The sequence below is a fragment of the Aquibium carbonis genome, assembly GCF_003970795.1.
GTDB classification, from domain to species: domain Bacteria; phylum Pseudomonadota; class Alphaproteobacteria; order Rhizobiales; family Rhizobiaceae; genus Aquibium; species Aquibium carbonis.
In genome coordinates, this window is record NZ_RWKW01000035.1 from 1 (window position 1) to 57280 (window position 57280).

Genomic DNA, 57280 nt, shown 5'->3' on the forward strand with positions numbered 1-57280 from the left:
GCCGCTTGCGATCCCAGGACCGAATATCCCGAGGCCGAGCAGCGACAGCGCCGCCAGCACGATCGCCATGGCCTGATCGATCGTCGGGCTGGCGCCACCGAAGCCGGCGGTGAACTCGCCGAACAGCGTCGAACCGATGCCGATAATCACGGCGAGCACCAGCACCTTGATGCCGGAGCTGATGACGTTGCCGAGCACGCGCTCGGCCATGAAGGCGGACTGGCCGAACAGCCCGAATGGGATGAGCACAAAGCCGGCAAGCGTAGTGAGCTTGAACTCGATGAGCGTCACGAACAACTGCACGGCGAGGATGAAGAAGGCGAGCAGTACGAGCGCCCAGGCAAGGAAGAGGCACGCGATCTGAATGAAGTTCTCGAAGAACGACCAATAGCCCATGAGGCCGGAGATCGAGTCGAGCAGCGGCCGTCCGGCGTCGAGGCCGGTTTGCGCAACACGGCCGGGGCGTAGCAGATCGGTGGTCGAGAAGCCGGTGCCGGAAGCCTTGAGGCCGAGGCCGGCAAAGGACTCGAAGACGATGCGGGCGAGATTGTTCCAATTGCCGATGATGTAGGCGAAGACACCGACGAACAATGTTTTCTTGACGAGCCTAGCGATGATGTCGTCGTCCGCGCCCCAGCTCCAGAACAGCGCTGCGAGCGTCACGTCGATCACGATCAGCGTTGTCGCGATGAATGCGACCTCGCCGCCCAACAGGCCAAACCCGCTGTCGATGTAGCGGGTGAAGACCTCCAGGAAATGATCGATGACCCCCGTGCCCCCCATGGCGCTACTCGGCGTCCTCGGTCTGCGGCGCCGCTTCACGACGGCGCGCTTCGCTCGCGGATGAGCCTTCGGCGGGCGCTCGTGACTGTTCTCGATCCGCTGTCGTGTTGCCGGTCCCAGGCGTCAGGAAGCGCCGGCGGCTCTCAGCCCAGGCGCGCAGACATGCGGGATCGCGCGGACCGGCCTCTCCGAGGCTCTGACAACGGAACAGTTCGGCGCTCAGCGGGTCCAACGCGTTTGTCTGCGCCGGACGGGCGGACTCCATCTCCGGCCGCTCCTCCTTCCGGGTCAGCTCGACGACCGTCGCGGTGATTGCGACGGCAACGAAGGTGACGGCGCCGAGCCGGGCGAGCATCTTTCCGTCCATAGCGTGGCCTCAGTTTCCTGCGGGGAACATGCTGGCGTTGCCGGGCTGGTAGCCGGAGCCGGGCGTGAGAAACCTCCGGCGCTGCTCGCGGCCCTGGTCCGCGGCGGCCGCGCGCTCGGCTTCTGCGAGCGCACGGGCGCGGCCGTCAGCGGCCACAACGGCGGTGAGGTCCGCGAGCTGTTGCGCTTGAAGGGCGAGGATCTGGTTGCCAGCCTGGGCGGCTTGCAGGGCGCCGGTCGCACCCTGGCTCTGGCCGACGAGCGCTGACATCTCGGTGCGGTTGGTGTCGAGGTTGCCGACCACCGTCGCCTGCACGCGCATCGCGTCCTGCAAGCCGCCCACGGTGTTCTGCCATCGGGTGCGCGCGTCGGCGATGAGCTGCTGGTCGGACGCGGACAGTGAGGCACTGCCATACGTCGTCTGAAACGCCTGGTCGATTTGCCGGACGTCGAAGGCGATGTTCTGCGCTTGGCCGAGGAGCTGCTGGGTCCGCTGGATCGACTGTTGCAGCCGCTGGAGCGAGGAGTACGGCAGGCTGGCGAGATTCCTTGCTTGGTTGATCAACATCTGGGCTTCGTTCTGAAGCGAGGTGATCTGATTGTTGATCTGCTCAAGCGCGCGTGCCGCCTGAAGCACGTTCTGCACGTAGTTCGTCGGGTCGTAGACGATCCACTGCGCCGACGCGGGCGTGATCACCAGCGGTACAAGCGACATTGGAAGCGAGAAGATGGTGGCGGCGAGGAGTGCCGCGCGCGAGCGGGATTTGCGGGTGCTCATCGTTGAGCCTCCTTTGAGGGTTCGGGGAGGAGCGTCGGGAAGTTAGGAAGGAGATCGATGGCCCAGCTCACGCCACGGGCCTCGAGCCACGCAGGGAGGAACCCCTCCCGGCCGTGCTCGGCCAGGATGCTGGCAATCAGCGCCTGATCATCCTTTGCGGACGCAGCGCAGAGGGCGAGGCCGACGTCGGAGAGGCCCAGCTCGAAAAGGCGATTGCCGCGTCGGGATTGGCAGTAGTAGTCCTGTTTCGGCGTGGCTCGCGCGAGAATCTCTATCTGGCGATCATTGAGCCCAAACCGGCGATAAATGCTGGTGATCTGCGGTTCGATCGCCCGGTCGTTGGGCAACAGCAGCCGCGTGTGGCAACTGTCGACGATTTCAGCAGCGATCGTGCTCTTCTCGATCTGTGCAAGCGACTGGGTTGCGAAGACGACCGACGCGTTCTTCTTGCGGAGCGTGACCAGCCACTCGGTGAGCTGCTTGGCAAATCCGGGATCGTTTAGCGCCAGCCACCCCTCGTCGATGATGAGCAGGGTTGGCGAGCCGTCGAGCCTGTCGGAGATGCGATGAAACAGGTAAGACAGGACGGCCGGCGCGCCTCCGCTCCCGACAAGGCCTTCGATCTCGAAGGCTAGAACAGCGGCCGAACCCAAATGCTCGAATTCCGCGTCCAGCAGCCGGCCATAGGGGCCTCCGACGCAATAGGGTCGAATTGCCTGTTTGAGGTCGTTCGATTGTAGCAGCACCGTCAGGCCGGTAATCGTCCGCTCCTCGACAGGGGCGGAGGCAAGCGAGGTCAGCCCCGTCCAGATGTGCTCCTTGACTTCCGGGGTGATCGCAACGCCTTCGCGCATCAGGATGGCGACGATCCAGTCGGCCGCCCAGGCCCGCTCATAGGTGTCATGGATGCGTGCGAGTGGCTGGAGAGAGACGGATATTTCGGAACCTTCCGTGAGGCCGCCGCCGAGGTCGTGCCAGTCTCCGCCCATCGCCAGCGCGGCGGCGCGGATCGAACCGCCGAAGTCAAACGCGAAGACCTGGCTGCGCTCGTAGCGGCGGAATTGCAGGGCCATTAACGCGAGCAGCACTGATTTGCCGGAGCCGGTTGGCCCCACGACCAAGGTGTGGCCCACATCGCCAACGTGAAGCGAAAAGCGGAAGGGCGTGCTTCCCTCGGTCTTGCCGAAGAACAGCGGAGGCGCTTTGAAGTGCTCATCTTGCTGAGGGCCGGCCCAGACGGCCGAGAGTGGAATCATGTGCGCTAGGTTGAGCGTCGAGATCGGCGGCTGCCGGACGTTGGCATACAGATGGCCGGGCAGGCTTCCGAGCCAGGCGTCGACCGCGTTGACGGTCTCGAGCATCGCAGTGAAGTCGCGGCTCTGGATCACCTTCTCGACGAGGCGCAGCTTCTCGTCAGCAAGGCGTGGATCGCCGTCCCACACGGTAATCGTAGCCGTCACGTAGGCCATGCCGGCGAGATCCGCGCCGAGTTCCTGAAGGGCCATGTCGGCGTCGGCGGCCTTGTTGGCGGCATCGGTGTCTACGAGGACAGACGCCTCATTCGTCATGACTTCCTTGACGATGGCCGCAATGCTTTTTCTCTTTGCGAACCATTGCCGCCTGATGCGGGTGAGCAGCTTGGTTGCGTCGGTCTTGTCGAGCAGGATCGCGCGTGTCGCCCAGCGATAGGGGAATGCGAGCCGATTCAGCTCGTCGAGGATGCCGGGCGTCGTCGCGGTCGGGAAGCCGACGATGGTGAGGGTTCGCAGGTGCTGATCGCCGAGACGGGGCTCAAGGCCCCCGGTGAGGGGCTGGTCGGCCAGCAGCGCATCGAGATACATCGGTGTTTCGGGAACACGGACACGATGGCGCTTGGTGGAAACGCAGGAATGCAGATAGGTCAGCGTCTCGCTGTCATCCAGCCAACGGCATTCCTTCATGAAGCCGTGGAGCAGCGCGAGCACACGGTCGGTGCGGTCGACGAAGGCTCGCAGAATCCCGTGAGGGTCGACGCCTGACCGTTCCCTTCCCTCGTAGAGCCAGGTCTCCGCGCGCGCGGCATCCTCGGCCGGCGGCAGCCAGGCGAACGTGAGGACGTAGCGGGACTCGAAATGCGCGCCTTCTTCCTCGAAATCAGCCTTGCGCTCGGCATCAAGCAACGCCGACGCGGGATCGGGAAAGATGCTGTCCGGATAGCGGTTGGAGGGGTAGCGCTGCGCCTCTACGAAAATCGCCCAGCCCGATCCGAGACGCCGGAAAGCGTTGTTAAGCCTTGCCGCTACGCCTACCAGCTCGGCTGCAACAGCGGAGTCCAGGTCCGGACCGCGAAGGTTCGCGCTTCGTTGAAATGAACCGTCCTTGTTCAGAACGACGCCTTGGCCAACGAGCGCGACCCAGGGCAGAAAATCTGCGAGGCGAGTGGCGGTGCGGCGATATTCGGCGAGGTTCATCATAGCGGGCTCAGACTGCGAGAACGGAGGGGATGCGCAGATGCCGGCGGATCACTTCGACGAACATTGGATCGCGCTTGGCTGCCCATACAGCCGCGAAGTGGCCGGCGGCCCAGACTGCGAGACCGACGAGCCAGAGCCGAAGGCCAAGGCCGAGAGCGGCCGCCAACGTACCATTGAGGATCGCGATCGACCTTGGCGCACCGCCGAGCAGGATATGGTCTGTCAGCGCCCGGTGAACGGGCACCGAGAAGCCGGGGACTTCTGCGTTGTCGGCGATGCCCGCCATCACACGAGCACTCCGCCGCCGAAGCTGAAGAAGCTGAGAAAGAAGGAACTGGCCGCGAAGGCGATCGAGAGACCGAAGACGATCTGAACGAGTCTCCGAAAGCCACCGCTCGTGTCGCCGAACGCGAGGGTCAAGCCGGTGACGATGATGATGATCACCGCGATGATCTTCGCGACGGGTCCTTCGATCGACTGAAGGATTTGTTCGAGCGGCTGCTCCCACGGCATTGAGGAGCCGGAGGCATGTGCGGCCGGAGCGAGCGCGAGGCTGACGACAGCGGCCACGGTTGCAGCAGCAATATGACGACGAAGGTTCTGGAGCTTGTGGATCACGCGCGATCTCCTGTGGCGGGCAATGTTGCGGGGGTGACGTGGTAGTCACCGTCGGGTGTGAGGCCGTGGACGCGTGCGAGTTCGGCGAGACGCCGCCTTGATCCACGGCCGCTGAGGACAGCGACGAGGTCGATCGTCTCGGCGATGAGGGCGCGAGGCACCGTGACCACCGCCTCTTGGATGAGCTGTTCGAGACGCCGCAGTGCCCCGATGGCTGTGCCGGCGTGAATGGTGCCGACGCCACCGGGATGCCCGGTGCCCCAAGCTTTCAGAAGGTCCAGGGCCTCGGCGCCGCGCACCTCGCCGATGGGGATCCGGTCAGGGCGCAACCGCAGAGAAGAGCGCACCAGGTCGGAGAGCGTCGCGACGCCGTCCTTGGTGCGCATCGCCACGAGATTGGGGGCGCTGCACTGAAGCTCGCGCGTGTCCTCGATGAGAACGACGCGATCCGCTGACTTCGACACTTCTGCGAGGAGCGCATTGGTGAGCGTAGTCTTGCCGGTGCTTGTTCCCCCGGCGACGAGAATGTTGCGGCGATCGGTGACCGCGCTGCGAAGAGTCTCCGCCTGCTCGGCCGACATGATGCTGGCAGCGACGTAGTCCTGCAGCGTGAAGATCGCGATGGCGGGCTTCCGAATTGCAAAGGCAGGCGCGGCCACGATAGGCGGCAGCAGGCCCTCGAAGCGCTCCCCCGTTCCGGGCAACTCTGCCGAGACCCGCGGACTTCCGGCGTGGACCTCTGCGCCGACATGATGGGCGACGAGGCGGACGATGCGCTCTCCGTCGGCGGCCGACAGGTGCTCGCCTGTATCGGCGAGGCCTTCCGAGAGCCGGTCGATCCAGAGCCGCCCGTCGGGGTTGAGCATCACCTCGACGATCGACGGGTCTTCCAGGAATGCGGCGACCGCTGGCCCAAGGGCCGTTCGCAGCATGCGCGCGCCGCGAAGTATCGCCTCTGTCTGCTGGAAGGAATTCGCCATGTCGTCCCCGTTCTGCGCGGGACCACTCGAGAGCGGCCCTGGATCGGGGATGAGTAGAAGAGGCAGAAATTCGGGCGACGCAACAACGAGAATGTGGTCGTCGTACTGTGGCGTACAATTACAGGGAAACGGCTAAACCGCGGAAGTCTAGTGACTGGTCCTGTGCGCTCTATTCAGATGGTGAGTCACCAGGGACATCTTCGGCGACCTCCTGACGTAGCCGTGGTCCCTTGGCGAGGCGGCGACCGAGCGCTGCGACAAACGCATCGTAGCGTTCGCCCGCTTGTGCGCGCGCGGCCGCCTGGGCCGGCTCCGGCAGCGGCGGGTTTGTCATCAACCAGTTCCGGACGAAGACCGCGAGCGTCTCTACCGCGATCCCCAGGTCCCGTTCCAGGCGCGTCATACGCCTGTCGAGCTGATCAAGACGCTTCGCAATAGCAGCTTCCTGCCGCTCGGCGGCGTCAGGTGACAGGAAAGACGCGATCGCGGCTTCGGCGATGAGCGAGCGCGACTGGCCACGACGCGCTGCGTATTCCGCGAGCGATTTGGTGACGCCGGGTTCAAGATAGACCGAGAGCCGCTGCTTCTTGTTCGGATTTGGCATGGCGTCCTACAGCTCCATGCCATCGTTCGGATCGAGCGAGACCTGCCGCGCGATGCCTTGCACGAGTCGGTTCATGCGGCTTAGCCGCGCGGCATCGTCGGGCTCGTCGTCGTTGGGGTCGATCTCGAACTCATTGGCGATGGGCGGCTTCTTCTCGATCGGTGCCACGCGATCCAGCTCCGGCTGGTGGCGCCTCTCGGAGCCCGTCGGGTCCTCGTCGTCCACGCCGCTCACTGACGGCGCGGCGTCCTGCAAGGGTCGCGGCGGCAAGGGCCTGCCTGTCCAGTCATCCGATTGCTGGTGATCTGTCTTCGTCAGGATGGGAGGCGGCAAGATTCGCGCCCGAAACCTGGCATCTTCGAAATAGCGCGCCTTCTTCGCGCGAATGGGCGGCGTGCCCGCCACCATTACGATCTCGTCTGCGGGCGGGAGCTGCATGATCTCGCCCGGCGTGAGCAGGGGCCGGGCCGTCTCGGAGCGCGAGACCATCAGATGGCCGAGCCACGGACTGAGCCGGTGCCCGGCGTAGTTCCGCATCGCCCGCAGTTCGGTCGCGGTGCCGAGGGCGTCGCTGACCCTTTTGGCTGTCCTTTCGTCGTTGGTCGCGAACGAGATTCTGACGTGGCAATTGTCCAAGATGGAGTTGTTCGGGCCGTATGCCTTTTCGATCTGGTTGAGGCTCTGCGCGATCATGAAGCTTTTCAATTTGTAGCCGGCCATGAAGGCGAGTGCGCTCTCGAAGAAGTCAAGGCGGCCAAGCGCCGGAAACTCATCGAGCATGAGTAGAAGCCGATGCCGCCGGGCCTTGCTGTTCAAGTCCTCCGTCAGGCGGCGGCCAATCTGGTTGAGGATCAACCTGATCAACGGCTTGGTCCTAACAATGTCGGATGGCGGCACGACGAGATAGAGGGTCGTCGGCCGTGCATCTCCGACAATGTCGGTGATCCGCCAGTCACAACGGCGTGTGACGGCAGCCACAACAGGATCGCGATAGAGGCCGAGGAACGACATTGCGGTGCTCAACACTCCGCTTCGTTCGTTGTCCGATTTATTCAGCAGCTCTCGTGCTGCACTCGCAATCACCGGATGCGGTCCTGCCTCGCCGAGATGGGCAGTCTTCATCATCGCCGCGAGCGTGGACTCGATCGGACGCCGCGGGTCGGACAAGAACGACGCCACGCCGGCGAGCGTCTTGTCCTCCTCCGCGTAGAGCACGTGGAGGATGGCGCCGACCAGCAGCGCATGGGAGGTCTTCTCCCAATGGTTCCTCTTCTCCAACGAGCCTTCGGGATCGACCAGGATATCGGCGATGTTCTGGACATCCCGGACTTCCCATTCCCCGCGCCGGACTTCGAGCAGCGGGTTGTAGGCGGAAGACTTCGCGTTGGTCGGATCGAACAACAGCACCCTGCCATGCTGCGACCGAAATCCGGCAGTGAGCTGCCAGTTCTCCCCTTTGATGTCGTGGACGATCGCGCTGCCTGGCCAGGTGAGCAGCGAGGGAATGACCAACCCCACGCCCTTCCCACTCCTCGTCGGCGCAAAGCAGAGAACATGCTCGGGCCCGTCGTGCCGGAGGTAGTCGCGGCCCAGCTTGCCGAGTACGACGCCGTCGGGACCGAGGAGGCCCGCCGCATCCACTTCGTCGGTCCGGGCCCATCGTGCCGAGCCGTAGGTGTCGACGTTCGTCGCCTCGCGGGCACGCCACACCGACATGCCGATCGCGACTGCGATCGCGATGAAGCCGCCTGACGCTGCGATGACGGCCCCTTCCACGAAGATCGGCGGCGCATAGGCGTCGTAAAAATACCACCACAGAAAGAAGGACGGTGGATAGTAGACTGGCCAGCCGAACACGATGAACCATGGCTCGCCGAGCTGGGCTTGAAAGCCCAATCGCCACGCCGTCCACTCGGTCGCGACCCACGTCGTGCCGAGGATGATCAGTGCGACGGCGAGGAGCTGGCCCCAGAGGATCTTGGTTGCGGACATTACCTGCTCTCCTTTTCTTCCCGTCGCTTCGTTACAGGCCGATGCCCCGCTTGCGGCCGAAGCTCCAATCGATCCCGCCATCGCCACGTACGACGCCCGAGACATGGCGACCGAGATTCCGCTCGAGCGACGGCGACCACGGGACGAGCTGAAAGCCGAGCCCGTCGTCGAGCATCGCGAAGCGGCCGGAGGCGAGATCGAAGCGGCGATAGTATGTGCCGGCGACATACTCGCCGGCCGACGGTTTGGCGGCGGCTTGTCCTGTCTCGGCGGTCAGACGTTCGCTCAGTGCATCGAGTTCGCGTCGGCGCAGTGTTTCGATGAGGTTGCGGCTGAAACTCACGCCGCGCGCCTGGCGCTCGGCCAGGCCCTGACTGATGAGATGCTCGGCGCGGCGATCGAGCGCGTCGCGCACCTCGGCTCCGAAGCCACCGCCACCAAGGGCTACCGGTTCGCGCGCAATCGCTTGGCGGTCCAGCCAGGTGGCGCCGTTGGCAGTAATCTGCTGCTCGAGCGGGATGTCCGATCGAACTGCGAGCGCAACGCGTCGCCGGCCCTGCGCGTCATCAAACTTGCGCAGCTCGACGATCGAACCTGGGCCCGAGTCCCCAGCAGCATCGAGGTCGGCGAGCTTGATGTGATGGGTCCGGCCGTCGACTCCATCTATCACGGCATAGGCCGTGCCGTTCAGCTCGTCATCGAGACCACGCGCTATGAGGCGACCAACGATCTGGTCGTCGAGGCTCTCTCCGGCGAGCACGAAACTCGAGGTGCCACGCTCGATATTGCGCTCGGCCAGCCCGCGATGGATGCGCTTGATGATGTCGCCTCGCTCGCCAAGCTCGCGCAGAGTGGTTTCGGCATTCTCGACCATCACCCACTGGCCCGGGCCGATCTGATCGGCAAGGCCCAGAGCCTCCAGCTTGCGCAGCCGTCCGACTTTCAGGACGTGAAGCTCGTCAGGCTGGCGATCAGGGCTCGGAGCGAGATCGATGACGCCTGTCCGATACGCGTCACGCGAGAGTTGCCGGTCGAGGTTGGTCCAGCGCTCCGACTCGACCTGACGTTCGAGGTTGCGCCGGATCTCCTGATCCGTGCGTGGGCCCAACTCCTGCGTCACGAGATCCTGTGCGCGAGCACGCATGCCTTCCTTGATGTAGTCGCGCGAGATGACGAGATCCTGGCCGTCGTCGGAGCGGCCGCGCAGGATGATGTGGACGTGGGGATTGTCGGTGTTCCAATGATCAATGCCCACCCAGTCCAGCTTGGTGCCGAGGTCCTTCTCCATCTGGTTCATCAGGTCGCGGGCGAAGATCTTGAGGTCCGACATCTCGGTCGCATCCTCGGGCGAGACGATGAAGCGGAAGTGGTGGCGATCGTCCTCGCAACGCTCGGCAAACTCCTTGGCATCCAAGTCGTCGCCGCCGGGTCCGAAGAGACGGGCTTTCTCCCCATCCCGGGTCACGCCTTCGCGGCGGAGATAGCTGAGGTGTGTTGCAAGCGGCGCCGAGCGCGCCGAATGGCGAACGACGCGGGTCTTGATGACCGTGATGCGCGAGCGGCTGGTGAGCAGACGGTTCGCCTGCACGGTCGCGCGGCGGCCACGTCCGAAGCGCGATCCCGTGCCGGAGCTGATGTTGCCCGAGCGTGAGACGTGACCGCCGGCCCGCTGCGCGGCCGCAAGCGCCTGCGCGATGAACGGCCGAGCGCGCTGGGCGCGCGTCGAGCGGATGCGGCCGGGGCGGATGCGGAACTCGTCCTCGACGCTCATAGCCACAGCTGCGCACATCGCGCTAACACTCTGATTGAACAGAGAGAGCGCCGAGGTCGCAGGCCGCGTCGACAGGGCGCACCTCGCGAATTCGGCTCGCAAGCTATTGAAAAACCACGACCGTCCTCGCGCGCACATCGCGCCTTTTTATCTCGCCATCGTGCGGTCGTGCTTCCAAGCTCCTGCCTCAACGCACTCCATTCCACGCCTGAACACGCCATGACGCGAATGGGGACGGCAGTCGTCATTGCGGCCTCTCGTTGCCGCCGCGTGCTACGAATAGAGCGGGTGAACGCGCTGAGAATGCGCTGGCGTCTTGCATTCGTGGCGCGTTCGGTCCGCTCTCGCGCTGACGCTGGGGATGCATTGCGGCTGCTTTTCCGACGTCATCAGAGCGTGCGACGAAGAGCGAGGCGCTCATCCAAGCAAGCGGATCAGCGCGCGTCGACGGCATTGCATACGGCGGCGGGTCAACCCCGAGAAGGGGTGCGATCGTGGCGACATAGGCCCGCGTCTCGGCCGGCAGATCGCGCGTGCCCGCAAGGTACTCGTCGTAACGCCGGGGCCCTGCATTGTAGGCGGCCAGCATGGCGCTGAGATTGCCGTATCGGTCGTACATCTCGCGCAGGTACGCGGCGCCGGCGAGAATATTGTCCCGTACATCGAAGGGGTTGCGACCAAGATCGTAGCGGGCGCGCAGCTCAAGCCAGGTTTCCGGCATGACTTGCATAAGGCCGATCGCGCCAGCAGAGGATACGGCGCGGATGTCATGTGCGCTTTCGGCGCGCATGACCGCGCGAATCCAGGACGCCGGAATGCGGAAGCGGCGCGAGGCCACGTCGATGTGGAGAGCGATGGGGCTCGCCTGATCGGCGCTGGCGGACGACACCACCTGAGGGCTGGCCGAACCGCTGATCGTGACTACCGAGAGCAGGCCGGAAAGGAGAAGGGCGGTGAGACGCCGGGCGGGCAAACGCCGCCCGGGCCTCATGATCCGCGTTGGTGAGGTGCAGCAGATGGGCATTCCGTCAGTCCCGCTCGGCGCGCTTCTGCGGACGCGTCCAATGCAAACCCCAGGCGGACTTGCCCTCGCCCGACTGAAAGAGATTGGCGCGGATCGGCTGTCCGAGTGCGGGGTCGTCGATCTGGACCGACACGTAGTCGCCAGCCTTCTCACCGATGCGCTTCCAGCCTGCGCCGATCTCCGGGCCATCGCCGTCACCGAGATGCGCGCGATAGTCCGGCGCGTTCTCGGCGTCCGAATGTTCCGCCGGAACCAACACCATCTCGATGTCGAGTGAGAGCGTGCGGATGCGTCCGGAATAGCCATTCTTGGTGCGGGTGAACTCTCCGATCTGAGGCATTTCGGTCTCCTTGGTGGTGCGATGAGAGGGACGACAGCGCGCACCGTCACCGCGTCGGTGCGCGCCATTCGAACTGTCCGGTGCTTTCCTCATCGGTCCACAGCGGCAGCGCGTGGCCGACGATTGCGCTGGTGGGAAGCGGGCCGAAGTAGCGCCCGTCGAGGCTGTCCTCGACCCACCAGTTCATGAGGAAGACCTCGCCGTCGGCGATGCGGCGGCAGCCTTGCCAGATCGGCAGTTGCCGGCCGAGCCGGTCGCGCACCAGCGCATCGCCCATCTCGATGCCGTCGACTGTGACGTGCGTGCCATGGCGGCAGACTTCTTGCCCCGGACGCCCGGCAACACGTTTCAGGAGCGGCACGCCGCGCGGCAGGTAGTGGCGCTCAGCCAGGAAGGAGGAGAGCGGTTCAGGCGCGTTGACGACGACCAGGTCGGTGACCTCGAGCCGATCCGCCGGCGCGATCGTATAGAAGCCAATCGGCATGCTGGCGGAAGCGTTCCAGATGAGTCGTGGCGTGACGGGGACGAAGAAGCCGACGCCGATCGACATCGCGGCGAAGTACGTGGTCATGACGTAGCCGAAGCGCGTCATGACTCGATCTCGCGGCGCAGTAGGATCGCGCGATGTTGCTCGACCGTGTAGGCGCGCGGTTCCTGGCCCGCAGTCAAGCGATTGTGGACATGCCGCCAGTGATGCGGCGAGACCTCGCTCGGATCGATTCCAGCCGCCTCAATAGCGTCGATGACCTGGAGGACGCGCTCGACCTTTGGCCAGTTCTCCATCTTGAGGAGGAGGTCGCCGCCCGGCCGTACGAAAGGCAGTGTGGAATAGCGCTCGCCCGGCGTGATCGTGCGCACGATGTCGATGCGCGAGATGACCGTGCCGTGGTCGTTCGAGGCCCAGCGAACGAAGGCGAAGACGCTGTTGGGCGTGAAGCTCAGGACGCGGCGGCGCCGGTCGAGGATCTGCTCCGCCTTCTCCTTGCCGAAGCGAATCCAGTATTCGACCTTCTTCTCGATCCATGTCAGCTCGACGCGCGTGAGGCCGTCGACAGGAAGCGGCGAAGGCACGAGACGAAGATGCGACGCGCCGGTCATGGCAGGTCTCCTTCGGCTGGAGGGAATTCGCGGGCGAGGAGGTCGCGCAGCATGTCCGCAACGGTCAGGCCACGCTGGAAGGCGACGATCTTGATGCGGCCGCGCAGTTCCGTCGTGATGTCGATCGTCAGCCGCGCGGTGTAAGCGGCCGCGTCGCCGTTGCTGTTGGAGCGCGGCGCAGGCGCCTTGATCCAGCGTTCGGGATCAGCCGGTCGCGCGATGAAGGCGCGTTTGGAGGATCGCTGGGTCACCGCGCCAGCCTCCCGACTTCGCTCGCAAGGGCAGTGATCTCGCGCGCCGCAATCGTTGCGTGGGCTTCCCAGACGAGGCGGCCGGACTGGGCGGCGTCGGCAAAGGCGACACGCTGGCCGACCTTGGAGGCGAGCAGCGGCGGGTCGTGATCGGCGAGCGTGAGCGCCGTCTCGCGCGCGATGATCGTGCGTGCGCCGCACCGATTGAGAACGAAGCGGGCGACGATCTGGGGCCGGTAGACGCGCGCCTCGCTGAGCAGCGCGAGCATCTCGGCCGAGCCCCAGCCGTCGAACGGCGATGGCTGGACCGGGATCAGGATGATGTCGGCCGCCAGCAGCGCCGAGCGCATCAGCCCGGCGACGCGCGGCGGGCCATCGATGACGATGTGATGGACGTTGCGCGCGAGCTCGGGCGCTTCGCGATGAAGCGTGTCGCGAGCCAGGCCGATCACGCCGAACAGGCGCGGAAGGCTTTCGCGTGCGCGTTGCTGCGACCAGTCGAGGGCAGAGCCTTGCGGATCGGCGTCGATGACGGTGACGCGCTGGCCGCGGCGCGCCCACTCGCCGGCGAGGTGAAGAGCGAGCGTCGTCTTCCCGACACCGCCCTTCTGGTTGAGCAGCGCGACAATCATGGGGCGCCCCGCTCTCGGCGGCGCGCATGCACAGGTGTGGATTTCGGAGCGGCCGTTAGAAAGATTCCGAAGGAATCTTGGTTAGAAGAGTTACGGCGCGCGCAATGCCTTGAATCGGCGTGCGGATCCGACGATTCCGGTCCCCGATAGCACGAGGATCGGGTCCCCGATGGCACGATAGGTCCGGTCCCTGATAGCACGAGACGATTCACAGCTTATCCCCAACGCGCGAGGTCCCGCGCTGCCTCAGCGAAGCGAGGGCAGTGGGATCGATTGGCGCGAATGAGAGGCGTTCGGGGGCGTCCCGCGGCTGCTCGATGGTCAGCCGGTAGCCAGGCAGCGTCTGCCGGCGAACGATGTCGCGCAGGTCGTAGGCGAAATGCTTTAGCGGTGAGAGGCTGCCGGACTTCGCATGAAGATAGGCGATGTCGAGGCTCCAGCCGTTCTGTTGGCGGCCGCCATGCTTGCGCACCAGGCGATAGAGCCAGCGCTCCAGTCCGCCGGTCAGGCGGAAGTAGGCGCGGTCGATGGTCAGCACGAGCGCATCGTCGAGGACGGCGGCGAAGAACCAGTCCGGCACGATCAGCTCGAGGCCGAGCGGACGGCCGTGCGCGTCCGCGCGCTCCTTCCACTCGTTGATCCAGGAGAAGCGATGCATCCGCCGCTCGCTTGGCTGGCGGATCGAGGTTGCGACGGTGGTCGATTGCAGGCGGTCGAGCCCCGCCTTAAGGCGGTCGTAGTCGCGCGCACTCACGCCGCGACCGATGAAGTTAAGAATCTCGTAAGGCGTCGCCGCCATCAGGCGCGAGGGCTGCAGGCCGAGGTCGCGCGCCTCGACTATCTGCGAGGCTGCCCAGATCAGTACGTCGGCGTCCCAGATGGTCGCGAGGCCGTGCTCCGGGACCGCTTCGACGCGGATGACGATGGTGCCGGCCTTGAAGTCGATGGGCGTTAGCCGCTTTGACTTGGCGAGCGAAAAGAAGGGATAGGCCATGAGGTCCTGCGCGTCGCGCGGCGCGAGATCGCCGGGAAGAGCCCGGAAAAGATCGAGTTGCTCGCGCTCTGTGCTACGGCGCGCCGAAGGCATCTGCCGGTCTCAGCGATGCTGACGTCCGGCATGCAGCATCGACGGATGGCGCTTTGCCGGAAGAACGGAGCCGCGAGGATCGGATGTGGAGGTGACCGCGCCTCGGTCGGCCCAGGCCCGCAAGTCCTCGAGAGCGTAGACGACCCGGCCGCCGAGCTTTCGATATGCGGGGCCCGTGCCGTACGTACGATGCTTTTCAAGCGTGCGGCTGGACAGACCGAGAAAGTTGGCCGCCTCCGGCGTTCGTAGAAAGCGCGGCGGCAAGCCAGCGAGAGTGGACATTTCGCACCTCCGGGCATTCGTTGAGGCTGCCGGTGATCACCGGCGTTCGAAGGCCACAGTGGCGGAGAGAAGCTGCGAGGGGGGAGTGGAAAGGTGGGAGTCTAAGATTTCCACACCCGCAGGCGGCTAGAATCGCGGACGATGCTGGAGAAGCTTTCGATATCCTCCCGCGATCATCATCAGACCGTGCTTGATGAGATCCATGGTGGCGTAACGCCGCGACGATGTCTTCCAAACCTCTTCGGCGACATGCTCGATCCCGAAGAGCACTTCCGCGATGGTGCGATAACTTTCACCGTAGAGATGGCCATCGACCGCTTGGATCATGTGTCGCGCACGGCGCGTCTGCTGCCGGGTTAGCCGAGGATCGCGTGGCACCGACCGACGGTGAACTGATCGCAGGAGGCGGTCGATTGCTTCGAGACGTCCGAAGCCGTGCTCGTCGAGCGGAACCAGTGCGGCGAGCGGTGCATCCGGGGGTGTGTTCGGCAGGCAGACGATATGGAGACGTTGGCCGTTTCGCAGGGTGTGGAGAAAATGCGTGCCACCTTCGTCGACCAACGCCTGTGCTCTTTCATCGGGATCGACGACCTCGAGCTCAATCTGGGGATTCAGAAGCACCGGTGCTGTCGTCACCACCACCGTCCCCGTCTCTTCCTGGGGCTCCCAGAGCACTTCGGTGTCGATCGCCTTGAGGGCCGGCGCTATCGGGAAATCGGAGGCCCCAGCGCTGGCGAATGCGTATTGCCGGCGCTTGGGACTGCCTGTCCTGACGTTCTATTGCCGAGTAATCGCGCTCGTATTCGGAATTCCGACGCAGCCATTCCCAAGCGAGGTCGGGGGCGGCGAGCGTGTCGAGGTAGTCATAGTCAGCGGATGAGCGCCACTTGGACCTTTTCTGTGCCATCTGTCTCCTCCCACGCGTGATTGAAAGTGCGTGCAGGGAGTCCGACGATCATGGGTTGCGGCGCGTGGGGATAGTCCAAGAGTCTGCGCGATGCGATGCAGATCGCGCGCATCGGCGACGTTCAGCCGCCTGACTTCTCGCGCGCCAGGAAGCGGTATCCGCATTCCGTCATCCAGCGTGCGCGGGCCAGGTGAGAATCGTGAACCCGGCGAGCGTGTTCAGCGTCGCCGTCCGGATCGAGGCCGAAGAGGACTGTGGCTGCCTCACGCCAGTCTGCCCCATCAGCGGCCGCATCGAGCAGGCGCAGGTAGAGCTTGGTGTTCTTGCGGTCGTAGTCGGTCACCGCGTCGCTGGCCGGTGGTTCATCTAGGTAATATTGGTTCGTCACAACCGCCTCATCGACAAACGAATTGCGTCCAGATACAGAATGTTAACCAATTCCGCGAGCGACGGGCGATGCACCGACCGCATCGCGTGATGCTCCGGACGCAGATTGGCGAGCGGTTGCTAACGGCGCTGCTATTCACGTTTGGGTGTTCTTATTCCTCATTACCATGACACCTTCACCTTGGTCCGAGCTGAGGAGGACCACGCCGCTCGCTTCGAGTGCGCGACGGACCTGGTCGCGTGTCGATTCGTAGACTGCGAGGTCGCTCTCCGACTCAAGGCGCTTGAGCGCTGTAAGTGATACTCGGGCCTTGTCAGCGAGCGTCTCCTGCGTCCAACCCAGCAACGCGCGCGCGGCCCGCGATTGTCGGGCGGTGATCATGCATGATCACCTCCCATCGCCGGGCACACGCACGCCAGAACTACGACCATTTTAGTCGCTCTCGGCGACTGGCGCCAGGTAAAATCGCTGTGTTTACCGTCAGCAACGGGGTGGCGGTGGGACTGATTCGGTCGCTCTAGCGAGCGAAAGCCCCGCCCGGATGGCCCGGGCGGGGCTTGGGGCTCGTGCCTCACTCGCCGTTGCGACGGTTGGGGCGGGACCAGATCAGGCTGTAGCCTTCGCCGTCCTCGTCGTCGAAGAGGTTGGCATAGATGGGAGCCGTGAACGACGGGTCGTCGAGCTTGAGACCCAGATAGTCGCGGCCTTCGTTGGAGCGCTTGGCCCAGGCGGCGCCGATCTCGACGCGGCCCGCGAAGACGCGGTGGCTGGGGGCGTTCTCGCCCGAGCGGATGGTCTCGGGAACGATGCGGACGTTCTTGGCCTGGACGCTGAGGGTGACGATCTGGCCGACGAATTCGTTGCCGGACTTCTTGAAGGTGCCGATGGTCGCCATGGTAGTTCTCCTTGATCTCTGTTTCGAGCCCGCACCATTGCGGCCTCGATGGCGATCGGTTGGCCGGAGGCGATCGTCGCCGCACCTGCTTGCAGGCCGGAGCACAGCGGAGGATGGCAGCCGTGAGACTTTCTTGTTTCGCGAGGAATGGGCGCAGCCCAGGGGAAGAAAGTCGATCGGCGCCATTGCGGCTTAGGCGATCGAGGCGAAGCCGGCCTTCGGCCAGATCAGCCCATCAAAGAGGCCGCTTGGAGCGCTCGATCAGACAGAGAAGGATCAAGGAGAACTTGGCGACACCCGTCGTGCAGCCGCTGAGACACGGCGGACGGCGGCCAGTGCTTCACCATGTCGAGGCAAACGAACCTCCCGCCTCAATGCTCCCGACGAACAAGAAGTGGCGAGCGATCTGGCCACTGCCTTCGCAGGCGTCGTCGTTCGCTACGCGGCCTGGCCCGCATTTCAACGTGACGCGCCACCAGGGGCTCGCTCTGATCCGGGAGTTCCGCAGCGAACTGCCAACTGACGTGGTGGAGTCGAAGGCTACAGCCTGATCTGGTGATGCCGCGCCGGCTCGAATGGCGTCAGGCGCGAACCACGCCCTGGCCGACCTGACCGGGCGGGGCCAGCGTCGCGAGGCGAGCGAAGGCAGTAATGGCGACGACGATCGCGCCGACAACCGAAAAGGCGATCTGCCACGTTTCGGAAGGCATGGTGTGCTTCACGATGCCATGGGTTGCGTGATAGCCGGCGATGGCCGCTGGCGCCACGAAGACCGCTGCGATCATGAGGCGGAGCCAGAGCGGCTTGACGAAAATGAGCAGCAAGTGGCCGATGAGGAGCGTTGCGAGACCGGCAATGATCCCAACGGCGATTCCTCCGAGCCAGCCAGCGCCGGTGCCGTAGGCCCAAACGCCTGCCGTCACGCCGGCGAACAGCGGTAGCGCGTAGACGGCGAGGTAGAACAACAGACAGCAGATCACGCCGATGGCGGCGATGCTGGCGAGGATGCTGATGACAATCATAATGGTGGCCTCCGTGAGAAGCATCTGACGGTCGCGCCTTCCACCACCACCACGGCGCGAACGGATATTATAGCAAAGAAGAGAAGGCCGCGGCGAACCGAATTCGCCGCGGCGCTCTGATTGAGGCAGGTGTTGACGGCGATCACTTCGGCTTGTCGCCGTAGCGCCAGACGGGAACTCCGATCTTGCGGGCCTTGTCGGTCAGGTTGTCCTGGATGCCCGTTCCCGGGAAGACGATGACGCCGATAGGCAGCACGGCCAGCATTGCGTCGTTGCGCTTGAATGGTGCGGCCTTCGCATGTTTCGTCCAGTCGGGCTTGAAGGCGATCTGCGGCACGTTGCGGTGATCGGCCCAGCGGGCGGCGATACGCTCGGCGCCCTTCGGTGATCCGCCGTGCATCAGCACCATGTCGGGGTGCTTGGCGCGCACCTGGTCGAGCTTGTCCCAGATCAGCCGATAATCGTTAAAGTCGAGCCCGCCGCTGAGCGCGACTTTCGGGCCGGGCGGCAGCATGACCTCGGTCTCGGACCGCTTCTTCGCGGCAAGGAAGTCCCGGCTGTCGATCATCGCTGCGGTCATGGCGCGATGGTTGACGAGTGAGCCGTTGCGCGGCCGCCAGGCCGAGCCGGTGTGGCGCTCGAAATGCTCGCAGGCCTGATCGCGCATCAGCTCGAAGGCGTCGCGTCGCTCGATGAGCGTCTGCCCCTCGGCGATGAGTCGCTCCAACTCGACGGACTTGACCTCGGTGCCGTCCTGTTCGCGCTGGCTGCGGCGCTGCGCCTGTTCGTTATCGTCGAGCTCGCGGGCGATGCGGTCGGCGGCGCGATGGAAGACGTTGGTGGTCGACCAGAGCAGGTCCTCGAGATCGGGCTCGAGGCGGGTATCGCTGAGCGTGGCGACGAGAGCGTCGAAGATGTCGGCGATAGCCCCGGCGACGAGGTTGCCTTCGGGAAGCGGCCGGGGATCGGGTTCGTCCTGGAAGGGGCGGAAACCGTAGAGCTGAAGCTCGGCGAGAACGTGATCGGTCGGAGACGAACTGTGGCGGGGTTCGAAGTCGTCGTCGGTGATCATGGAATGCTCCGTCGCTGGATTGGCCGCGACCCTCGCGGCCTTCATGGCGACGGAAGACGGCGGGCGGGCCGGCCCTGCACCCGGAGCGAAGCGCAGGGCCGAAGCGCCAGCGGAGGACCGCAGGGGGCCGACTATTTTGCTTCGCGATGTAAAGGCGGCTCTGCCGCCGACGGAAAATAGTCGGCCACCAAGGTTGCCGGGCCGGGCCGTTTGCCGTCCCGATCGCCCTCTTGAAGGCCGAGGGTGCGGCTCTCTCCGGCGCTTCGGAGCATTGGCCGCAGGCGAGATTCCGGACCTCACCTTCGTTCCGGCCGTGCGTTCACGGTCGCGTGCTCTATGCGGCGTCGGCCATGAAGCGGGTGGCATCCCGGTGCGCGAGCTGGGCCCGAAGGTCTGCACCCAGCACGTCGGGGCCGAGCATGCGGAGATCCTCGTTGAAGTCGCCCAGCCTCGGCGACAGCACGATCGCCTCGATACCGTCGTCGGACGCACGCTCGATCAGCGCGGCCATCGCACCGTCGCCGGCCGGATCGTTGTCGCGCGCGATGTAGAGGCGGCGCAGCGTGTCCGCGAACAGGATGGCCGAGAGATGGGCGGCCGACAAAGCGGCGACCATCGGCATGTCGGGTAGGGCCATCCTGAGCGACAGCATGGTCTCGATGCCTTCGCCACCAGCCATGACATCGCCGGCCACTCCGAAGCGGACAGCGTGTCCGAGAAGATCGCCCATCGCGCGACGCGGCGTGTTGATCGGCGCCTTGCCGAGGCGAATGGGGTCAAAGCCCTCGGGATCGAGCCAAGTCCGATGCGCTCCGGTGACGCGGCCGTCGAGATCGGTGACCGCTGCGATCATGGCGGGCCAGGTCTCCGTCGCGGAATGCTCGTCCGGCCGGTAGTAGCAGCGTGGGTGAAAGCGGAGCGATCCGGTTCCGTGCAAAGACGTAATACCGCGTCTACGGAGATATGCCTCGACCAGCGTGCCGTGGATCGGTCGCGACATCGCGAACAAGCGCTGCGCAGCCTCCGGCGACCCTGTCGGGGTAGGATGTAACGCGTGGCGGCGCTCGTCGCGCGGCGGTTCGGCTTGCGGCAAGCTGAGGAAGGCGCGTGCCTCCTTGGCGACATCGGCGAAATCCAGGAGGCCGCAGCTCTCGCGGATGACGTCGAGAAGGTCGCCATGCTCGCCGGTGGCGGCATCGGTCCATTTGCCCGACGCGCCCTTGCCGCTCTCGGGGCCGGCCAGGCGCACGAACATCGAGCGCCCAGGCGTGTTGCGCACGTCGCCCACCATCCAATAGCGACCTTCGCGATGGCCGTTGGAGAGATAGTGGCGGCACACCGCCTCGGCGTTGCGCGCGAGACGGTGTGCGAGTTCCGAAGCATCGAGCCGGGACATCACGCGGCCTCCCGCTCGCCGACGCGCGCGACCGGATAGCGATCCATCACCTTGGCGAGGACCGCGGGGCCGCTCGCGTCGGTGGGCACGAACATGCGCAGCTTCCACGAAATGATCTCGTGGAAGAGGCCGTAGGCCGTGAGCCGTTCGCGCATGGTGTCGGTGAAGCCCGACAATTCGATGCGATGACTACCCATCAACCGTACGCGACGAAGCTGGAGCCCCTCGGCAAGATCGATGACGGTCTTGCCCTCGACAAGGGCGGCGAAGGCGTCGTCCGGCGTCAGCGAAGGCAGGCCGGTCGCCGTGGCGGTCGCTGCCCACGCCGGCGAGACCCTGCGACCGATGATGCGCTCGCCGTCGTCGGTTTGCAGCCGATAGACGCGTGTCGACTCGTTCGGCAGCCGCTTCCAGATCGGAAGCAACAAACCCGCGACCATGTGGATGGTCGAGTCGGCGAACGCCGGCACCTCGTTCAGTTCCGTGGTCCAGGCCTCGGCGAAGGCCGCTTCGTCTGCCTCCTGCCAATGGCTCTCCGCCATCATGCGGACGGGGACGTTCGGTGCTTCCATCGGCCGGATCAGGCGCACGCGGTATTCGACCTCGCCGTCGTCGAGCATGACGGACGGCGCCCGGACCTGCATGGCCGCACGCCCGGAGCGTTCGTTGACAAGAAGCCGCGATCCGCGCTCGCGCAGCCGGCTCAGCGCTTCGTCCAGCGTGACGGGACAATTGCGCTGGCGCTGCATGATGGTCAGGAGGCGCGTCTCCGCGCCGGTGCCCGGATGCGTGTAGATCGTCTCGCGGTCGGTGACGACGAAACTTTCCGCCCGCAGCGTTTCCAGGCCCATGTCGTAGGTGCCGGCGGCGATCGCGCCCTCGATGCGGGCGTTCAACAGTTGCTCGAACGCCGTGAACAGGATGCCTTGCAGCTCGATGGTCAGCGCGAGCATGCGGTTGAGGAAGGTGGTGATCGGCGGCAGGTCATCCTTGATGCCGTTCGCATCCATGAGCTTCAGGCCAGTCGCCGCTTCGAAGCGCTGAAGCGAGCAGCCCTCGATCTTGCCGCGAACGAGCAGCATGTAGAGCTGGCGCAAGGCGTCGCGTCCGTAGTGGCTTTCGAGATTATCTTCAGGCCTGAACAGGTTCTGGCCGCCGGTTTGGCGCTGACCGCGCGTGATCGCGCCGAGCGTATCGAGCCGGCGTGCGATGGTGCTCAGGAAGCGCTTCTCGGCCTTCACGTTCGTCGCGACCGGCCTGAACAGCGGAGGCTGCTGCTGGTTGGTGCGATGCGTGCGGCCGAGTCCCTGGATGGCCGTATCCGCCTTCCAGCCGGGCTCGAGGAGATAGTGCACGCGAAGGCGCGTGTTCCTCGCCGTAAGCTCGGCATGATAGCTGCGGCCGGTGCCACCCGCGTCGCTGAACACAAGGATGCGCTTCTGGTCGTCCATGAACACCTGCGCCTCGGCGAGATTGGCGGAGGCCGCCCGGGTTTCGACGACAAGGCGATCGCTCCTGGTGGCGCCGCTCGACTTGCGGACGATGCGGCGCGATCGGCCGGTCACTTCGGCGACGATGTCTGTGCCGAAGTGCTGCACGAGCTGGTCGAGCGCGCCCGGAACGGGAGGCAGGCTCGCGAGCTTCGCGATCAGCGCATCGCGACGCGCAACAGCCTCGCGGCTCTCGACCGGCTGTCCGTCGCGGTAGATCGGACGCGACGACAGTTTGCCTTCCGAATCCGTGAACGGCTCGTAGAGCTGGACCGGAAAGGAATGGGCAAGATAGTCGAGGACGTACTCGCGCGGCGTGATATCGACGCGAACGTCGTTCCATTCCTCGGTCGGCAGCTCGGCGAGGCGGCGCTCCATCAGCGCTTCGCCCGTCGAGACGATCTGGATGACGGCGGCATGGCCGTCTTCGAGATCGCGCTCGATCGAGCGGATCAGGGTCGGCGTCTTCATGCTGGTGAGCAGGTGCCCGAAGAAGCGCTGCTTCGCAGACTCGAATGCACTGCGCGCGGCTGACTTGGCCTGGCGGTTGAGCGTTCCCGATCCGCCTTCGCTTCCGCCGGTGATGTTGGCGGCCCGCATGGCGGCATCGAGGTTGTTGTGAATGATCGCGAAAGCATCCGCGTAGGCGTCGTAGATGCGGGTCTGGTTGGGCGTCAGCTCATGCTCGACCAGTTCGTATTCGACGCCGGCAAAGCTCAGCGAGCGCGAAGTGTAGAGGCCGAGCGCGCGCAGATCGCGGGCGAGCACCTCCATGGCGGCGACACCGCCGGCTTCGATCGCCTCCACGAATTCGGCCCGGGTCGAGAACGGGAAGTCTTCGCCACCCCAGAGGCCGAGGCGCTGCGCATAGGCGAGATTGTGCACGGTCGTCGCGCCGGTCGCGGAGACATAGACAATGCGGGCGTCCGGCAACGCGTGCTGGAGCCGTAGGCCGGCGCGGCCCTGCTGCGAGGCCTCCTGATCGCCGCGTTCACCTTTGGCGCCGACCGCGTTCTGCATGGCGTGCGCTTCGTCGAAAATGATCACTCCGTCGAAGTCGGAGCCCAACCATTCAACGATCTGCCGCACGCGGGAAAGGCGTTCGCCGCGGTCGTCGGAGCGTAGCGTGGCATAGGTGGTGAATAGGATGCCTTCCCGAAGGGTGATCGGCTTGCCCTGCGGGAATCGGGAGAGCGGCGTGATGAGCAACCGCTCCATGCCGAGCGCGGACCAGTCGCGCTGGGCATCCTCGATGAGCTTGTCGGACTTGGAGATCCACACCGCCTTGCGGCGGCCCTGCATCCAGTTGTCCAGAATGATGCCGGCAGACTCGCGGCCTTTGCCAACGCCTGTCCCATCGCCGATCATGAAACCGCGGCGGAAGCGAACCGCGCCCTTGGCGTCCTCGGCCGCGGCGCTCACGACGTCGAGGGTGTCATCCACGGTCCAGGCGCCGGCGAGATGGTCGCCATGCGCCTCGCCCGCGTAGATCAGCGTTTCGAGCTGCGCGCCCGAAAGCAAGTTGACGATGTTCGCCGGAAGGCGCGGACGATAGCTCGGCTTGGGCGGCGCGACCGAGGCCATCGCTGCCGACTGGACGAGCTGCGTGGGGTGATCCTGAGCGCCGGGAATCCGGATGCTCTGGAGCGCATAGTCCTCGTAGATGGAGTCGGAGAGGCGCGCGCCCTGCGGCGGCGTCCAGTCGACCGTCTCATAGGCGAGCTCGATGCCGGCGGGCTCGGACGCGCTGGTGGTCTGCGATGCGGCTCGAGCGGAGCGTGCGATGTAGCCGCGAACGGTGCGCGGCGTGGTGACAGTGGGCACAGTCCGGGAGGCATTGACCGGCAGCCGTGCCGGAACGCGCTCCGCGATCCAGGCCAGCAGCGTGGCGACGTCCGGCGCGACACCGGGCGCGACCGGGAACACGGTCGGATCCTCGGCCGGGCGCTTGTCGATGACGGTCAGCCGCGTCGGGAATGTCGTGCCGTGCTTGGCATAGACCCGCCCGTCGATGGCGGCGGAGAAGATCACGCGGCCGCGCTCCTGCAGCCGGACATAGGCGTCGCGCCAGGCTGGCGCGTCCGGCGCGAAATTGGCGCCGGTGACCGCGACTAGGCGGCCGCCGTCGGCGAGCCGCGCCAGGGCCGATGCGACATGGCGGAGTGCGGCGTCGGCCATGCGGCCTTGCACGTTCGCCATCGCCGAGAAGGGCGGATTCATGATGATGACGCTCGGCACGATGGCGGCGTCGAGGTGATCGTGAATCTGCGCCGCGTCGTGGCAGGTCGTGGCGATGTTCGGGAAGAGCCAGGAGAGAACACTGGCGCGGGTCTCGGCCAGCTCGTTGAGGACGAGTGATCCGCCCGCGATCTCGGCAAGGATGGCGAGCAGGCCCGTGCCCGCCGACGGCTCCAGCACGCGATCAGCCGGCGTGATCGCGGCGGCTGCCATGACCGCGAGGCCGAGCGGGACCGGCGTCGAGAACTGCTGGTACGCCTCGCTCTCCAATGAGCGGCGCGTGTGGGTCGGCAGGAGCCCGACGATCTTCTCCAGCAAAGGGAGCGCCTGAGCCGGAGAACCGGCCTTGCGCAAAAGCGCCTTTCCGTATTTGCGGAGAAACAGGACGGTTGCGGCCTCGCAAGCGTCGTAGGCTGTCTTCCAGTCCCAGGCGCCGGACGCATCGGAGCCACCGAAGGCGCCCTCCATTGCGGCGCGGAGGGTCGCCGCGTCGACCTGCCGGCCCTGTTCGAGCTGCGGAAGGAGATGGTGCGCGGCTGTGCCGACGCAGCGGGCGATATCGGACGGAGATGCAAGCGGCGACGCCGCGACCGCAGGCGCGGCCGCGAGAGTGGTGGATGGGGTCATGGTGATGAACCTCTGGGAGAGCGGAGACGGGCGAGCCGGCCGGCGCTCTCTCTAGACCGCACCGGCTCAAACCCGTCCCGGCCAAGCTCTCCCTCTCGTCACGCCGCGGCCTTCACCGCGCGCCACCAGGCGATGCGCTCGTCGCGCGTTGCGTTGGCGAGCCGAAGCAACAGATCGCCGTGGCAGGGACGCGGCGCGCAGAAGCAGACGAGATCGCGGCCACGCAGCTCGTCGAGCGCGCGCAGCAAGTGATGCTGGTCCGCGAGCCAGCGTTCGTGTTTCGCGATGACGGCGGCGCGGTCGCCGTCGGGGCCGATCCGGAACGGATTGCCCCATTTGCTCCCGCGACCGATGTAGAAGGCGCCCGCCGGCACGCCTGCGTGATGCTTGTTGAGTACCCTGCACATCCGACTTTTCTCCTGATCCCGTTGCGGCGGGCTGGCGACGGGGACGCGGTTGAGGCGCGGTAGGTCATGCATCGCGCGCGATGCGGAAACGGCTCGTCCGTTGACCGACGAGCCGCCGCATCCAGACAGGCCAAGTACGCGAGGGATCAGGGAGTCGGCTCGTCCGGCAGGGTTGCGCACGGCGGCACGTAGGTATCGAAGGGATTGCCGTCGGCGAGATGGCCGAAGGGTGTGAACACGAAATCCGTGCCGTCGCGGCCGACAGCGCAGATGACGTAGCGCAGCTCGCCGGTCGCGGCGTCGGCGCACTCCATGAGCGCGAGGTTGCCGTCGGCCGCGGCTCGCAACAAGGTCGCGAAGTTGGCGCGCGCGTGATCGGGAACGCTCATGGCGCACCTCGCTTTCCAGGCCGCGCGGACAGAGTGCAGTCGAGCCAGCCATTGGTGGCGATCCACGCGACGGTCTTGCGTCGGCCAAGGTCGAGGACGTGCGCGCCGCCTCCGAAGCCGTTGGCGCGAGGGCGCGAGCATGTGTCGGCCCATTGAAAGCCCCAGCGCCCCGTGAGGCCGAATTCCTCGGCGCAGCGGAGCACGAAGTCCACGACGGCTTGCGGATCGCCGGTCGCGTCATCGCGAACCCAAAGCTGGGTGCCGCCATGCTCGGGCTGGATGGACAGGAGGAACGCCTCTGAGGGCGGGTCCTCGGCGGCGTTCTCCTCCATCATGCGGTTGTAGAGATCGAGCGCACGCGCAGCGTTTCTCGGCGTGCCGACATCGAGAAGACAGGAGAAGTGGGTGAAGTAGTCGGCCATGTCAGGCTCCTAAAACGACAAAGCCCGGCGCGATGGCCGGGCTGGTTGAAGGACGGGATTGCGGCTGGAGCGTCAGAGCCGGAATTCGGCGACGAGCCGCTGCGCGTTGGCGTGATGCTCGAGCATCGCGCGGTAGAAGCGCTTGCGCGCCTCCCGCTTCGCCGGATCACGCTGCGCCGTTCGCGTGAGCTTGCGCCGAGCGGCGCGGATCACCGTGCGGTCGCTGGCCCAGACCGTGACGTCGAGGCGGAGATAGGTGCCGTACATCTCAGCCTCCGTTCGCCTGCTTGGCTGCTCGCAGGGCGGCTAGCGCCACGCGGAATTCCGCTGCGCCGACTTCCTCGGACAAGTCGATGTTGGCGGCGACGGACACGCAGGCGGCGTGAATGTCAGCGTCCGACACTGTGGCCGAACGGAGACCCGCGAACTCGGGATCGGTTTCGACGATCGCGGTGATCTGGTCGCGAACGCGGTCCTCCTGAAGCTGCGCGAGGATGTGACATGCGCGCGGCCCCGCAACGGGCTCGTCGGGATCGCGTGCGCCGTCGATGATCGCCTCGGCTTTTGCGGCCGCGGCATTCGCTCGCATGAGCCAATAGGCGTCCGTCCGCCGTTCCGCGGCCTGGTCGGCAATGACGATCTTGAGGAGTCCGAACAGGACCTCGAAGTGCGCGGCCTTGCGCTGGACGGTTTCGTCGAAGTGCGATGGGACCGGGACGGTCTCACCCGAATACGCGGCGTCGGTTCCGAGCCAGATGCCGGTGACATAGGTTTCGCCGGCGGCCTCGTAGTCGAGCTTGTCGTTCGACCAGTCATCGTCCTCGATGGCCTGAAGGCAGGCCTCGGCCGGAGTCGCGGCCTCATACGTTCGCTGCCGGTAGACCGGCACGCGGTAGGTCGTTTCGACGGTATAGGTGGGCATGACAGGCTCCTGAAAAAGCGAAGCCCGGCGCGGTGGCCGGGCTGTTGGGGTTGGATGGAGAGAAGGCGGGCTAGTAGCCGAATCGCCACGACGGCCAGGGCTGGCCGTCATCGGCGGCCTTGACCGCCTCCTCGAGATAATCGGCATTCCCTTCCACGACGGTCGGGATCTCGACGGGCGTTTCGTCGATCACCGTCACGGCGCAGACGAGGCCGTCCTCCACCTCCACATGGACTGGCACGAGATACTGAAAGACGACGCGGCGCGGCGTGGCCGAGCTGAGCTTGGTCATCGGAATGCTCCTTGTTGAGAAATGGCGGGAGCGACCGAAGCCGCCCCCCGCCATGGTTCGCGTCACTCGGCGGCGATCATCGCCGGGTCGTCGGCGTCGGCTTCGCCGTCACCCGCTTGCTCGTCCTCGTCGTCGGCGAGGAAAGCCGGCAGCGCTTCGTCGCCGTCGGTCTCGCTGGCGTCCGCCGTGCTCGTTGCGTCGGGATCGGCGGGACGCAGGGGCTCCGGCAGCCAGCCGGTGTCCGCGAGCAGGCGCTCGGCCTCCTTGGCCATGTCGGCCTTCTTGAGGTGGTCGATGAGCTGCGCCTTCTCTTCACCGAGCGCTTCCCGCACGGCTTCGACGATTCGGCTCTTGGTGACGCGGCCGAGATAGTTCGCGGCCGTGGGTCGCCATCCAGCCTCCACTATGTCGAGACCCGTGGCACGCGCGAGCCGTTCGGCTTCGCGCATCCGCCGGTCGAGCCCGTGCTGGGAGACGCCGTTGCCGCTATAGGGATTCGGACGCTCGTAAAGAGCGTTGATCCCGTAGCTGACGTAATGCGCGAGCAACGCGAGACGGCTTGCATCGTCAAGCCCTGCGATCCAGTCCCACAGGCGATCGTCGTCCTCGAGCGGCATGTCCGCCTTCCAGGCCTCGACGCGCGCCTCGATCGCCTTGGCGGAGGCGCTGTCCTTCAGGTCGGTGGCCTGAACGGGGAAGTGGACCTCGCGGACCGACGCCTCGACGGCGCAGCCGTGCGCGTTGTGCTTGAAGGCGTCGAGCACCAGCTTGTGCAGGAGCGCCGTGAGCGCGACGTGCGGGTGGGTGGCAACGGCTTCGCGCAGCGCCAGCGTGCGGTGGGCCGTGAGCTCGATCACCAGCCGCTCGGGCAACGGCTTTACGCCATCATCCTCTTCATCGTCTTCCGCCTCTGGATCTTGGCCGCCGATCGTGATGACAGCGCGCTGAACGGACGGTGTTGCCGGAGCATCGATCCCGCCGCTCTCGCCATCGACCTCGGCGTCGCCGCCTTCGACGGCAACAGGCGCCTCGTCTTCGGGCCGTACATAGCCACGATCAACCACGATGTCGCCGTCGCGGTCCACGCTGACGAAGACGCCGGCGCGCGCGATCTCGGTCGGATCGTAGATGACGGGGCGCTTCTCGAAGGCGTCGAGAGCCTCCTCGATCTCGCCCAGGCGCTGATCGGCCTCGTCCGGCAGCTCGTCGGCGCCGTCATACTCGGCCTCGAGCCGATCGTATTCCGCGCGCAGCGACTCGCGCTCGGCCCGCTCCTCGTCTGTGAGATCGACGAAAGTGCCGGTGATCTGGCGCAGGCCGTGTTCGTAGCCATAAGGCAGGTCGAGATCGACCTTCCCCCACCTCCAGCCTTCGCTGGCGATCTCCTCGGCCACGGTCGTCAGCTTCTCGCTGACCAGGCGGTGAAGCAGCGTCGGGTCCTGGAGCCAGCCGCCGTTGTCATCCTCGAACAGGTCGCGCAGTACTGCGCCACCGGCGGCGACATATGCGTCGATGCCGACGAAGCGCGCACGCTTGTCGGACGCCGCAATCGTGCTCTCGGTGAGCAACTGGCGGATATGCCAGGGCTGCCGATTGTACGAATGCTGCACCGCCTCCCACACCTGCTCCTGACGCTCGTGATCGGGGTTGACAGTGAAGGCCATCAACATGTCGAGCGTCATGCTCTCCTCCGCATATGCATCGCGCAGCACGGGCGAGACGGCGTTGAGGCGCAGCCGCTGCTTCACAACCTGGACGGTCGCGAGGTAGGCCGCCGCGATCTCCTCTTCGGTCATGCCCTTGTCGAGCATGTCCTGGAATGCGCGGAACTGGTCGAGTGGATGAAGGCCCGCGCGCAGAAGGTTCTCGGCGAGGGAGTCGTCCTCGGCGAGGATCTTCGTGTCGGACTTGCGCACGACGCAGGGGACGAGGCCGTCCTTCGGGAAGCGCTTGGCCTTCACCAGGCGCTCGATGGCGCGATAGCGGCGCCCGCCCGCCGGCACCTCGAACATACCGGTCTCGTTGCCGTCCGCGTCGAGAATGGCGCGGACGTTGAGGCCCTGGACGAGATCCTCGCGCCGGCCGATGTCGTGGACCAATTCGTCGAGCTCGGCTTCCGGCCGGGTTCGCCGGACATTGGACTCCGAGAGCACGAGCTTGTTGAAGGGGATGTCGCGCGAGCGCGAGAAGACGATCTTCTTGGCAGCCTTTGGCATGTCGGGATACTCCGCGACGGGCGCCGAGAGCCTCTCTCTCGGCTTGAAACCCGTCACGAAGCGAAGCGCCGCCCTCTTCCTCTGAGGACGGCGCCACCTTCCGGCGACCCGGAGAAGCGCAGAGCCGGAAACGCACAAACGTGCATCTCCGGCTCTGCGGATTTCAGGATGAGCGCGTCACACGCCGTCACGGCGAGCCTGCCGTGCGCGGTAGAGAATGCGTTCGGCGGCACGGATGCTCCCAGCCTCGCGGGCGGCTTCCGCCCAGACCGAGATCGGGAAATCGCCGGTGAAGAGGATGTCGCGCTCGATGCCCATACCGAACGGCAGGGTGATCGAGGCGAGTTCCTCCAGCGAGAAGCTGCCGAGCTCGGGATAGCTGAGATCGGCGAGGCCGAAGAGCGTGTCGCCGTCGGCGTCCAGCTCGCTCGCGAGCCAAACGCCCTCGCCGAGCGGGTTGAAGAACTTGACCACCGGCACATGGTCGGCGCCGCGATCGTGGCCATTGGCGAGCAGGCGCTCGCGCAGGTCGTCGGTCAGGAGGATCATGCCGCCCTCCTGTCGTTCGCGGGTTCGCCGGCCGTCTCGGTTTCGGGGAGGAACGCAAGCAGCCAGTCGGCTGCCTTGCTGGCCTGGGACGCGGCGCGGACGATTGCGCGGTTGTCCTCGCGTAGCACCTCCAGCCACGAGCCGATGTAGTCGGCGTGGCGGACGGTCGGCACGATGCCGAGCGAGGCGCAGCAGAAGGCCGCGTTCATCTCGGCGACCAGCTCCTCGAAGGCGTACTTCTTCGTGCCGAAGGAGCCCGACAGGTCGCGGCAGAGACGGGACGCATGGCCCGTCGCATGGCCGAGCTCATGCAGGGCCGTGCGATGCCAGTTGATAGACTCAAAGTACGCTTGCGGCGGTGGGACCTGCACATAGTCGGCCGCGGGCATATAGAAAGCGCGATTGCCGCCGATGCGGAAGGCGATGCCTGTCTCCTTGATAAGCGCTTCGACCCGCGGCTCGATCAGACCGGGCTCCGGTGCGGACGGCGCGACGGCAAGATCGTCGGGCAGATCCTCGCACTGCGCCAGGTTGAAGACCGTGAAGCGCTTCAGGAACGGTATCGCCTGCGCTTTCTCGCCGGTCTCCTGCGCGCGCTTCTTCTCATCGTCGGGGATGAAGCGATCCGCGTAGACGACGGTGGTGCCACGCTCGCCTTTGCGTACGTGACCGCCGAGCGACAGCGCCTGGCGGAAGGTCAACCAGCTCTGGACCGGGAAGCCGTGCTCGATCACCGCACCCCAGAGGATCAGCACGTTGATCCCCGAATACTGCCGGCCGGTGGCCGCGTTCGCCGGCATGGCGAGCGGCGCCTTCGCCGCCGCCGTGCCCCACGGCTGGACCCAGGGTACGCGCCCGGCCTCCAGCTCGGCGATGATCTTGTTGGTGATGTCGTCGTAAAGGCTCGTCCGGTCCGCGCCGAAGCGAGCATTGCGTTCATGCCTGGACATCGCGGTTCTCCGCGACGGGCGCCGGAGGCCTCTCCTCCAGCCCTCAACCCGTCACGGCAAACCCGGTCCGCACTCTTACTCTAGAAGGGGGCGTTGCGGGGTCTCCCCGCAGAAGGGGTCGGCCGAGACCTAGGCTCGGCCGCAGGGGAAGGCTTTCCCCACCGGAAAATTGCTGCCTGACGGCCTTTCCGGGTTGGCGGGCTGCAGGCGATTATGGGATCGGGCCGACGATTGCGCGGCCAAAGGAAGAAATGACGAGGAATTCGAGTTGAGCATGAAACGGAAAATGGCGGCGCTGGTGATCGGGAACGGCGCCTACCGCGATTGCGGCGTGCTGAAGAACCCGGTGAACGACGCCGACGACATGGCGGCGAAGCTCAGGTCCTATGGATTCCACGTCGTCTCGGGCGCCGACGCGACGCGCGTCGACATGGACCGCAAGCTCCGCGAGTTCAAAGACCTGCTCGAGACCAATGATGTCGGGCTGTTCTTCTTCGCCGGGCACGGCATGCAGATCGACGGGACGAACTATCTTCTCGCGACCGACACGGACACCTCGTCGGAACTCGACGCGAAGCACAGCTCGCTTTCGCTCGACAAGGTCATCGACACGATGGCGAAGTCGCAGGCCTCGATGAAGATCATGATTCTTGATGCCTGCCGGAACAATCCATGGGAGCGGGCTTGGCATCGCGATGCGTCAACGCGGGGCTTGGCTTCGGTGTATGCTCCAAAAGGCACGATCATCGGGTTTGCGACCTCCCCGGGTGAGGTCGCCGAAGATGGCGCAGGCCGCAACGGCACCTATACCGCCGCACTCCTGCAGCACATCGACACGCCGGATTGCTCGATCGAGACGATGTTCAAGCGGGTGCGGAATACCGTGGCCGCCGAAACGCGCGGGAAACAGACATCCTGGGAGCACACCTCGCTCTCGGGCGAGTTCTATTTCAACATGAGCCTTGGCCGCGTCATCCGGGCGTACAAGGAGACCTCGCTCGCCGACGGCCTCTTCGTCATCGACACGAGCAAGAAGTCACACCGGATCATTCAGGGCCTGAAGAGCCACAACTGGTACACGCAGAACGACGCCTTGGAGATGCTTGATGCGGCATCGGCTTCGAAGATGGCGGATGACAGTCTGTTCGTCGTGGGGCGCAACGTCTACCAAGCCGCCTGCGGCGGCGCGAATGCGGCGATTCCCTTCGCCACGCACTTCCTCACTGAGACGAGCGGCTATCCCGCGGAGAAGCGCAAGGCGCTTCTGGATGGCATGTTGTTCGAAATATTCTTCAACCCGAAGGGGGAACTGCGGGAGGCGATCAAGGACGGCTACTTCGACGAGCTCTTCGAGTTGCAGCGATATGCCGAGACCAAGCAGAGTTTCCAGTTCATCAGCGACGCGCTTCAGGCCGCCCGCGGCGATTTCTATGCGCTACCGGGCAAGAACCGGGAGGTCGCCGTCACTGTTGCGACCAAGAAGATGAAGGACGGTTATCGGGTGGAGGCCGTGTTCGTGGACGGCGCCGATGTCCTTCGGGCCAAAGATGAGGAATGGGACGTGCCCGAGACGGAGCGCTTCTATGAGCGCACGGGCCCCGACGGGCTGGTCAAGCAGCTGTCGGCCGAGATGGTGGTCCCCAGCCGATCGCTCAAGGTGACATTCACGCCCGCTGCAGCGGCGAAGGCGGCCGAGTTGCGGTTCCCGACTGGATGGACGGTTCGCAAGGCTTGATCCCCACTCGCGTTCACGAGCGGCGGCCGCTCGGCTCACTAGAGCCAGTTGCGTCGTTAAATTCCAAAGAGATCAGACGGTTGCTGGCCAACGAGAGATATGCCGTGCTGGCCGCTCGGCGCGCTTTGCGCTAGGATGAGCCTGCGATTCGCTCGCGCGGTGTCGGTCGCCCCGCAAAAAATCGCGCGGCAGCAGATTCTCTTTCCGGGTTCCCCACGGCGACACGATCAGGGTAGTGACGGGCCGGCCATCGGGTCACCCGGTCTGACCGCTGTTGCGAGAGCATGGGGGAACGATGGCGCGACCGTTAACGAAAACCGAACCGGACGGGACGCTCTACCGCCGACCTGTAGCCGTCGAGGCGCAGGTGGATGAGGCGGTGCAACTGAAGTTACCGGATCTGCGGCGCCAACTCTTGGTCACGGACAGGAATGATGCCGCTTACTTGCGGTCAGAATGCCTCGTGCACCTTCTGCGCCACGGCCGCCGGGCTGGGGATCAAGCGCTCATGAGCGCTGTGCTGCCGGTCCTGCTCAGTCGATGCGAGGCCAATCTTTTGGTCACCGTTCCTGACGGCCGCATGCCGGATGCGACCAGCCTGCGTCAGGACATCTTGGATGAGCTCACCGAACTCTTTGTGCTCGACGGCTTGGGAGAGAATCCCGCCGAGCTCGATTTCTATGAATGCCGCTTCAACAAGGCGTTTCGGACTCTTCGGATCGACGCCGTTCGCAGGGCCGCCCGCCGCAGCAAGGAGATCATCGATGTGGCCGCGCTCCCGCCGTCCGAGGCCGAAGGTGAGCCCGATGCCTACGAGGATGCGTTCGCGCGCGTCTCGGACGCCTTCAAGGTCTTTCCGACCCAGGAGTGGGATGCTTTCCGGGAACCGTTCGTGAACGCGATTGAAGCCTTGCCGCCCGACGAGCGCGAAGCGGTCATCCTCGTCCATGTCCTCGGCTACAAGGAAGAGTCCGAAGACCCGAATGAGGAGACGGCGGCGACGCGCTGCAACTGCACCGGACGCACCATTCGCAATCGGCTGACGCGCGCTGCGGGGAAGCTCGCGCGTTTCAAGGAGGATTTATGAGCCAGACCCTCAATGCCAATCCGCACAGCTTAAGGGACGCGTTCTATGCGCTTTCCATCGCTCAGGACACTCCGGACGCCAAACTGCTGGACGACATCGTGCGGCGTTATCCCAAGTTCGGCGAGGAGCTGACCGAATTCGCCATTGCGCTTGCGGTCGATGCGCTCCGGGGCGAGCACGTGATCGAGGCGGCCGAGGCGGCGCTCGATCCAAATGTGGTCAGTCCCGCGGTGAGCCGCGCGATCAGCCATTTCCAGAACCGGCTTCACGCGGTGACGGCGGGCGAACGCGCAACCGAGTCGAAATCGGCGGTGGTGACCTCCGCGGATGCGCCGAATCCGTTCTTGGCACTGCCTCGTCAGGAATTCCGCGCGTTCGCCGAACGGCTGAACGCGAACGCAGTGTTTGTCGGGAAGCTGCGCGATCGCCAGATCGACCCGAGGACAATGACACCGGGGTTTCAGCGGCGGGTCGCCGAGGAGCTGAAGGCACCCCTTGAGGTCGTAGTGGCGCATTTCGCTGCCAGCCAGGCGGCTCCAGCGCGACAGTTCTTCAAGGCCGAAGGCAAACCCTCGGCCGGTGGCCAGCAGACGTTCGAAGAGGCGGTCAGAAGTTGTGGCCTCACCGAGGCCCAACAACAGGCCCTCTTGGAGCTTTGACGCGTGGACGCCTTCGAGCCCATCCGGTCCAAGGCCGCAGCGCTCCATGGCCAGCTGGTCTCGGAGGGGTCCGACCCGTTCGACCCGCTGGCGCTCGTTCTGGCCGCCGCCGTCAAGCTCGATCTCCAGGTCGTCTGGCTTCCCGCGGGCGACCCTGCACTGAAGGGCGCGCGGGCTCTCTACGACGACCAGGGCGGCACGGTCTGTTGCGAGCAGGAGCCTGATCCGGCGACACGTGCTCTTTTGGTCGCGCACGAAATCGGACACGCCGATCTGCACGCCGGATCCGCGGTGTGCGCCAGCGGTGACATCGATCCGTCCAGAAGTACGGAGGCGGCGCCCGTCGGATTGCAGCGGGTGGAAGACTACGGCGCTCGCGAGCGGCGCGAACTGCAAGCCAATGTCTATGCGCGCGAGTTCGTCCTCCCGCGCGCGCTCGCGCGGGACCTGCATGTCTCACGCGGGATGACGGCGAGCGCCATCGTCGATCGAACCAAACTGCCCGTGCCTCTGGTTCGCCAGCAATTGTTCGACGCGCTCCTCTTGCCGCCCTTGGGTGACATCGAAAGCGAGCCGCCCGCCGGTGTCGTCGCGACGCCGAGGCCCGATCCATCACAAGATCGCGCTGCCGCACACCGTGACACACCGTTTCAACTGCAAGCCGGTCCGGGCACGGGCAAGACGCGAACCTTGGTCAAGCGGGTGCTGTCCTTGCTGGCGGACGGCATCGACCCGGCAGCCATTCTTGTCCTGACATTCTCTAACCGTGCCGCTGGCGAACTCTCCGAGCGCCTGATCGCGGCCGCACCGAACGCGGCGCCTAAGCTCTGGATCGGCACCTTCCATGCCTTTGGTTTGGATCTGGTCCGCCGCTACCATGACAAGCTCGGGCTAACGCCCAACCCGGCACTCTTCGACCGAAGCGACGCGATCGCGGTTCTCGAAGAAATTCTGCCGACCCTGCCGCTGGTCCACTATCGCAATCTCTGGGACCCGGCGATGGTCCTGCGTGACATCGTCGCCGCTATCTCGCGCGCCAAGGACGAGCTGGCCGATCCGGCGCGCTATCGCGCGCTAGCACAAGCCATGGCGGCTACGGCTGGCGACGACGAGGCGCGCATCGCAGCCGCGAAGTGTCTCGAGATCGCGGATATCTATGATCTCTATGAGCAGGCGCTGCGAAAGCACGGCGGCGTGGATTTCGGCGATCTGATCATGCGCCCGGCGTGTCTCCTTGAAACGGATGAGGCCGCGCGCATCGCGGCGCAGTTGCGGCACCGTCACGTGCTCGTCGATGAATACCAGGACGTCAATCGCGCCAGCGCCCGGCTCCTGAAGCTGGTCGCCGGCGACGGCGAGCGGCTGTGGGTGGTCGGTGACGCACGGCAGTCGATCTATCGGTTTCGCGGCGCTTCATCGGAGAACATGGTGCGCTTCGGCCTGGACTATCCGGGCGCAGCGGTTGACCAGCTCGGCGTCAATTATCGCTCGACGGAGCAGATCGTCCGCAGCTTCGTCGCCGTCGCACCGCGGATGGGCGCCTCCCACGGCATGCTGGCGCTGGCGCTCGACGCGGACCGCGGCTCCGGGCCGAGCCGCCCTGAAATTCGCCGCTTCGAAACGCTCGACGATGAGGCCGCGGGCTTGGCGGCGAGTATCCGTGAGCTCGAAGGCGCAGGCGTGCGGCTGCGCGATCAGGCCGTGCTCTGCCGCACCAACGGACGCCTCAATGAGATCGCCGCGGCGCTGGAAGCCCGCGGCATTCCCATTCTCCATCTCGGGAGCCTCTTCGAGCGCGAAGAGGTCCGCGATCTGCTCTGCCTGCTGAGCCTGGCCGTCGATCCGTTTGGCGACGCCATCGTGCGCGTCGGCGCGATGCCGCGCTACGGCCTCTCGCTGCAGGATGCGTATTGCGTTTCCCGGCACCTGCGCGCGCTCGGCAAGCCGGCGCTTGCCGGCCTCGCGCAGGCCTCGGCCGCGCCGGGCCTGTCAACAGCCGGGCGCGCGGGCGTCGAGCGGCTGGCCGGAGATTTGGCGGGTCTGCGCGTGAACGCCAGCGCCTGGGATTTTATGGCGACCTACCTGCTGGACCGGACGGACCTTGCAAAACAGCTTGGTCAGGCCGACAGCCTCACCGCACAGATGCGTGCGGTCGCCATCTGGCAATTCCTCAACTTCGTCCGTGAACAAGTGCCGGTCGGCGGCGGCTTGCCGATCCAGCGGACGCTGGACCGTGTTCGCCAGCTCGTTTTGCTGGCCGAGGAGCGCGATCTGCGCCAAGTCCCAGCCGCCGCATTGCACCTGGATGCCGTGCGGCTGATGACGGTGCATGGCAGCAAGGGCCTCGAGTTCGAGGCTGTCCATATTCCGGGCCTGACGGTCGCAAGCTTTCCGAGTTCGAATCGTGGCCAACGCTGTCCGCCGCCGCGCGGCATGGTCGACGGCGCCGGCGATCTTTCGCCCGCCGACGAGGCGAAGCGCGCGCATGACGACGAAGAGGAGTGCCTCTTCTTCGTCGCGCTCTCGCGCGCCCGCACGCACCTGCGTCTCTACCATGCGCGCAAGCAGCGCAATGGGAGCGGTCGATCTGCGTCGCCCTTCTTAAGTTGGATATCGGCGACTCTCCTGGACGAGGTTCCGAATCCGCCCGCTCTTTCGCCGCCAGCGGGTACGTCCGCGTCGCATCCGATCGCGATCGCCTGGCCGGCCGATTGGTCCGTCACGGACAGCCGTCTGGGGTCGTATGAGAAGTGTCCGCGCCGGTTCTTCTACACGCACGTTCTGGGCCTCGGCGGGGCACGCAAGCCTACGGCCTTCTCGCGGACGCATGACTGTCTCTACGATCTGTTGCGTTGGCTTGCCGATGCGCGGCGCACGGCCGAGCCTACCGTCGCGGACGCGGAATCCGCATTCGAGAAAATCTGGGGCGCGCGCGGCCCCGCGGATCACGCCTTTGCGGCGGACTATCGCCGGCTCGCATCCCGCCTGATTGCCGCATTGGTCAGATCCGGAGCCGGACGGCGGTTTCGCGAGGCGCAGCCTCTGGCGATTGATTTTCCCAACGGGCGCGTGCTGGTGGAGCCGAACGAGCTTGCGGAGCTGCCCGACGGCACGGTCGTCATCCGCCGGGTGCGGACCGGTTACAAGCGCAGCGACGAATACGACCGCCTTGAATACACGCTTTATCATCTTGCGGCGGAGAGCCAGTTCGGCGGTCGCGCCGTCGTCCAGGCGCTGCATCTGACCGATGAAACGGCGGAGGCCGTCGCCATCAGCGCCACCAAGCTCGGCAACCGCAAGAAGAAGAGCGACGGGATGCTGGCCGGCATCGCCGGCGGCGTCTTCCCCACCGAGGTGGACGCTGTGACGTGCCCGCGCTGCCCGCACTTCTTCGTCTGCGCAGCGACGCCGCCAGGGTCCCTGACCCTCGATTAGAATCTGCGCCGGCGCCTTTCCGGGTTCCTGCTCCGCCGTCGATCAACTGGGCAAAGGGACGGAGACAGGCACTAGGGCCTCGCACTTCGATCCCCGGAGTGCAGACACATGAAGTCCATCGACCTGTTCTACCAGGGCGAGGGTGTCGGCGAGATCGCGCACATCGAGCTCGATCCCGACGCGACCTTCGCCATCCTCAAGGGCCTTCTGGCTGAAAAGCACGGCATCGCCGCCGACGCGATGCTCTTCCTCGAGGACGAGGACGAGCCCATCGACGAGGCAGCGCTGCTGAAGGATCGCGCCACGGCCAAGGGCCTCAAGGTCCACATTCACCGCTGCCGGCACATCGAGGTGACGGTGACGTTCAACAACGAGACCGTCGAGCGCCGGTTCGCGCCGGGCGCCACGGTCGCGAGGGTCAAGCGCTGGGCCGCCGAGCACAAGTTCGGAATGTCCGGCGAGGACGCCGGCGAACACGTGCTGCAGATCGCCGGCACCCATGACCGGCCGGCGCCGGGCACGCATATCGGCGCGCTCACCGACGGCAAGGTCTGCGCCCTCGCCTTTGACCTCGTCGCCGACGAGCGGGTGAACGGCGCCTCCGGGGCCAGCGCGTGAGTGGGCCGGACCAGCGGGCCTTCGAGGCGGACGTGGCCAAGGCCGCGTTCCGCCTCGGCGCGGCCGAGGGTCGCTGGCGACTGGCTGGTGTCTCCTGGCCCTTCGTCTTCATCGGCGTGAGCGCCAGGGACGGTCGCGAATACATCCTGCGCTTGAACTGCGCCGGCTACCCGCAGGCCGCCCCGACGGGAGGGCCTTGGGATCTGAACACCAATCAGGTGCTCGCCTTCGACCTGTGGCCGCGCGGCCGCGGCGGGCGGGTGTCGGCGGTCTTTCGCACCGACTGGAAGAACGGCACCGCCCTTTACCTGCCCTGCGATCGCGAAAGCTTCGCAGGCCATGACAACTGGCGGCACGAGATGCCGTCGAAGATCTGGCGCCCGGCCGATGGGGTCGTTCAGTACCTGGAGCTCGTTCATGAACTTCTTCAATCTCGCGACTATACGGCGCCTGTTCGCGCCGCGGCATGAGCTGTCCTGCTCGTGGCTGCTGTGGTTGCGGCTCTGCGGGAAGCTGCGTGAGCGCGGCCGCCGGTGCAGCCGGGAGAGCGGGGCATTTCTGCTCGGGCGCCGGGAAGACGGCCGCGCGCGCGTCGTAGACTTCGTACTCTACGACGACCTCGATCCGCACTGCCTCGACAGCGGCATCGTGCGCTTCGACGGACGCTACTTCAGCGACCTGTGGGCGATCTGCAAGGCGCGCGGCCTGTCGGTCGTTGCCGACATCCACGTTCACCCAGGCGGCGCCGGACAAAGCGACTCCGACCGCGACCATCCCATGATCTCGCGCGCCGGGCACATCGCCTTGATCCTGCCGCGCTTCGCGACCGGGCGTCAGCCGCGCCGCGACATCGGCATGTACCAGTACCTCGGCGGCAAGCGCTGGGCGACGGTCCCGGCCGAAGAGCGAAGCCGCTTCTTCCACATCGGACTCTAAGGAGGCGGCCCTCATGACCGCGCTGATCTCACCAGATTCGTTCCACCGGCTCGTCAAACACGCGATCGATAGCGGCACGGCCGCGAGCGTTGCGGAGGCCGAGGCCTTGTTCCGCGGCTACCGGCTCGCCGTCGAGATCGATGCATCCGCCGCTCAGGACCCGATCCACCAGGCCGCGCTCCTGACGACCGTCGCCCTGGGCCACCGCGTCTTTCTGGGCGGCGTGACGGTTACTGGCGCGCTCGATGCGCCGCTGGCCCTGTCGATGCCGCTCGGGCGAACGCTCGCCGAGGCGGTTGTCGCGCTCGGCGGCGCCTTGGAGCGCCGCGATGACGAGAGCCCGACCATCATCATCGGGGGCGGGCCCGGCGCGCGGCGTGACGGTTTCTGCGTGCGCGCCGCGGCAAGCGGCTGGCGAGGTGGAATTCTGCCGATCCACTCCGATCTTCAGCCCGACGCCGGCGCAGCCATGCCGCTGAGCGGCATGCTGTCGGCCGCCTTGGCCGTCAACGAAGCCTATCTCCATGTGAGCGGCGGCATGCCGGCGGCGGGCCGCCGCGTGGTCGGGTTCTCGCTCTGGCGCCCCAGTCCCGACGCGGACTGGCTCGAGGCGGATGCGAGCGAGCCAGCTCTGACTTACTTGCCCTCCCGGCTGTGGCTGATCGGGTTGGGGCATCTTGGCCAAGCCTATCTCTGGGGACTCGGGCTTCTCCCATACCGGGACCCTGCCGAGCTTTTGCTGGTGCTGCAGGACGTCGACCTCATCACCGCCTCGACCGAGAGCACCTCGATCCTCAGCGAAAGCGACATGATCGGGCAGCGGAAGACGCGTGCGATGGCGGCGTGGGCGGAGCGCCGCGGCTTCACGACGTCCATTCAGGAGCGGCTGTTTGCGGCCGACTTCAAGCGCCAGGCCGACGAGCCGGCGATCGCCCTGTGCGGCGTCGACAACGCGGCGGGCCGCCGCGCCCTCGACCAGGTGGGATTCGATCTCGTCGTCGAGGCGGGCTTGGGCCGCGGCCATCGCGACTTCCGCACCATGCGCCTTCACCTGCTGCCCGGGCGGCGGCCGGCGGCGGAGATCTGGAAGGCAGCCGCAGGCGGCGAAAAGGTCGAGGCGCGGCCGGCCTATGCCAAGCTGGTTGCCGAAGGAGTCCTCGACCGGTGCGGGATGACGCTGCTGGCGGGCAAGGCGGTGGGGGCGCCGTTCGTCGGATCGGTAGCGGCCTGCCTGGCGCTATCGGAGGTGCTTCGCCTGCTGCATGGCGGCCAGCTCCATGGGCTGATCGATCTCGACCTTCTGAGCCCAGAGCAGCGCACGGTGTCGCGCCATCCCGGCGACTTCAGTCGCTTCAATCCCGGGTTCTCAATGGCCGGGTGATCGCGTCCGGTCGGCTGACTTTGGTGATGTCCGTAGTTCTTGTGAGAGATCAGGTGGCGCCCGCCCCAGCCGAGATGTCGCCAAGCAATCGAGGCCGCAGGCGAACAGCCGACATGCAGGAGGCGGCCAAAAAGCCGAAGTTCTTGGAAATACGGCGTTCCGCTTTATTCGGCGCCTGGCGATTATGTTTCATGGGCGGCGGTGATCGACAGGCTTCGATCTGGCGATTCGGCACGACGAAGTGGGAATGGAGAGGGGAGACCGGGGGACAATGAATCGCCGGACCGTCATCGTTGAGGGACCGCTCGCCTTTCGCATGAGGCGGATCGCCGCCGCGCGCCAGGCGGAAGCCGGCGTGCAGATTATGACCTTGCCGCAGCTTGCGGCGCGGCTCGCCGGCGGCTTCACGCGACCGGCCCGATCCGAGGACCTTGACCCGGCGATCCGGTCGGCGCTCGAGGCCGGCGGTTTCGCCGAACTCGAAAGCATCCGAAACCTGCCCGGCATGACGCGGTCTGTGGCCTGGACGCTGACCCGGCTATGGAGCGCCGACTTCGCGTTGCCCGACCACGCCCATGAGAGCGCGCGGCTCCAGGATCTCACGATGATCGAGGCGCGCGTGCGCGCGAGCCTGCCGGCGGGCGTCCTGTCGCCGCGCGATCTGCGCGATGCCGCCTTGCAGCGCGTGACGCATGCGCCAGCGGTCCTGGGCGCGGTCGAGCTTGATCGGGTCGTGCGCGTCGCCCCGGTTTGGCGCCCGCTGCTCCTTGCGCTCGCGCCGCAAGTGCCACTCGCCTGGCGCAATCCCGGTGATCCCAATGCCGCCTGGTTCACCGGCGAGCTTGCCTCCGATGCGCGGCCTATACCGGCGTCGCCCGAGATCGTCTCCTGCGCCTCACCGCGGGCCGAGGCCGTCGAGGCCCTGCGGTGGATCCGCGAGCTCATCGCGTCGGGCCGCGCCCGGCCGGAGGAGATCGCGGTCTGCGCCACGGCGACCGAGGATTGGGACGACCACATGCTGGTGCTGGCGGCCGACGCCGGTCTCCCGTTGCATTTCTCGCACGGCGTACCGGCGCTGGCATCGTGGGAAGGCCAGGTCTGCGCCGCCTTGGCCGACGTCTTGCTCAATGGGTTGAGCCAGGATCGCGTTCGCCGGCTCTTCGGCCACGCCGCCGGCCGCAGCCGCGGCCTCGATGCGCTCCCTCCGACCTGGGCGCAGGGCCTCCGGCCTGGCGCTGCGCTGTTCGAGCTTGAGCAATGGCGCCGCGCGCTCGACGAAGCCAATACGCACCGCGCCGATGGCGTCGACGTGCGGCCGCTGCTTATCCCGGTTCTCGAGGTGCTCGCCAGAGGAGCCGGTGCCGCAGATGCGGCCGGCGGCCTGCTGCTCGGGCGCGCCGCACGGGCGCTCTGGGTCGAGGCGCTGCGCCGTGCGCCGCCGGAGGCGCTCGAATTCTCGCTGCAGGAGCTTCGGCTTCCTGACGGGCGCGACGCGGGCGCCTGCGCGGTCTGGTGTCCGGCGAGTCATCTCGCAGCGGCCCCGCGTCGCTTCGTGCGTCTGCTCGGCCTGACGACGCGATCATGGCCACGGCCGTCCGGCGAAGATCCGTTGGTGCCGAGCCACATCCTGTCGCGCGAGGCCCTCGATTCCGATTCCATCACCGAACAGGACCGGCTGGCTCATGCGATCATCACCGCGCGGGCCGATGGCGCTCTTGTGGTCTCGCGGAGTCGCCGCAACGCCCAAGGCGGGCTGCAGGCGCCAAGTCCGCTCGTGCCGCATGGCCCGCGTACCGCGGCGTTGAAACGCGCGCGTATCCCGAGCCATGCCTTCAGCGAAGCTGATCGCCTGCTCGCGCGGCCTGAAGAAGCGGCGAGCTCGCCCTTGGTGCTCGCGGCTGACGCCTGCTGGCGCAATCGCCGAAGCCCTGGGGTCACCATTCATGACGGCCGCGTGCGCGAAGATCATCCCGTCATCGCGCGCGCCATCGCACAGGTACAGTCCGCGACGTCGCTTCGTCTCATGCTGCGCGACCCCCTTGCGTTCGTCTGGCGCTACGCCTTGGGCTGGCGGTCGCTGGTCGAAGACGAACAACCCTTGTCGCTCGACGCTCGCGCCTTCGGCGAGCTCGTTCATGAGATGCTGAAGCGCACGGTCGACGAGCTCGAACCCGATCCGGGCTATGTGCGCGCGGCCCGCCGGGAGATCGAGAACGCCCTCGATGCGGCATCCGCCGCCATCGCAGCGCAGTGGCCGGTCGAGCGTTCGACGCCGCCCTTCCTCTTGTGGCGCCACACGCTCGAGGCCGCGCGTGATCTCGCGGTGAAGGCGCTGACGCTCGACGAGGCATTTCAGCCGGTCACGCGCAGCTGGACCGAACTGGCGTTCGGCCGCGAGGACGATGGAACGACCCCCGCCGGGGATCTGCTGTGGCCGCCGACAGGCCAGGTGATCATCCCCGGCACCGGGTTGCGCATTCGCGGGAGCATCGATCGGGTGGATTTCAACAGCGCGCACAACGGCGTTCGCGTCTCCGACTACAAGACCGGCGCTGAACCCGCGAAGGCCAGCGAGATCGTTCTCGGGCGCGGCGCCGAGCTGCAGCGCGTGCTCTACGCCCTGGCCGCCCGCCAGCTCGTGGCGGACAATCCGCGGGTCATTGCGCGCCTGGTCTTCCTCGGGACCGATCGACCCCGACCCTACAATCTTCCTGATGTCGATCAGGCGATCTCCGATATCGGCGCGCATCTCAGTGCGGCCGTCGATCTCTTGCGTCGCGGCATCGCCTTGCCCGGTCCCGACGCACGCGAGGACTGGAACGACTTCGCGTTGGCCCTGCCGGCGGCGCCGGCGGTTTATTTCCAGAGCAAACAAGCAGCCTTGGGTCGCGCCTTCGGCGACTTCGCCCGGATCTGGAGCGTGCGATGACGAAGCTCGCCGACGAATCCGCGCGCCTCAAGGCGCTTACAGAACTCCATCTGACGCTGCTGGTGGAGGCGGCGGCGGGCACCGGGAAGACCGCCCTCATGGCCGGCCGCCTGGTGATGCTGTTGATGAGCGGCGCTGAACCGCGCTCGATCGCCGCCATCACCTTCACGGAGCTTGCGGCGAGCGCGCTCGGCGCGCGCGTCCACCGCTATGTCGACGATCTGCTCGCGGGACGTATTCCAAAACCGCTGCGGGAGGCTCTGCCCGACGGGCTGACCGACGCGCAGCGGCGCGTCCTTTTCGAGGCTGCGGGTAAGCTCGATGAGCTGACCGCCACGACCATCCACGCGTTTTGCCAGACCATCATCTGCAGCTATGCGGTCGAGGCCGATATCGATCCTGGCGCGCGCATCCTCGATGCGACGCAGGCGGAAGCGGCGTTCGAGACCGTGTTCGAGCAATGGTTCAGAAGGCGGCTGAACGGACCGGCGCGGGCCGACGATCCGATCGCTTCCTTGTCGCAGTACGATCCGCATCACGTGGCCGCCACCTTGCGAAACCTTGCGCGGTTTCGCTTGGAGCATCGCGGCGCGCTGGCGCCCGCGGCCGATCTCAGCGGCCGACCGGACATCGACCTCGTCGAGGCCGTCGCGGATTTTCGCCGCTGGCTTTCGGCGCAGCCTATCGAGCCCAAGACGCTCGACCTGGTCGGACAGCTCGAGACGCTGGCCGATCACTTCGCCGGCAGCTTCGCGACGGCGCCTGTCTTCGACACGCTATGGCGGCTCGCTCATCCGGCGCGCCTGTCTTGCATGCGGCGCTACACGTTCGATCTGCTGACCCCAAGGACGAAGGCGGCATGGGACAAGGCCGCCGGCAAGGATCGCGGCGCCGAGCTCAACGCCGAGGCCGGCCGCCACTTTGCGCGGGTGGATCACTGCTACCGCGCCATCCTCGGCCGTGTCGCGACCGCGCTGGTCGCCAAATTATCCGATGAGCTCGATGAGGTGCTCGCCGACTACGCCGCCTTCAAACGCGCAGCCGCCGTTCTCGACTTTGACGATCTCCTGGAACGGGCGCGCGCGCTCGTGCGCGGACACGATGCGGTCCGTCGCGCGCTGGGGCAGCGCTATCGCCACATCTTCGTCGACGAATTCCAGGATACCGACCCGAAACAGGCGGAGATCCTGTTTCGCATCGCCGCTGACGACAGCCCGCTGCGGTGGCAGGACAGCAGCCTGCGCGCTGGCGCTCTCTTCATGGTCGGCGATCCCAAACAGGCGATCTACCGCTTCCGGGGCGCCGACGTCGGCTCGTACGCAGAGGCGCGGGGCGCGATTGCCCGGCGCTGGCCGAACAACATCGTCCAGATCACGGCGAACTTCCGCTCACGGCCGGGAATCCTGAGCCACATCAACCGCTGTTTCGCTACGCCGCTTTCGGCCCAAAATCAGCCGGGCTACGTGGAGCTCGCGCCAACGCTCGATCCGCCCGATCACGATCTGCCGTGCGCCGCCAAGATCACAATCGATCTGCCGCCGGATTCGCGGGCGGCGCAGATCCGCGACGCCGAAGCCGAAGCCGTCGCCGATCTCTGTGCGCGGCTGATCGGCAACGTGACGATCCGTGACGAAGACGGCGCGCTTGCGCCGCTCACGCCGGGTGGCATCGCGCTGCTCGCCCCCACGGGCTCGGAGCTGTGGCGTTACGAGCGCGCGTTCGAAGCGCGCGGGCTACCGATCGCCTCTCAGGCTGGGAAAGGCCTGTTCCGCCGCCAAGAGGTGCAGGACCTGGTCGCGCTCGTACGCGTGCTGGCCGACGGTGGCGACACCTTGGCGTTCGGCGCTTTGATGCGCGGTCCGCTTGTAGGGCTCAGCGAAGAGGAGTTGCTCGACATCACCGCGGGATTGCCGCCGCTTGCAGATCGGCCCGACGCCATCCCCCGGTTCTCGCTCGCGACGGATCCCGATCACGTCGCTCATCCCGTCGCGCGGCGGGTCCTCACGATCCTCCAGGACCTGCGCCGCCGGGCGCGGGCCACGACCCCCGCGCTGCTGCTCGCCGAAGCCGTCGAGCGGCTGGCTGTGCGGCCGATCCTGAGCGCGCGCGAAGGAGACCGCAGCGCGCGAGCCGCCGCCAACGTCGAGGCGCTGCTCGAACGGGCGCGGCCCTACGGCGTCAAAGGCATGAAGCGCTTCGCCCGCGACGTGAGCCGCGATTGGCGCGATGGCGCCGCCTACAACGAAGGGCGCGTCGACGCCGACGGAGACGCCATCGAGATCATCACCATCCACAGCGCTAAGGGCCTCGAATGGCCGGTGGTGATCCCGATCAACACCGCAACCTTGCTCCGCTCCCGCGAGCCGTTTGTCCACCGGGCTGACGACGACACGCTGCATTGGGTGATTGGCGACGTCGTGCCGCCCGAACTGCGCTCGGCGCTCGAGACCGATGACGAAAGCCTGATGCGCGAACGCGAACGGCTCTGGTACGTGGCTTGTACGCGGGCCCGTGAACTGCTGATCGTGCCGGAATTGGCGCAGGCCGAGCAGAAGTCCTGGGCGCGCATCGTCGATCTCGGCCATGATGCATTGCCGGAGCTGGACGTCTCCCGCATGACGCCGGCGCCGATGCCGACGATCGCCGACCCGCCGAATATGCAGACAGCTGAGCTGTTCGCCGCCGAACGCGCAATCATCGACGAAGCGGCCGTTCCGCTGACCTGGGTCCGGCCGAGCGATCATGATCCGGATCGTCTGGAGGCGGTCGAGGCCATCACGCTTGATGCCGGGGACGCGCCCGAGGTCGATTTGCCTGTCGGCGCGGGACGTGTGCGCGGTCTTCTCCTGCACAAGCTGATGGAAGAGGTGCTGACTGGCGAGCTCGTCGAAGAGGTGGGCCGCTTTGCCAGGCGGACCCGCGAGCTGCTGGCTGAGCTGGTCCTCGATCCGGACGACAGCGAGAAGCTTCCGGACGCCGATGAAATCGCGGCGACCGCCTGGCGCACGTTGCAGCTACCCGACGTCGCGGCGCTTCGCGAGCGCCTGACGCCCGAGTGGCCGATCTATGCGCTGCTCGAGGGCTCGAAGCCAAGGGCGCTCGCTGGACGCATCGACGCCATTGCCTACGCCGGAGATCGGGCCGAGGCGGTCATCGACTGGAAGAGCGACGTCGATCCGTCCGACGCGGATATTCGCCTGCATGCTGGTCAGCTCGAAGACTATCTGCGGGCAACGGGCGCCCCACGCGGCGCGCTGGTCTACATGACGCCGGGACTCGTGCGCTGGGTGGGCCGGACAAGATGAGCGGCAATCTTGAGGTCCGGAGCCGGAGGGAGTTCCGCATTGGGGCTGAAGAGGCCATCGCCGGAAAGGAGAGGTGTCAGAAGTTTGTAGGCATTTTTCTGACAGTGTCGACTCTGCGGTCAGAAACAGGTATACATTTTTCTGACAAGGGGCGAGCGAGGATGGATCTAAAATCCCAGATTCAAAAGCGGATGGCTGCCCAGGCGCCGTTCGGCGTCTGGACGCCGACCGACTTTCTGGACATCGGCTCGCGCGATGCCATCGACCAGGCGCTGTCACGCATGACCAGCGCCGGAGAGATTCGTCGCATCACGCGCGGCCTTTACGATCTGCCTCGGCCCAACAGCCTGACAGGGAAGCCGACCAATCCCGATCCACGCCGGGTCATCGACGCGCTTGTGCGACGAGACCAGGCGCGCATGTTGGTCGACGGGCTGACAGCGGCCAACGACCTTGGGCTGACGGATGCAGTCCCGGCCAAGATCTCGGTCCACACCGACGCGCGCCTGCGTCCGATCAAGTTGGGCGCCCAAACCATCACCTTCAAACTAACCGCGCCCAGCCGCCTGCACTGGGCGGGCCGTCCGGCGATGCGCGTCGTCCAAGCGCTGCAATGGCTCCGCGGCACGATCGACACCGATCGCGATCGTATTCACCGCCGTCTCGCCGCGATCCTCGCCGATCCCGATCACGGCGCAGCCATCGTGGCGGACTTGCGCGAGGGGTTCACCAGCCTGCCGGACTGGATGCAGAACTTCCTCCGCTCCTTGCTCGACGAACCGCCGTCCTCCTCTTCCCGGAATAAACCGACCAAGCGACAGCCCGGGAGCCGCCGATGAATCCGGGTTTCGTCACCTTCCTTTCGGCTGCTGCGGAGGACCGCCGCGACGCTTTTCTCGGCGCGGCGCAAAGCTTGGGCGCCCCGGAGCAGAACATCGAAAAGGATTTTTGGGTCTGTTGGACCCTCGATGCGCTGTTCAACGGCGCCGAGGCGAGCGGCCCTCGACTGCTGTTCAAGGGCGGGACCTCGCTCTCGAAGGCGTTCGGATTGATCTCCCGCTTCTCGGAAGACATCGACATCACGGTCTTCCGGGATGACCTGGGCGAGGGAGCGACGGTTGATGAACTGGAGGCGCTAAGCGGCAAGAAACGGCGACGGCGCCTCGACGCCATCAAGAGCGCGAGTCAAGCCTACGTGAACGAGTCGATGCGCCTGCAGGTCGAGGGGCATTTGCGCGAGACCCTGGAAACTGCGGGCCTGGAAGCTGATGCCGGGCGGGTGGAGCTCGATCCGGACGACCCCGACCGGCAAAGCTTATTGATCTGGTATCCGAAGGTGACGGCGGCTGACGAGGGCTACGTCAGGCCGGCGGTCAAGATCGAGTCAGGCGCAAAGTCGGCTCTCGATCCGAACCAACCCGCAATCGTCAAACCTTATGTCGCCGACGTGCTCGCCGATCTCGAGTTGAGCGTGCCCGAGGTCAGAACTGTCGTCGCGGAACGCACCTTCTGGGACAAGATCGTGATCTTGCATGGATTGCGCCAATGGTTCGATGCGCGTGGCGCGCTCCGCGGCGGCGGGCAGCGAATTTCACGGCACTACTATGATGTCTATCGGCTACTCGACTCCGATGTCGGACGCGCCGCTTCGAGCGATCTTGCGCTGGGCGCCGACTGCGTGCGGCACGCCCGCATGTTCTTCAACAGTCCGGATCTGAATCTCGCGACTTCGGCGCCCGGCTCTTTCACGCTCTCGCCGAGCCGCGAAATGGCCACTGAGCTCGCACGCGACTACGCCGCCATGGCGGGAATGATCTTCGGAACGGCGCCCGCGCTTGGAGAGGTCCTCGGACGGGTCGCCGAGCTCGAGGCGCGCATCAACCAAACCAAAGCAACTGAGGCGAGCGGAGGCCGGACCGGGGGCAGAGGAGCATGAACACAGAGGCCGACACCTGTCGAAAATTTGTTGTGCCGCGCTTGCAGGCTGCAGGATGGGATAACGCACCCCATGCGATCAACGAGCAGCGCACCTTTACAGATGGCCGAGTGATCTTCGTCGGGGGGCGTGCGCGCCGCGGCCGGCAGAAGCGGGCCGACTACATTTTGCGTTTCAGCGCCGACTATCCGATCGCTGTCGTGGAAGCGAAGGCAGGCTACAAGTCCGCCGCCGATGGTCTACAGCAGGCTAAGGATTACGCGGAGATTCTGGGGCTGAAGTTCGCGATCGCCACGAACGGCGATGAGATTGTGGAGTTCGACTTCTTCACCGGTGTTGAAACGCTGCGCGCCGACTTTCCAGCACCCGCGGAATTGTGGGCGCGGCAGCGCGCCGGCCTTGGCTTGGCTGACGATGCTGCGGCCAATCGGCTCCTCACGCCCGGGTTTCCCGACCCAGGCAAGCCGCTGCGCTACTATCAAGAAGGTGCAGTCAATCAGGCGCTCCAAGCCATTCTGACCGGCAGGCGCCGCGCGCTCTTGACGCTGTGTACCGGCGCCGGAAAGACGGCGGTGGCTTTCCAGATAGCTTGGCGGCTCTGGAGTGCTGGGTGGAACAAACGTGGGGATTTCCGAAAACCGAAGATCCTGTTTCTCGCGGACCGCAACATCCTCGTCGATGATCCAATGGGCAAGACGTTCGCGCCATTCGGCGATGCCCGGTTCAAAATCGAGAATGGTGTCGTCAGCCAGGCTCGCGATATTTATTTCGCGATCTACCAAGCGATCGCCCGCGACGAACGACGGCCGGGCCTCTATCGGGAATACGCGCGCGATTTCTTCGATCTGATCATCGTCGACGAATGCCATCGCGGCAGCGCGCGCGACGACAGCAGTTGGCGCGAGATATTGGAGTATTTCGAGCCGGCGTATCAGCTCGGCATGACCGCCACGCCGCTCAGGGACGACAATCGCGATACCTACGCCTATTTTGGCGCGCCGCTCTACACCTACTCGCTGGCGCAAGGCATAGCCGATGGCTTCCTTGCGCCGTACCGTGTGCACCGGGTGGTGACCGACTATGACGCCGCCGGCTGGCGGCCGACCAAGGGCGAGCTCGACCGCTTCGGACGTGAGGTTCCCGACGACGAGTATCACACGAAGGACTTCGAGCGCGTTGTCGCGCTGCGCGCCCGCACCGAAGCAATCGCCCGACATCTCACGCACTTCCTTGCGCAAACGGACCGCTTCGCCAAAACAATCGTCTTCTGTGTCGATCAGGAGCATGCGAGCGAGATGCGCCGCGCGCTTGCCAACCTCAATTCAGATCTCGTCGTTGCCTATCCGGACTACGCCTGTCGCGTCACCGCCGACGAGGGGGACATCGGGAAGGGCAAGCTGAATGCGTTTCAGGATGTAGAAACGAAAGTTCCTGTCATCCTGACGACGTCGCAGCTTCTGACGACGGGCGTGGACGCGCCGACCTGCAAAAATGTCGTTCTCGCGCGCGTCGTGGGCTCGATGACAGAGTTCAAGCAGATCATTGGGCGTGGCACTCGCTTGCGCGAGGACTACGGCAAGCTCTTCTTCAACATCCTCGACTACACCGGCACCGCCACGGAGAAGTTCGCCGACCCGGAATTCGACGGCGAACCGACCGCCGAAACGGTCACCGAGATCGACGCCGACGGCGAGGTGGTGACGACCGAAGGCGAGGAGAAGCCTCCGCAGGAGACGGCCGACGAGCCGGAAGGCGAGCAGCCGCCGAGTGGGCTGCCGCCGGACGAAGAGTCGGGCGAACCGCGTAAGTATTACGTCGATGGCGGTGCGGTGGAGGTTGTTGCCCACCTCGTCTACGAGCTGGATACCGACGGCAAACGTCTCACTTGCAAGAAGCTGACGGACTGGACCGGTGAGAAGGTCCGAACGCTTTATCCGACCGCAGCGAGCTTTCGCGCGGACTGGCTCGATGCCGATAAGCGCCAGGCCGTGGTCGAAGCGCTCGCCGAGCGCGGCATCGACCTTGAGACTTTGGCGCAGGAAACGGGCCGGCCAGACGACGATCCATTCGATCTGCTCTGTCATCTCGCCTGGAACGCGCCGTTGAGGACTCGCAGGGAGCGGGCGGAACGCCTGCAGCGTGACCGCCGAGATTTCTTCGATCAGTATGGCGCCGATGCACGAGCAGTGCTCGAAGCCCTGCTCGAAAAATACGCCGACCATGGCGCGGCTCAGTTCGTGCTGCCTGGCATCCTGAAAGTGCCGCCGCTCGCGGGCTTCGGCAATCCGAGTGAAATCGCGCGACGCTTCGGAGGTCCGGAGAAGCTTCGCGCGGCCGTCAACGAAATGTCCGGCCTCTTGTACGCCGCTTAGGAAAGCACCTCTGAATGCCGCCACGTGAGAAAAAGAAGGACAACGCGCCAAAGACGACGGCTCAACGCCTCGACAGCGTCATCAAGTCCGCGCGCAACAAGATGCGCAAGGATCGGGAGTTGAAGACGGACCTCACGCGGCTGCCGACCCTGACGTGGCTGATGTTCTTGAAGTTCGTGGACGACATGGAAAGGGTCCACGAAGACGAGGCCGTGCTTGCAGGCGAGACCTACCGCGGCTTGATTGATCCGCCATACCGGTGGCGCGACTGGGCCTCCGATTCTGCGGGCATCACGGGACCGGATCTGCTCTCGTTCATCAATGGAGAGCAGACCGTCCGAGCCGACGGAACGAAGGGTCCGGGCCTGTTCACATATCTCCGGAGCCTTCGTGGGAATGGCGAAGGCCGACAGCGTCGTGATGTTGTTTCAGCGGTGTTTCGTGACCTGCGCAACTACGCGACGAGTGGCTACGTCCTGCGGGACGTAATCAACCTCGTCAACGACATCCACTTCGACAGCACCGAGGACATCCAGACGCTCGGCCGGATGTACGAAACGTTGCTACGGGAGATGCGGGATGCGGCGGGTCAGAACGGAGAGTTCTATACTCCGCGGCCTGTAGTCCGCTTCATGGTCGAGGTCGTCGACCCGAAGCTAGGCGAGACCGTCCTCGATCCAGCCTGCGGCACCGGAGGGTTTCTCGCCGCAGCCTTCGATCACATGAGACCAAGCGCCGATACTGTGGAGAAGCGCGAGATCCTTCAGCGCTCGACGTTGCGCGGCGGCGAAGACTCATCGCTCCCGTTCCTGTTGGCGCAGATGAATCTGCTGCTCCACGGGTTGGAGGCGCCCCACATCGAGTTCGGAAATGCGCTGCGTTTCAAGCTGACGGAGATCGGTGAGCGTGATCGCGTCGAGGTCATCCTGACCAATCCTCCGTTTGGCGGAGAAGAGGAAGCAGGCATCCTCACGAACTTCCCTGACGATCGGCGCACCGCCGAGACCGCTCTGCTGTTTCTGCAGCTCATTATGCGACGCCTGAAGCGAGCAGGCCACGGGCGAGCCGGCGTAGTCGTTCCGAATGGGATCTTGTTTGGCGACGGCATCGCGGCGCGCATCAAGGCGGATCTGCTAGAGCGGTTCAATCTGCACACTATCATCCGGCTGCCGGAAGGAACGTTTTCCCCCTACACCGATATTCCAACCAACATCATATTCTTCGACACTTCAGGGCCCACCGGTGACATTTGGTATTGGGAACAGCCGCTTCCAGAGGGTCGGCGCAAGTATTCAAAAACGCAGCCGTTACTGTACGAAGAACTCAGTGACTGCCTTGAGTGGTGGTCCGCGCGCGAGGAAGGACCACGGGCATGGAAAGTCTTTGGGCCGAGTCTCATCAAGCGCGATTCAGAAGGTCGCACCATTGCTGTAGATTTGGACCTCAAGAATCCTCGTGCCAAGGAGGCGGACCACCGTCGGCCTGTTGAGATCATTGAAGGCGCAATCGCCAAGCAACGTAAATTGCTGGCTATGCTTGACGAGTTGGGAGCGCTGGTAGGCGCGTTCGACAAAATCACTTCGGACTCGCCTCGCGCAAGACTCGGCGATGTAGCGCCACTCGTTCGACGCCAGGTTCAAATAGATCCTGGTAAGACCTATACCGAGATAGGCGTGCGCAGCTTCTACAAGGGGATATTCCATCGCCGGACAATACCTGGGGCAGAGTTCACTTGGCAGAAGTTATTCCGCATCGCCACTGGCGACCTCGTATTCAGTAATTTGATGGCGTGGGAACAGGCAATCGCGCTGGCCTCAGCTGCTGATGATGGCTGCGTCGGAAATCATCGGATGCTTACGTGTGAAGCCGATCGAACGAGATGTCTCCCGATGTTTCTGTGGTACTATTTTCGTACGCCGGAAGGTTTTGCGCAGGTTGTCGCGGCGTCACCGGGATCGATCGCACGAAATAAGACGCTGTCAGCCGAACTCCTGCCCAATATTACTGTTCCGGTCCCATCCCTGGACGCGCAGGAGTGGTTTGAGGCCCTTCACGCGAAAGCTCATGCAGTCGAGCTTGGTCAAGCCGAGGTTGATAGGGCGCTAAGCGGACTGATGCCGTCCTTGCTGCACCATGCGTTCGGCTGACGCATGACGCTTTCGGTTGTGGCTCGCGAGGTGCAGCGACGTTGGGGATTTGTGCGGCCATGCGGACGGTATCGGGAGCTGAAGCGAGGGCGCTGATCGAAAGCCAGTTGGCCGCGCACGGCAACGGCGTGCTCTCCGTTCTCAGCCAATATCGGCGCGATGACGCGGTGGCTGCATGGCATGAGACGATCCGAGCCGTCGAGGAGTTCATCAATCTCCCGACATTCGGGATCGTCGACGATCGGATCCGAGCCTGGTTGTGCGCGGTTCGATTGGACGATGCGTTTGTTGCGAATCCGGGGCCGACCTGGCTAGCCGTGCGTCAGGCGCTCGCGCCACATCTCGAGCCGTCCGTCATCTCTCGCTTCACGCGGGTCATGCTCTACGCTGGGGCCATGGGCTCGGCCTTTGCGGCGCATGGGCTGGATGCCCGTAGCGCAAGCATCACGCTCGACACGATAGGTGGGGCGGTCGACTACTTTCAGTCGCGGCGACGGCACTTCGTCTCGCTGCTGTACACCATGCCCTACGCATGTTCCGGCTCGCTCGTTCTCCAGCCCTACGACGCTCTGACCGTTCTCATGCCGCAGGTCGAGCATAGCTGCATCGCCATCACCGGTTTCCATCAAAAGCTTGCGCTACTCGACGCTCTGCCTGATTTCAGTCTGGAGGTCGACCACGTTGGCGCCATGTCGAGCCACAGCTTCGAGACCTTGGACGACTATTTTCTCGAACCGGAGCGCGCGTCTATCCATGTGATGGCGGAATTGCGCGGCGATCAGTTCACAATGCCCGCCATGGAGCCGTTGGATCGAGGCAAGATCTTTTCAGCCGCCGAACTGCGCAATGGCGCGAAGTTGATCGGGGCGACCTACGAGGCCTTTGGCCTGAAGGACTCCGATTTTTCCGCCATGGGCTTGCTGGTAGTCGCATTCGCACGCCATTGCCGCGACGATTATTACGTCGAGATCGGAAAGGAGAAGTTCCGCTCGATGTTGCGCGCGCAATCCGCGATCGACCCCTTCGAGCTTGAGGCCCTCCTCGTCAACAAGCCCTCGGACTATGCGACGAACACCAATGCGTATCAGCCCTTCCTGGACCTTGGAGACAGGGTCGTCTCGAACATCAATCTTTTGTCGCGCTTCCTCTACGCGTTCAAGAACGTTCACCTGGGCAGCCGCCGGCGCTTCCAGATCCATGCGGGCTTCATCTTCGAGGATATGGTGAAGCGCGACCTCGACCGCATGGGCTTCACCGTGACAAGCATCAAGCGGATTAATCGGAAGGAATTCGATGTCGTCGCCACCCGCGGCAGCGTCATCTTCAACATCCAGTGCAAGAATAACTGGATTGATCTGTCGAAGATTGAGGCTGAGCGCGCGCTGTTCGTCCGATATAACCGGTCCCTGGCAAATTACTATGCGCGCGCCCTGAAGAAGGAGCGTAGACGCGATCATCTGCTGAAACAGCAACTGGGAATGGACAAGGTCGTGCACTATGTGGTCAGCCGATTTCCAGTGATCGGCGCCGACCCCGCAGTAATCAACTACAATCAAATCGATCGGCTTCGTTTCGCCGGCCAGGCGGGGGCATGACTAATCCAGCGGATATTCGCGACCTGCTCTTGCGGTTCACCGGCCCCGACCTCACGCAAACGCTTGCGCGGATCGAGAGTGCGGTGCGCGGAGTGGCGGCGAAGGATTGCGCAAACTTTCTAGAGGGCGCTGGCGTGGGTCGGGAGGCGTTGGCCGCGGCGGCCGCGATGAAGCGCTTGGCCGGGCAGATCAATGTGACCATCCATGCGCTCGGCATCCTGCTCTGCCTTCCGCACATCCTCGAACCGGATGAGCGGGTCGAATATGTGTCCCTCGGCGCCGGGAATACCGGGCGCGATTTCGACCTGGAGACCAACCTGCGGGTCGCCGAGTTCAAATTCATTCGGTGGCGGGGCGGCGCGGAGTCGATCCGCCAGAATTCCGTATTCAAGGATTATCTGCTGCTCGCCGAGCATCCGACGGCGAAGCGAAAATACCTCTATCTGCTCGGCACCGAACATGCGCTCAAATTCCTGCGGGGCGGTCGCGCCCTGTCGAGCGTGCTGAGTCGAAACGACAAGCTGCAGAAGATGTTCGCGGATCGCTTTGGCGAGGCGTTCCGGACGGTCGGTGACTATTACGCGGTCCACGCCGGCGCTGTGCAGATCGACGATGTCTCGCCGTGGCTTTCGGAGCTGGCGGAAGACTTGATCGCGGAGCCGGACACTGGCGCGGACGACTAGGGAGCGGGGCGAGTGACGCGCGTGCGGCGTGCAGCGCGGCCCGCTGGTGGTCGCGTCGCGGTCAGGAGCGCTTCCTCCGCGGATTTCTGCGGTCCCATGAAGTCCATGCGATCGGCGATATAGGCGCCGAACGCGCGCGCATCTTCGGATGATGGCATCGGGAACGCGTGTCTGAGCGGAAGAAACGCCGTCAACGCGATGCGATAGAGCGGCGCGGCATATTCGAAGATCGTCCGTTGGGGCGTGGGGAGAAAGAGATTGCTGCGCTCGACGGGATTGCCGTGGAGGAAATCGTTTCGGCACTCGTAGAGCACTTGATAGAGCCAGGACGCCAATGTGCGCTTTACCTTGGTCTTGCCGCCTGTGTCGTGGACGAGCTGGCTGCTCTCCGTCTCGGCCCAGGGCGTCCGCTCGATCATCTCGAACACCTTGTCGCGGTTGGCCTGGCCGCTTCCGCCGGGATGCACGAGAATCTCGAAAGCGCTGACCCAGAGGGAGACGACCCGACCGACGTCGTAGAACGTCGTATCGGTCCCGGCCGGCAAGAGGGAGGCTTGGTATGCCATGTTGAGCGAACGCATCAGCGCGACATCCTCCCAGGCAGGCTCCGCCGCTTCGTAGCGGCGACGCCAGCGAGCCATGAGCGCCGCCAGGAGCGGCTGGTCGATATCTGTTTTGCCGAGTGACGTGCGGAACAGGGCCGGCGACGATTGTCCCTTGAAGCGAGAGAGCTCATGCGTGCCGAGGATTGCCGGCGTGCTGCCGATCACATCCTCATAGTGTCGGTCGAGCATCCAGGGGTAGATTGCGAAGGCCTCACCGAACAGCACGCGATGCCCGCGTGGATGTCGGAGTTCCTGCGCCCGGCCGTGAGTGACCGCCGAGAGCGCGATAAGGTCGCGGAAGCTCGCCAGGGCCGTCACGTCGCGAAAGAGCGGCGGCGCGGCCGCGTCGAGGATCAAGACCGAGGGCTCGAACTTCTCTCCGAAATTGTCCGCAAAGCGGTTGAGGAAGCGTCTGAACGAGGGATACGCCCGCTTGAGGGCCGCAACCCGAGGGTCATTCGCGGGCGCGAGCGCAGCGATCTCACAGCCGATGGCAACGTCCAGCGGAATATTCGGCAGGACGAACACCGGCGTCCAATCGGCATCGGTCATGTGTTATTCCTGTCTCGACGGGCAAGCGTCTGCGGTCGCTGAAGTATTTGTGTTTACAATATGC

53 protein-coding genes are annotated in these 57280 nt (G+C 65.4%); 16 read left to right on the top strand and 37 right to left on the bottom strand.

From position 1 onward, the window contains the following. From trbL to EJC49_RS10335, 36 genes are all read right to left on the bottom strand, one after another. On the bottom strand, window positions 1-783 hold a 783-nt coding region (gene trbL, locus EJC49_RS10155; RefSeq protein WP_126699816.1), incomplete at its 3' end, for a P-type conjugative transfer protein TrbL. A 4-nt stretch (window positions 784-787) separates the two neighbouring features. Further along, entirely contained in the window at window positions 788-1150 is a 363-nt protein-coding gene (gene trbK-alt, locus EJC49_RS10160; protein ID WP_126699817.1) for a putative entry exclusion protein TrbK-alt, read from the bottom strand. A gap of 9 nt (window positions 1151-1159) precedes the next feature. Beyond that, window positions 1160-1927, bottom strand: coding sequence for a P-type conjugative transfer protein TrbJ (gene trbJ, locus EJC49_RS10165; RefSeq protein ID WP_126699818.1), 768 nt, complete (start codon window positions 1925-1927; stop codon window positions 1160-1162). After that, complete coding sequence (gene trbE, locus EJC49_RS10170; protein WP_126699819.1) at window positions 1924-4380, bottom strand: conjugal transfer protein TrbE; 2457 nt, start codon at window positions 4378-4380, stop codon at window positions 1924-1926. The genes trbJ and trbE overlap by 4 nt, the downstream gene beginning before the upstream one ends. Before the next feature lie 7 nt (window positions 4381-4387). Next, window positions 4388-4666, bottom strand: a complete 279-nt coding sequence (locus EJC49_RS10175; RefSeq protein WP_126699820.1) for a VirB3 family type IV secretion system protein — start codon at window positions 4664-4666, stop codon at window positions 4388-4390. Next, window positions 4666-4965 (bottom strand): TrbC/VirB2 family type IV secretion system protein, encoded by a 300-nt coding sequence (locus EJC49_RS10180; RefSeq protein ID WP_425358808.1) that lies wholly within the window; start codon window positions 4963-4965, stop codon window positions 4666-4668. Before EJC49_RS10180 ends, EJC49_RS10175 begins: the two co-directional genes overlap by 1 nt. A gap of 29 nt (window positions 4966-4994) precedes the next feature. Continuing rightward, window positions 4995-5978 carry a P-type conjugative transfer ATPase TrbB gene (gene trbB / locus EJC49_RS10185; RefSeq protein ID WP_126699822.1) on the bottom strand — a complete coding sequence of 328 codons (984 nt, stop codon included), beginning with the start codon at window positions 5976-5978 and terminating at the stop codon, window positions 4995-4997. Window positions 5979-6147: 169 nt separating this feature from the next. Then, window positions 6148-6582, bottom strand: coding sequence for a ribbon-helix-helix protein, CopG family (locus EJC49_RS10190; protein WP_126699823.1), 435 nt, complete (start codon window positions 6580-6582; stop codon window positions 6148-6150). 6 nt (window positions 6583-6588) lie between these two features. Further along, window positions 6589-8574, bottom strand: coding sequence for a conjugal transfer protein TraG (locus EJC49_RS10195; RefSeq protein ID WP_126699824.1), 1986 nt, complete (start codon window positions 8572-8574; stop codon window positions 6589-6591). Between the two features lie 31 nt (window positions 8575-8605). Continuing rightward, the gene (locus EJC49_RS10200; protein WP_126699825.1) at window positions 8606-10345 is read right to left on the bottom strand and encodes a relaxase/mobilization nuclease domain-containing protein; all 1740 of its coding nucleotides are present in this window, start codon (window positions 10343-10345) and stop codon (window positions 8606-8608) included. Window positions 10346-10589: 244 nt separating this feature from the next. Then, window positions 10590-11369 carry a lytic transglycosylase domain-containing protein gene (locus tag EJC49_RS10205; RefSeq protein WP_126699826.1) on the bottom strand — a complete coding sequence of 260 codons (780 nt, stop codon included), beginning with the start codon at window positions 11367-11369 and terminating at the stop codon, window positions 10590-10592. Between the two features lie 4 nt (window positions 11370-11373). Further along, complete coding sequence (locus EJC49_RS10210; protein ID WP_126699827.1) at window positions 11374-11709, bottom strand: DUF736 domain-containing protein; 336 nt, start codon at window positions 11707-11709, stop codon at window positions 11374-11376. Between the two features lie 46 nt (window positions 11710-11755). Next, window positions 11756-12301: a S26 family signal peptidase gene (locus EJC49_RS10215; protein WP_126699828.1), complete on the bottom strand. Its 546-nt coding sequence runs from the start codon at window positions 12299-12301 to the stop codon at window positions 11756-11758. Beyond that, complete coding sequence (locus tag EJC49_RS10220) at window positions 12298-12807, bottom strand: DUF2840 domain-containing protein (protein ID WP_126699829.1); 510 nt, start codon at window positions 12805-12807, stop codon at window positions 12298-12300. The genes EJC49_RS10215 and EJC49_RS10220 overlap by 4 nt, the downstream gene beginning before the upstream one ends. Next, entirely contained in the window at window positions 12804-13058 is a 255-nt protein-coding gene (locus tag EJC49_RS10225) for a hypothetical protein (RefSeq protein ID WP_126699830.1), read from the bottom strand. The genes EJC49_RS10220 and EJC49_RS10225 overlap by 4 nt, the downstream gene beginning before the upstream one ends. Further along, window positions 13055-13690, bottom strand: a complete 636-nt coding sequence (parA, locus tag EJC49_RS10230) for a ParA family partition ATPase (protein WP_126699831.1) — start codon at window positions 13688-13690, stop codon at window positions 13055-13057. The genes EJC49_RS10225 and parA overlap by 4 nt, the downstream gene beginning before the upstream one ends. Before the next feature lie 208 nt (window positions 13691-13898). Next, window positions 13899-14777, bottom strand: coding sequence for a replication initiator protein A (locus EJC49_RS10235; protein ID WP_126699832.1), 879 nt, complete (start codon window positions 14775-14777; stop codon window positions 13899-13901). A 9-nt stretch (window positions 14778-14786) separates the two neighbouring features. Continuing rightward, window positions 14787-15059 carry a helix-turn-helix transcriptional regulator gene (locus EJC49_RS10240; RefSeq protein WP_126699833.1) on the bottom strand — a complete coding sequence of 91 codons (273 nt, stop codon included), beginning with the start codon at window positions 15057-15059 and terminating at the stop codon, window positions 14787-14789. Between the two features lie 126 nt (window positions 15060-15185). Next, window positions 15186-15695 (bottom strand): DUF2285 domain-containing protein, encoded by a 510-nt coding sequence (locus EJC49_RS10245; protein ID WP_245453344.1) that lies wholly within the window; start codon window positions 15693-15695, stop codon window positions 15186-15188. Next, entirely contained in the window at window positions 15658-15966 is a 309-nt protein-coding gene (locus EJC49_RS26055; protein ID WP_245453345.1) for a transcriptional regulator domain-containing protein, read from the bottom strand. The genes EJC49_RS10245 and EJC49_RS26055 overlap by 38 nt, the downstream gene beginning before the upstream one ends. Window positions 15967-16087: 121 nt before the next feature. Continuing rightward, window positions 16088-16354, bottom strand: coding sequence for a DNA -binding domain-containing protein (locus EJC49_RS10255; protein WP_126699835.1), 267 nt, complete (start codon window positions 16352-16354; stop codon window positions 16088-16090). Window positions 16355-16489: 135 nt separating this feature from the next. Continuing rightward, window positions 16490-16735, bottom strand: a complete 246-nt coding sequence (locus EJC49_RS10260; protein WP_126699836.1) for a helix-turn-helix domain-containing protein — start codon at window positions 16733-16735, stop codon at window positions 16490-16492. 190 nt (window positions 16736-16925) lie between these two features. Continuing rightward, window positions 16926-17249 carry a DUF736 domain-containing protein gene (locus EJC49_RS10265; RefSeq protein ID WP_126699837.1) on the bottom strand — a complete coding sequence of 108 codons (324 nt, stop codon included), beginning with the start codon at window positions 17247-17249 and terminating at the stop codon, window positions 16926-16928. Between the two features lie 581 nt (window positions 17250-17830). Further along, the gene (locus EJC49_RS10275) at window positions 17831-18271 is read right to left on the bottom strand and encodes a hypothetical protein (RefSeq protein ID WP_126699838.1); all 441 of its coding nucleotides are present in this window, start codon (window positions 18269-18271) and stop codon (window positions 17831-17833) included. 142 nt (window positions 18272-18413) lie between these two features. Further along, window positions 18414-19343 carry a DUF2493 domain-containing protein gene (locus EJC49_RS10280; protein ID WP_126699839.1) on the bottom strand — a complete coding sequence of 310 codons (930 nt, stop codon included), beginning with the start codon at window positions 19341-19343 and terminating at the stop codon, window positions 18414-18416. 334 nt (window positions 19344-19677) lie between these two features. Next, window positions 19678-20739, bottom strand: a complete 1062-nt coding sequence (locus EJC49_RS10285) for a DUF7146 domain-containing protein (protein ID WP_126699840.1) — start codon at window positions 20737-20739, stop codon at window positions 19678-19680. After that, entirely contained in the window at window positions 20739-25094 is a 4356-nt protein-coding gene (locus tag EJC49_RS10290; protein WP_126699841.1) for a strawberry notch-like NTP hydrolase domain-containing protein, read from the bottom strand. The genes EJC49_RS10285 and EJC49_RS10290 overlap by 1 nt, the downstream gene beginning before the upstream one ends. Before the next feature lie 98 nt (window positions 25095-25192). Continuing rightward, window positions 25193-25501 carry a DUF4326 domain-containing protein gene (locus EJC49_RS10295; RefSeq protein WP_126699842.1) on the bottom strand — a complete coding sequence of 103 codons (309 nt, stop codon included), beginning with the start codon at window positions 25499-25501 and terminating at the stop codon, window positions 25193-25195. A gap of 146 nt (window positions 25502-25647) precedes the next feature. After that, on the bottom strand, window positions 25648-25890 hold the full coding sequence (locus tag EJC49_RS10300; protein ID WP_126699843.1) for a DUF6117 family protein: 243 nt from the start codon (window positions 25888-25890) through the stop codon (window positions 25648-25650). Further along, entirely contained in the window at window positions 25887-26312 is a 426-nt protein-coding gene (locus EJC49_RS10305; protein ID WP_126699844.1) for a hypothetical protein, read from the bottom strand. Before EJC49_RS10305 ends, EJC49_RS10300 begins: the two co-directional genes overlap by 4 nt. Window positions 26313-26384: 72 nt before the next feature. Then, window positions 26385-26579: a hypothetical protein gene (locus EJC49_RS10310; RefSeq protein ID WP_126699845.1), complete on the bottom strand. Its 195-nt coding sequence runs from the start codon at window positions 26577-26579 to the stop codon at window positions 26385-26387. 1 nt (window position 26580) lies between these two features. Further along, window positions 26581-27234 (bottom strand): hypothetical protein, encoded by a 654-nt coding sequence (locus EJC49_RS10315; protein ID WP_126699846.1) that lies wholly within the window; start codon window positions 27232-27234, stop codon window positions 26581-26583. A 70-nt stretch (window positions 27235-27304) separates the two neighbouring features. Then, the gene (locus EJC49_RS10320; protein WP_126699847.1) at window positions 27305-27526 is read right to left on the bottom strand and encodes a hypothetical protein; all 222 of its coding nucleotides are present in this window, start codon (window positions 27524-27526) and stop codon (window positions 27305-27307) included. Between the two features lie 62 nt (window positions 27527-27588). Further along, the gene (locus tag EJC49_RS10325; RefSeq protein WP_126699848.1) at window positions 27589-29742 is read right to left on the bottom strand and encodes a ParB/RepB/Spo0J family partition protein; all 2154 of its coding nucleotides are present in this window, start codon (window positions 29740-29742) and stop codon (window positions 27589-27591) included. Window positions 29743-29919: 177 nt separating this feature from the next. Continuing rightward, entirely contained in the window at window positions 29920-30291 is a 372-nt protein-coding gene (locus EJC49_RS10330; protein WP_126699849.1) for a DUF2958 domain-containing protein, read from the bottom strand. Further along, complete coding sequence (locus EJC49_RS10335; RefSeq protein WP_126699850.1) at window positions 30288-31241, bottom strand: ArdC family protein; 954 nt, start codon at window positions 31239-31241, stop codon at window positions 30288-30290. Before EJC49_RS10335 ends, EJC49_RS10330 begins: the two co-directional genes overlap by 4 nt. Window positions 31242-31410: 169 nt before the next feature. Here EJC49_RS10335 and EJC49_RS10340 point away from each other — a divergent pair, with 169 nt between their 5' ends. From EJC49_RS10340 to EJC49_RS10415, 16 genes are all read left to right on the top strand, one after another. Then, window positions 31411-32976, top strand: coding sequence for a caspase family protein (locus EJC49_RS10340; protein WP_245453347.1), 1566 nt, complete (start codon window positions 31411-31413; stop codon window positions 32974-32976). Window positions 32977-33484: 508 nt separating this feature from the next. Continuing rightward, a complete protein-coding gene (locus tag EJC49_RS10345; protein ID WP_041575162.1) occupies window positions 33485-34063 on the top strand; it encodes an RNA polymerase sigma factor in 579 nt (192 codons plus the stop codon). Continuing rightward, on the top strand, window positions 34060-34722 hold the full coding sequence (locus tag EJC49_RS10350) for a hypothetical protein (RefSeq protein WP_126699851.1): 663 nt from the start codon (window positions 34060-34062) through the stop codon (window positions 34720-34722). The genes EJC49_RS10345 and EJC49_RS10350 overlap by 4 nt, the downstream gene beginning before the upstream one ends. Window positions 34723-34725: 3 nt before the next feature. Continuing rightward, window positions 34726-38157 carry an ATP-dependent helicase gene (locus tag EJC49_RS10355; protein WP_126699852.1) on the top strand — a complete coding sequence of 1144 codons (3432 nt, stop codon included), beginning with the start codon at window positions 34726-34728 and terminating at the stop codon, window positions 38155-38157. A gap of 108 nt (window positions 38158-38265) precedes the next feature. Next, window positions 38266-38775 carry a ubiquitin family protein gene (locus tag EJC49_RS10360; protein WP_126699853.1) on the top strand — a complete coding sequence of 170 codons (510 nt, stop codon included), beginning with the start codon at window positions 38266-38268 and terminating at the stop codon, window positions 38773-38775. After that, window positions 38772-39245 carry a DUF7665 family protein gene (locus EJC49_RS10365; RefSeq protein ID WP_126699854.1) on the top strand — a complete coding sequence of 158 codons (474 nt, stop codon included), beginning with the start codon at window positions 38772-38774 and terminating at the stop codon, window positions 39243-39245. The genes EJC49_RS10360 and EJC49_RS10365 overlap by 4 nt, the downstream gene beginning before the upstream one ends. After that, on the top strand, window positions 39193-39711 hold the full coding sequence (locus tag EJC49_RS10370; RefSeq protein ID WP_126699855.1) for a hypothetical protein: 519 nt from the start codon (window positions 39193-39195) through the stop codon (window positions 39709-39711). Before EJC49_RS10365 ends, EJC49_RS10370 begins: the two co-directional genes overlap by 53 nt. 13 nt (window positions 39712-39724) lie before the next feature. Beyond that, window positions 39725-41092 carry a thiamine biosynthesis protein ThiF gene (locus EJC49_RS10375; protein ID WP_126699856.1) on the top strand — a complete coding sequence of 456 codons (1368 nt, stop codon included), beginning with the start codon at window positions 39725-39727 and terminating at the stop codon, window positions 41090-41092. A gap of 517 nt (window positions 41093-41609) precedes the next feature. After that, complete coding sequence (locus EJC49_RS10380) at window positions 41610-44021, top strand: PD-(D/E)XK nuclease family protein (protein WP_245453348.1); 2412 nt, start codon at window positions 41610-41612, stop codon at window positions 44019-44021. Then, window positions 44018-47326: a UvrD-helicase domain-containing protein gene (locus tag EJC49_RS10385; RefSeq protein ID WP_126699858.1), complete on the top strand. Its 3309-nt coding sequence runs from the start codon at window positions 44018-44020 to the stop codon at window positions 47324-47326. Before EJC49_RS10380 ends, EJC49_RS10385 begins: the two co-directional genes overlap by 4 nt. A 161-nt stretch (window positions 47327-47487) precedes the next feature. Next, window positions 47488-48165 carry a DUF6088 family protein gene (locus EJC49_RS10390; protein WP_126699859.1) on the top strand — a complete coding sequence of 226 codons (678 nt, stop codon included), beginning with the start codon at window positions 47488-47490 and terminating at the stop codon, window positions 48163-48165. Next, entirely contained in the window at window positions 48162-49262 is a 1101-nt protein-coding gene (locus tag EJC49_RS10395) for a nucleotidyl transferase AbiEii/AbiGii toxin family protein (protein ID WP_126699860.1), read from the top strand. The genes EJC49_RS10390 and EJC49_RS10395 overlap by 4 nt, the downstream gene beginning before the upstream one ends. Next, entirely contained in the window at window positions 49259-51634 is a 2376-nt protein-coding gene (hsdR, locus tag EJC49_RS10400) for an EcoAI/FtnUII family type I restriction enzme subunit R (protein ID WP_126699861.1), read from the top strand. The genes EJC49_RS10395 and hsdR overlap by 4 nt, the downstream gene beginning before the upstream one ends. A 14-nt stretch (window positions 51635-51648) precedes the next feature. After that, window positions 51649-53781 carry an N-6 DNA methylase gene (locus tag EJC49_RS10405; RefSeq protein WP_126699862.1) on the top strand — a complete coding sequence of 711 codons (2133 nt, stop codon included), beginning with the start codon at window positions 51649-51651 and terminating at the stop codon, window positions 53779-53781. A 59-nt stretch (window positions 53782-53840) separates the two neighbouring features. After that, complete coding sequence (locus EJC49_RS10410) at window positions 53841-55376, top strand: hypothetical protein (protein ID WP_126699863.1); 1536 nt, start codon at window positions 53841-53843, stop codon at window positions 55374-55376. Further along, a complete protein-coding gene (locus tag EJC49_RS10415) occupies window positions 55373-56059 on the top strand; it encodes a hypothetical protein (RefSeq protein WP_126699864.1) in 687 nt (228 codons plus the stop codon). Before EJC49_RS10410 ends, EJC49_RS10415 begins: the two co-directional genes overlap by 4 nt. Here EJC49_RS10415 and EJC49_RS10420 read toward each other — a convergent pair. Next, the gene (locus EJC49_RS10420; protein WP_245453349.1) at window positions 56056-57192 is read right to left on the bottom strand and encodes a hypothetical protein; all 1137 of its coding nucleotides are present in this window, start codon (window positions 57190-57192) and stop codon (window positions 56056-56058) included. The two genes, EJC49_RS10415 and EJC49_RS10420, sit on opposite strands and share 4 nt — an antisense overlap. Between the last annotated feature and the right edge of the window lie 88 nt (window positions 57193-57280).

Excerpts from the sequence above, each read along its gene's own strand:
- hsdR (WP_126699861.1), top strand. The coding sequence starts at position 49,259 with ATGAACACAGAGGCCGACACCTGTCGAAAATTTGTTGTGCCGCGCTTG.
- EJC49_RS10315 (WP_126699846.1), bottom strand. The coding sequence starts at position 27,234 with ATGCCCACCTATACCGTCGAAACGACCTACCGCGTGCCGGTCTACCGG.
- EJC49_RS10195 (WP_126699824.1), bottom strand. The coding sequence starts at position 8,574 with ATGTCCGCAACCAAGATCCTCTGGGGCCAGCTCCTCGCCGTCGCACTG.
- EJC49_RS10260 (WP_126699836.1), bottom strand. The coding sequence starts at position 16,735 with ATGATCACCGCCCGACAATCGCGGGCCGCGCGCGCGTTGCTGGGTTGG.
- EJC49_RS10410 (WP_126699863.1), top strand. The coding sequence starts at position 53,841 with ATGCGGACGGTATCGGGAGCTGAAGCGAGGGCGCTGATCGAAAGCCAG.
- EJC49_RS10350 (WP_126699851.1), top strand. The coding sequence starts at position 34,060 with ATGAGCCAGACCCTCAATGCCAATCCGCACAGCTTAAGGGACGCGTTC.
- EJC49_RS10335 (WP_126699850.1), bottom strand. The coding sequence starts at position 31,241 with ATGTCCAGGCATGAACGCAATGCTCGCTTCGGCGCGGACCGGACGAGC.
- EJC49_RS10265 (WP_126699837.1), bottom strand. The coding sequence starts at position 17,249 with ATGGCGACCATCGGCACCTTCAAGAAGTCCGGCAACGAATTCGTCGGC.
- EJC49_RS10220 (WP_126699829.1), bottom strand. The coding sequence starts at position 12,807 with ATGACCGGCGCGTCGCATCTTCGTCTCGTGCCTTCGCCGCTTCCTGTC.
- EJC49_RS10310 (WP_126699845.1), bottom strand. The coding sequence starts at position 26,579 with ATGTACGGCACCTATCTCCGCCTCGACGTCACGGTCTGGGCCAGCGAC.
- EJC49_RS10300 (WP_126699843.1), bottom strand. The coding sequence starts at position 25,890 with ATGAGCGTTCCCGATCACGCGCGCGCCAACTTCGCGACCTTGTTGCGA.
- EJC49_RS10175 (WP_126699820.1), bottom strand. The coding sequence starts at position 4,666 with ATGGCGGGCATCGCCGACAACGCAGAAGTCCCCGGCTTCTCGGTGCCC.
- trbB (WP_126699822.1), bottom strand. The coding sequence starts at position 5,978 with ATGGCGAATTCCTTCCAGCAGACAGAGGCGATACTTCGCGGCGCGCGC.
- EJC49_RS10345 (WP_041575162.1), top strand. The coding sequence starts at position 33,485 with ATGAGCGCTGTGCTGCCGGTCCTGCTCAGTCGATGCGAGGCCAATCTT.
- EJC49_RS10415 (WP_126699864.1), top strand. The coding sequence starts at position 55,373 with ATGACTAATCCAGCGGATATTCGCGACCTGCTCTTGCGGTTCACCGGC.
- EJC49_RS10285 (WP_126699840.1), bottom strand. The coding sequence starts at position 20,739 with ATGTCCCGGCTCGATGCTTCGGAACTCGCACACCGTCTCGCGCGCAAC.
- parA (WP_126699831.1), bottom strand. The coding sequence starts at position 13,690 with ATGATTGTCGCGCTGCTCAACCAGAAGGGCGGTGTCGGGAAGACGACG.
- EJC49_RS10405 (WP_126699862.1), top strand. The coding sequence starts at position 51,649 with ATGCCGCCACGTGAGAAAAAGAAGGACAACGCGCCAAAGACGACGGCT.
- EJC49_RS10215 (WP_126699828.1), bottom strand. The coding sequence starts at position 12,301 with ATGACGCGCTTCGGCTACGTCATGACCACGTACTTCGCCGCGATGTCG.
- EJC49_RS10360 (WP_126699853.1), top strand. The coding sequence starts at position 38,266 with ATGAAGTCCATCGACCTGTTCTACCAGGGCGAGGGTGTCGGCGAGATC.
- EJC49_RS26055 (WP_245453345.1), bottom strand. The coding sequence starts at position 15,966 with ATGGCACAGAAAAGGTCCAAGTGGCGCTCATCCGCTGACTATGACTAC.
- EJC49_RS10275 (WP_126699838.1), bottom strand. The coding sequence starts at position 18,271 with ATGATTGTCATCAGCATCCTCGCCAGCATCGCCGCCATCGGCGTGATC.
- EJC49_RS10205 (WP_126699826.1), bottom strand. The coding sequence starts at position 11,369 with ATGCCCATCTGCTGCACCTCACCAACGCGGATCATGAGGCCCGGGCGG.
- EJC49_RS10305 (WP_126699844.1), bottom strand. The coding sequence starts at position 26,312 with ATGGCCGACTACTTCACCCACTTCTCCTGTCTTCTCGATGTCGGCACG.
- EJC49_RS10295 (WP_126699842.1), bottom strand. The coding sequence starts at position 25,501 with ATGTGCAGGGTACTCAACAAGCATCACGCAGGCGTGCCGGCGGGCGCC.
- EJC49_RS10290 (WP_126699841.1), bottom strand. The coding sequence starts at position 25,094 with ATGACCCCATCCACCACTCTCGCGGCCGCGCCTGCGGTCGCGGCGTCG.
- EJC49_RS10385 (WP_126699858.1), top strand. The coding sequence starts at position 44,018 with ATGACGAAGCTCGCCGACGAATCCGCGCGCCTCAAGGCGCTTACAGAA.
- EJC49_RS10200 (WP_126699825.1), bottom strand. The coding sequence starts at position 10,345 with ATGAGCGTCGAGGACGAGTTCCGCATCCGCCCCGGCCGCATCCGCTCG.
- EJC49_RS10190 (WP_126699823.1), bottom strand. The coding sequence starts at position 6,582 with ATGCCAAATCCGAACAAGAAGCAGCGGCTCTCGGTCTATCTTGAACCC.
- trbK-alt (WP_126699817.1), bottom strand. The coding sequence starts at position 1,150 with ATGGACGGAAAGATGCTCGCCCGGCTCGGCGCCGTCACCTTCGTTGCC.
- EJC49_RS10370 (WP_126699855.1), top strand. The coding sequence starts at position 39,193 with ATGAACTTCTTCAATCTCGCGACTATACGGCGCCTGTTCGCGCCGCGG.
- EJC49_RS10280 (WP_126699839.1), bottom strand. The coding sequence starts at position 19,343 with ATGATCACCGACGACGACTTCGAACCCCGCCACAGTTCGTCTCCGACC.
- EJC49_RS10320 (WP_126699847.1), bottom strand. The coding sequence starts at position 27,526 with ATGACCAAGCTCAGCTCGGCCACGCCGCGCCGCGTCGTCTTTCAGTAT.
- EJC49_RS10330 (WP_126699849.1), bottom strand. The coding sequence starts at position 30,291 with ATGATCCTCCTGACCGACGACCTGCGCGAGCGCCTGCTCGCCAATGGC.
- EJC49_RS10210 (WP_126699827.1), bottom strand. The coding sequence starts at position 11,709 with ATGCCTCAGATCGGAGAGTTCACCCGCACCAAGAATGGCTATTCCGGA.
- EJC49_RS10390 (WP_126699859.1), top strand. The coding sequence starts at position 47,488 with ATGGATCTAAAATCCCAGATTCAAAAGCGGATGGCTGCCCAGGCGCCG.
- EJC49_RS10235 (WP_126699832.1), bottom strand. The coding sequence starts at position 14,777 with ATGCCTTCGGCGCGCCGTAGCACAGAGCGCGAGCAACTCGATCTTTTC.
- EJC49_RS10395 (WP_126699860.1), top strand. The coding sequence starts at position 48,162 with ATGAATCCGGGTTTCGTCACCTTCCTTTCGGCTGCTGCGGAGGACCGC.
- EJC49_RS10240 (WP_126699833.1), bottom strand. The coding sequence starts at position 15,059 with ATGTCCACTCTCGCTGGCTTGCCGCCGCGCTTTCTACGAACGCCGGAG.
- EJC49_RS10325 (WP_126699848.1), bottom strand. The coding sequence starts at position 29,742 with ATGCCAAAGGCTGCCAAGAAGATCGTCTTCTCGCGCTCGCGCGACATC.
- trbJ (WP_126699818.1), bottom strand. The coding sequence starts at position 1,927 with ATGAGCACCCGCAAATCCCGCTCGCGCGCGGCACTCCTCGCCGCCACC.
- trbE (WP_126699819.1), bottom strand. The coding sequence starts at position 4,380 with ATGATGAACCTCGCCGAATATCGCCGCACCGCCACTCGCCTCGCAGAT.
- EJC49_RS10375 (WP_126699856.1), top strand. The coding sequence starts at position 39,725 with ATGACCGCGCTGATCTCACCAGATTCGTTCCACCGGCTCGTCAAACAC.